Raw genomic sequence first — 57671 nt, 5'->3', positions numbered from 1 at the left:
GGCGGAGATCCCGGAGACGGCGATGGCCCCGGCGGCGATGCCGACCAGGATCGCGCCCCGGGCTCGGGCCCGCCGTGCGGTGACCGCCGGCAGTAGCCGCCCGCGGGTGGTCGTGGCGGCCGGTTCGCTGACCGCCGCTGGTGTGCTGCCCAGCCCTTCCCGCTCGGCGGTTGCGAGCAGCATCGCTCGCAGGCCGGTACGGAAGTCCTGGTCCACCTCGACAGCCGGGGGGTCGACGCTGAGCCGCTGACCCACTGCGACGAGCGGCGCCAGTTGGCCGTCCACACGGGATCGCACGTGGTGTCGTCGAGCGCCGTTGGCCTCGTCGAGAAGCTGCGCGAAGCGCTCCGCGCGCCGGCGGGAGAAGAGGGTGTTGTCCACCGCAGGCACCTCCTCTCGCTGGTCACGGCCGGTCGGCCGCCGTCGTTGCCAGCGACCGGGCGGCAGTGTGACACCACGGAGGTGAGGTGCCGCCGGCATGCCGGTCGGACCTCGGTGACCCGGGCCTGCCGGGACATCCACCGGTCGCACCCGGAGAAACGCGGCGGACCGGGCACGGGTTACGGGCCTGGCGGAGCGGAAATTACAGAAAGTGATGGTCATCACCCGGCGGGACCGACTCTGAGCTGCGCGGACGTCGATCGACGCCCGTCGGTCCCGCCGTAACAAACTACGGCTGGAAGCCGTCGGGCAGCAGCCGGGCCAGGGCGCGGACGGCGCGGTACTGGAGGGCCTTGATGGCTCCCTCGTTCTTGCCCATCGCGCGGGCCGTCTCGGCGACCGAGAAGCCCTGGAGGAAGCGGAGCACGATGCACTCCTGCTGCTCCGGGTTGAGCTGCTTCACCGCGGTGAGGAGCGCGACGTTGGTGACGTGCTCCACCACCGCCGCCTCCGGGCTGCCCTCCGGGCCCCGGTCCTCCCGGTCGGCGTCGAGCACGTCGCCGGTGGTGACCTCCAGCCGGTACCGGCCCGACTTGAAGTGGTCCGCGACGAGGTTGCGGGCGATCGTCACCAACCAGGCGCCGAGGTCGCGGCCCTGCCAGGTGAAGCTGCCGATCCGCTTGAGCGCGCGCAGGAAGGTGTCCGAGGTGAGATCCTCGGCGAGTTGCCGGTTGCCGACCCGGAAGTAGACGAACCGGAAGACGGTGTCCACGTACCGGTCGTAGATCAGACCGAACGCCTCGGACTCGCCGGCCTGGGCCCGCTCGATCAGCGTCCAGACCTCGGTTGCCGGGTCGGACGGGTCCGGGCGGCTCGGGAAACCGGTCGGGGTGGTGGCTGTGGTGGCCGGCACCGCCGGGATCACCGCTGTCTCACCCGCCGCCGGGTCGGTGGTGACCGCCGGTGTGTCGCTTACCCGACGACCCTGTACGGGCATGGTGGGTCGGGGCGGTACGGCGACCCGGCCGCCGGCCGGCTTCGCGTTTCCACCGGGCACCGCGGGTCGCGGCGGTGGCTCGTTGTGGTGTGGCCGGCTGCGGATCCGCTGCGCCGCGCCGTCACCCCGCACGACGCCACCGTGCTGTTCGTCCGATGGGGCACGGGCCGCTGGCCGCTCGTTGACGTGGGAGCGGGCGGGTTGACCGGTCAGGCCGGCCGGGCGTTCCGCGTAACCGAAGGTGGTCACCGTGTTGCCCCCGTCCCGTCGGTCGCCGGGCGGGCCGGTCTAGGTCTCGTCGGGGCGGACCGACCGGATGACCGGTCGGGCAGGACGGTCACGGGAGTTGCCGACGGGCGGCAATTCCCCTGGAGGTGCTGGTCCAATGCGCTCACAGGCACGGGGGCCTCCTCGGGCTGAGGGGTGTCGACTCACGGCAAATGGGGTGAGCCGACCCGAGTGATGATAGGGCCAACGTCACCCGCGCGTGGCAAGTCCGTTACACAAGGCGGAAGTATTTCCCGCTCCGTCGCACCAGTGGCGGACCGGTTGTCCGTCGTGTGCGATTGACTTTCCGGCGGCCCGGTGTTCCAGGCTGGATGCCCAGGTCGGAGGCGTGCCGCCCGTTCGGCTGACCCGCCACGCCGGCCGGCCGGACGGGGTGGCCGAACTGCCCGCGGTCGGCGTCGCCCGTCCCATCGACAGGACCTGATCGGATCACCGGTGGCACACCGGACAGTCCCGTACATGGGACTGTCCGCGCTGCCGTCCGCCGGGCTTGGCCCCGACCATCGGGCGTGGCCCGTCGCCGTCCGCTGTGCCAGACTCGATCACCGTGCAGGACGCCTCGGAAAGCCCCGCGCCGAACCTCGCCGACCGGGTCCACCGGGCGGCTCTCGACCGCGCCGACCGGCCCGCGCTGCACTGGCGCGAGCACACCATCAGCTGGTCCGAACTGGACGCCGCAGTGGACGCCGCCGCTCGCGGCCTGTCCGCCGCCGCGCCACCCACCGACCCCGGCGGTATGCCGCCCCGCGTCGCCATCGCCCTGCCCAACACACCGGACTTCGTGATCGCCTGGCTCGGTGCCCTCCGCGCCGGGCTGGTCACCGTGCCGGTCAACCCCGGCCTCACCGCCCCGGAGCTACAGCACGTGCTGGCCGATTCCGGCGCGTCAGTGCTCATCGCCACCGACCACGTTCGGGGCCTGGTCGCCGACGTGGCCGCGGAGCTGCCCGCGCTCGCCTCGGTGCACGGCACGCCACCGACCGCCGAGGCGCCCGGACCGGCACCCCGCCCTCGACGCGACGGCGGCGACCTGGCTGTACTGCTCTACACCTCCGGCACCGAGGGGCGACCCAAGGGGGCGATGCTCTCGCACCAGGCGCTGCTCGCCAACCACGAACAGATCGCGGAGATCGAGCCGCCGGTGGTCGGGCCGACGGACACTGTTCTCCTGGCGTTGCCGCTGTTCCACGCGTACGGGCTCAACTCGGGGCTCGGCGCGGTCGTGCACCACGGCGCGACCGGTGTGCTGCTCGACGAGCCGGGCCCGACGGCGGGGCTGGACGAGATCGCGCGGCACCGGGTCAGCGTGCTGGTCGGCGTACCGTCGATGTTCCTGACCTGGGCCGGCGCGGCCACGGCCCGCGCGGCGACCGCGTCGGTGCGGGTGGCGGTCTGCGGCGCGGCGCCGCTCGAACCCACGGTCGCGGCGCGCTTCACGGAGGCCACCGGGCATCAGGTGCACATCGGGTACGGCCTCACCGAGACCGCGCCGGTGCTCACCTCCACCCTGGTCGGCGGCGTGGCCAAACCGGGTTCGATCGGCCGGCCGCTGCCCGGCGTGCGGCTGCGCCTGGTCGGTGCGGACGGGGTGGACCTGTGGCGCGACGGGCTGGCCGTCCCCGACGACGACCCGGATGAGCTGGACATCTCCGACGTGGCGCCGGGCACCGACCCGGGGCAGATCGTGGTGTCCGGCCCCAACCTCTTCACCGGCTACTGGCCCGACGGCCGGGGCGGCCCGGACGCCGAGAGTTGGTGGGGCACCGGTGACGTCGCGTACGCCGACGAGGACGGCGACCTCTTCCTGGTCGACCGGCTCGGCGAGTTGATCCTGGTCAACGGGTTCAACGTCTATCCGCACGAGGTCGAGCTGGTGCTCGCCGGGCACCCCGGGGTGGTCGAGTCGGCGGTACTGGGTGTGCCGCACCCGCGGACCGGCGAGACTGTGCGGGCGTACGTGGTGCCGGCGCAGGGCCGACCGGTGACCAGCGAGGAATTGCTCGCCCACTGCGCACGGAACCTGGCCCGGTTCAAGTGCCCGACCGCTGTCGAGTTCGTCGACGCCCTGCCGCACTCGGCGATCGGCAAGGTACGCAAGACCCAACTCCGGTCGGCGACGCCGACCGACCGCACGGAGGTAACCGATGGCCAGTGACGCCCGACTCGCCCTGATCACCCGACCCGGCTGCCACCTGTGCGACGACGCCAAGGCGGCGCTCGACCGGGTGGTCGCGGTCACCGGCGACAAGTGGGTGGAGTGGGACGTCACCGGTGACGAGGGGCTGGAGCGGGAGTACGGGGATCGACTGCCGGTGGTGATGCTCGACGGCAAGGAGCACGGCTACTGGCGGGTCGAGGAGGACCGGCTGCTGCGGGACCTGACCACGCCGCAGCTCTGACGGGTGCCTAAGGTGCTCTGATGACCTCTGCGCCCCCGCACCTCGTCTGGGACTGGAACGGCACCCTGCTCAACGACCTCAGCCTGGTGGTGTCCGCCACCAACGTCGTGTTCGCGAGCCTGGGTGGGCCGACGGTCACCCCGGACGAGCACCGGGTGCGGTTCCGCAGGCCGATCGCCGAGTACTACGCCGAGGTGCTCGGGCAGGCCGTGGACGACGACGAGTTCGGCCGCCTGGACAAGATCTTCCACGACGCGTACCGCACCGGTTTGACCACCTGTGAGCTGGCCGCCGACGCGCGGGCCGCGATGGCGGCCTGGCCGGGCAGCCAGAGCCTGCTCTCGATGTGGTTCCACGAGGAGCTGGTCCCGACCGTGCACACGTACGGGTTGACCGGCCACTTCACCCGCGTCGACGGGCTGCGCGCCACTGTCGGCGGCGGCCACAAGGCGGAGTCGCTCCAGCTGCACCTGGCCGAACTGGGCGTGGACGGCGCCTCGGTGGTGCTGATCGGCGACTCCATCGACGACGCGGACGCGGCACTCTCGGTGGGTGGCCGTGCCGTGCTCTACACCGGCGGGTTCACCGACCCGGCCCGGCTGCGCGCCTCCGGTCACCCGGTGGCCGACACCCTCACCGATGCGGTGGCCCTGGCCCGGGAGGTCAGTTCCGCAGATAGGTGAGGACGGCCAGCACCCGCCGGTGCTGTTCGGTGTCCGGCGGCAGGGTGAGCTTGGTGAAGATGTTGCGTACGTGCTTCTCCACGGCGCCGTCGCTGACCACCAGGGCACGCGCGATGGCGGTGTTCGAGCGCCCCTCGGCCATCAGGGCGAGCACCTCGCGCTCGCGGGGGGTCAGCTCGCGCAGCGGGTCGTCCCGGCGACGCCGGGCGAAGAGCTGACCGACCACCTCCGGATCGAGCACCGTGCCGCCGCCCGCCACCCGCCGCAGCGCGTCCAGGAACTCGTCGATCGCGGCCACCCGGTCCTTGAGCAGGTAGCCGATCCCGCCGCCGGCGCCGCCGGTGGTGGCGAGAAGATCATCGGCGTACGACACCTCGACGTACTGGGAGAGCACCAGGATCGGGGTACGCGGCACCAGCCGACGTGCCTCCACCGCAGCCCGCAGCCCCTCGTCGGTGTGCGACGGCGGCATCCGGACGTCGACGATCGACACGTCGGGCCGGTGCTCGACCACCGCCTCGACCAGGGCGTCACCGTCCCCGACGGCGGCCACCACCTGGTGCCCGCTCTCGGTCAGCAGCCGGACCAGCCCCTCCCGGAGCAGGACGGCGTCGTCGGCGATCACGATGCGCATGGCTGTGTTGTCTACCACGTCCGGTCCGTCGTACGGGCTCGACGCGGTGTCGGACCGCTCACAACGGCAGCTCGGCGCGGATCTCGGTGGGGCCGCCGGTGGGGCTGACCACCATCAGTTCGCCACCGGCGGCCCGGACCCGGTCGGCGATGCCGGCCAGCCCGTGCCCCTTCGCCAGGTGCGCGCCGCCCTGCCCGTCGTCGCCCACCCGCACCTGGAGGTGGGTGCTCTGCCGGGCCACGGCCACGGTGGCCTCGGTGGCCCGGCTGTGCTTGGCGACGTTGGTCAGCGCCTCGGACACCACGAAGTACGCGGTGTTCTCCACCGCCGGGTCGAGCCGCCCGGCCGGGGTGCCGAGCTGCGGGTCCACCTGGAGCTCGATCGGGATCAGTCCGCGGCCGGCGATCGCGGCCAGGGCGCTGGGCAGCCCCCGGTCGACCAGGATCGGCGGCGCGATGCCCCGGGACAGCGCCCGCAGCTCGGCCAGCGTGTCCCGGGTCTGGGTGACCGCCTCGTCGATGGTGCGGCCGGCGGCCTCCGGGTCCGAGGAAAGCTGCATCCGGGCCCGGCTGAGGTCCATCGCCAGCCGGACCAGGCGCTGCTGGGGGCCGTCGTGGATGTCACGTTCCAACCGGCGTAGCGCGGAGGCCTCGGCCGACACGGCGGCCCGCTTCTGCTCCTCCAGCACGGTGATCCGGTCGCGCATCTCGGCCACCCCGGTCAGCATCGCCTTGGCGAAGCTGGCCTGGAGCAGCGCGCAGCCCCGAACCACGATCGGCAGGGTGATCAGGAAGAACACCCCGAGTGCGGTGTACAGGCCGATCCGGGCGGTGGTCGAGTCGCCCAGGCCGAGCAGCTGCGCCAGGTCCTGGTCACCTTCGCCGTCGGCTCGGGGCAGGGCCCAGTCGTAGGCCCAGTAGAACGAGCCGGTGACCGCCGCGGCCCACCAGGACAGCGTCACCACGAAGGTGCCCACCGCCGCGATCAGCCGCAGGATGCCGTGCGCCAGGTCGAGCCAGGACTGGGCGTCCCGCATCGGCACGAAGATCCGCCGCCAGGCGTTCGCGCCCGCCTCGGGCAGCCGGTAGCGCGGCCGGATCCGGGGCTGGTGGAGCACCGCGGGCAGTCGCAGCCGCTCGATGTCGGCCAGCCCACGGGCGGCGTACAGGGTGCCGCTGAGGATCGGCAGGCCGATCACCGTGACCACCAGGCCGATGCCGACCGCGAGGCCGACGATGAGGACGACGAAGCTGGCCAGCGCAAGGGGCAGGCCGAGCAGCACGTACCCGGAGTCGACGAAGAGCTGGCGGGGGATGCTCGGTGCCAGCGTCGGTCGGTCGCTGGTGGCGGCAACGGCGGTCATGCTCAAAGGCTAGGCATTTGGGCTCGGTGTCCCCATCCCGAAACCCCGCCTCTCCTCCGTAGTGCTGCCCCTACCACCGCGAAGAGGTCCCGGGGCAGGCCCGGCGCGGGATTGGTCAGAGAAGTCGGGATTGAGCAATAATCGCCCGGGCGGTGAGCGGACCAGGCCGTTCAATCGATCTTGTGGAATGGAGGGGCTGGTGAGGTCGCGCCACGCAGCGACAAGATCGCGATTTGTGCACGTCTTCACAAGCGCCTACGCTGTGACTCCGACGCGCCCTGCTAGCACAGCCGGCAACCTCGGTCGCCAGCGGGAGTCCACAAACGGTCGACCAGCGGAGTTGGCCGAGGATCGCACCGCACGGAGTCTCATGAGTCAGCACCGTCACCCAGGCGCGCCCGGCCGCGCCGGTGCCGTACCGGCGCTCCCGGATCTGCCCGAGGCGACCGTCGCTCGGCTCCCGGAGTACCTGCGCGCGCTGCACAACCTCGCCGACGCCGGGCACGAGACGGTCTCCAGCGAGGGTCTCTCCGCCGCCGCCGGGGTCAACTCCGCCAAGCTCCGCAAGGACCTCTCCCACCTCGGCTCGTACGGCACCCGGGGCGTCGGCTACGACGTCGCGCTGCTGATCGAGCAGATCGAGTATGTGCTCGGGCTCACTCAACGCCGGGCGGTCGCCCTGGTCGGCGTGGGTAATCTCGGTCACGCTCTGGCCGGCTACGACGGCTTCGCCAGCCGGGGCTTCCGGATCGCCGCACTGCTCGACGCCGATCCGTCCCGGGTCGGTGAGGAGATCAACGGCCTGGTAGTCCGGCATGTTGACGACCTGCCGACGGTCGCCGCGGAGGAATCCCTCGCGATCGGCGTGATCGCCACCCCGGCCGCCGCCGCCCAGCAGGTCGCCGACCAACTGGTCGCCGTCGGCGTGACGAGCATCCTCAACTTCGCGCCGTGCGTACTCTCGGTTCCGGAGGGGGTCGACGTGCGCAAGGTCGACCTCGCCATCGAGCTGCAGATTCTGTCCTTCCACGAGCACCGCAAGGCGTCGCTGACCGCGCTGCCCGCCACCGGCGGGTCCGCTCTCACCGCCCTGCCGGGCGGGTTCGCGGCCACCGACACCCAGGAGGCGATAGGCACGTGAAACTGCTCGTCGTCGGCGCGTCCTACCGGACCGCCCCGGTCGCCACGCTGGAGCAGCTGGCCGTGCCCCCCGCCGACCTGACCCGCACACTGGACCGCCTGGTCGCCCAGCCGTACGTGGCCGAGGCGGTGATCGTCTCCACCTGCAACCGGGTGGAGGTCTACGCCGCCGTGTCCGGTTTCCACGGTGGGCTCGGCGACGTCTGCGCCGTGCTGGCCGAGCAGGCCGGCAGCTCGCCGACCGCGCTCGCCAGCCACCTGTACGTGCACTACGACACCGCGGCCGTGGACCACGTCTTCCGGGTCGCCACCGGACTGGACTCGATGGTGGTGGGCGAGGCGCAGATCCTCGGCCAGCTGCGCGACGCGTACCACTGGGCCACCGGCGCCGACTCGGCCGGCCGGCTGCTGCACGAGCTGATGCAGCAGGCGTTGCGGGTCGGCAAGCGGGCCCACGCCGAGACCGGCATCGACCGGGCCGGCCAGAGCGTCGTCACCGCCGCCCTGGAGCTGGCCGCCGGGCACCTCGACGGCGACCTCGTCGGCCACCCGGCCCTGGTGGTCGGCGCCGGTGCGATGGGTTCGCTCGGGGTGGCCACGCTGTCCCGGCTGGGCGCCGGGCCGCTCACCGTCAGCAACCGGGGCGCCGATCGGGCCGTCCGGCTGGCCGAGTCGTACGGGGCGAGTGCCGCGCCGATGACCGAGCTGGCCGACACCCTCTCCACAGTGGACATCGTAGTGGCCGCCACCGCGTCCACCGAACCGGTCCTCACCCGGTCGGTGGTCACCGCTGCGCTGGCCGAACGCGACCCGTCCCGGGGCCCACTGGTCCTGCTCGACCTGGCCGTCCCGCGCGACGTCGAGGAGGGCGTCGCCGAGCTGCCCGGCGTCGAGGTGATCGACATCGACCGGATGGCGGCGCTGCTCGCCGACGGTCCGGCGGCTGCCGACGCTGCCGCCGTCGAACGCATCGTGCTGGGCGAGGTGGAGGGCTTCCTCACCTGGCTGCGTGGCGCCGACGTGGCACCCACCGTGGCCGCGCTGCGCGGCCGGGCCGACGACGTGGTCACCGCCGAGCTGCGCCGACTGGCCCAGCGTCGCCCCGACCTCGGCGACGACCTGCGGGCCGAGGTGGCCCGCACCGTGCACCGGGTCGTGCAGCGGCTGCTGCACCAGCCCACCGTCAAGGTCCGCCAGTTGGCAGCGGAGCCCGGCGGCGACCAGTACGCGGCACTGCTGCGCGAGCTGTTCGACCTCGAGGTGCCGCAGACCTCGCCGGTGGACACCGTCCCGGACGTGCTGACCCCCGACTTCGGCATGGCGCTCCCCGGCACCGACCCGGTGTCCGGCGCCGACGCCGCCGAGCCGACCCCACCCACCGGAGGTGCGCGATGACCGCCCCCCTGCGCCTCGGCACCCGGGGCAGCGCCCTGGCGATGGCCCAGTCCGGCCAGGTCGCCGAGGCGGTGACCGCCGCCACCGGCCGCCCCGTCGAGCTGGTCGAGGTGGTCACCGCGGGCGACCGCTCCAGCGCGCCGGTGCACCGGCTGGGCGTCGGGGTGTTCGTCTCCGCCCTGCGCGACGCGCTGACCGCCGGCACGATCGACTTCGCGGTGCACTCGTACAAGGATCTGCCCACGGCTGCCGCCGGTGGGCTGCACATCGCGGCGGTGCCGGCCCGGCAGGACCCGCGCGACGCGTTGGTGGCCCGCGAAGGCCGGACGCTCGCCGAGCTGCCGCCCGGGGCCACAGTGGGCACCGGCGCGCTGCGTCGGATCGCCCAGTTGCACGCCCTCGGCCTGCAACTGGAGGTCACCCCGATCCGCGGCAACGTCGACACCCGCCTGGGCCGGGTGCTCGGCCCCGAGGCCGACCTCGACGCCGTCGTCCTGGCCCGGGCCGGTCTGGCCCGACTCGGCCGGCTCGACGTGATCACCGAGGCGCTGGACCCGATGCTCATGCTGCCCGCTCCCGCTCAGGGCGCGTTGGCCGTGGAGTGCCGGGTCGACGACCAGGACCTGGTCGAGCTGCTCGCTGTGCTCGACCACGCACCGTCGCGTGCCGCGGTCACCGCGGAACGTGCGTTTCTGGCAACCCTGGAGGCCGGGTGCAGCGCACCCGTCGCCGCCTATGCCGAACTCGCCGAAGGCGAGACCGGCGATGAGATCTACCTGCGCGGGGCGGTGATCAGTCCGGACGGCACTCGTGACCTCCGGCTGTCCCGCACCGGAACGCCCGCCGACGCGGCGGAGATCGGTAAGGCACTCGCCGCCGAACTCCTCGACCTCGGCGCCGACTCGATCCTCGGCCACGAAGGACACACCGGCCCGGGGACCCAGCAATTTGGGAGCACAGAATGACCCGCACCCGTAAGCCCGTCGGCCGTATCGCGTTCGTCGGGGCTGGCCCCGGTGACCCGGGCCTGCTGACCCGTCGGGCCCACGACGCCCTGGTCGACGCCGACCAGGTGATCTACGACCGGGGAGTCCCGGAGTCGTTGCTCACCGTCGTTCGCGCCGAGGCCAGGGACGATGCCGAGTTCACCCCGGCCGAGGGCGCGCCGGGGGACGTGGCGAAGGTGCTGATCTCCGCGGCCCGCTCCGGGCTGAACGCGGTGCACCTGGTCGCCGGCGACCCGTTCGGGCACGACTCGGTGGTCAAGGAGGTGCAGGCGGTGGCCCGCACCGCCGCCCACTTCGAGGTGGTGCCCGGCGTCGGCCAGGCCGAGGGTGTGGCCACCTACGCCGGGGTCCCGCTGCCGGGTGTGCGTACGGCCGCCGACGTCGAGGACGTCAGCGCGCTGGACTTCGAGGCGCTGGCCACGGCCGTCGGCCGGGGTTCGCTCGCGCTCGCCGTGGACGCCGGTGACCTCGCCGCCGTCCGGGACGGGCTGCTCGCCGCCGGGGTCGACGGCACCACCGGCGTCGGGGTGACCGGCGACGGCACCGGCGAGACCCAGTACACGACCACGTCGACCGTGGACAGCTTCGTGGCCGCCGCGCTCGGCTTCACCGGCCGGGTGGTGCTCACCGTCGGTGTCGGCGTGGGGCAGCGCGACAAGCTGAGCTGGTGGGAGAACCGCCCGCTGTACGGCTGGAAGGTGCTCGTACCCCGGACCAAGGAGCAGGCCGGCGCGATGAGCGCCCGGCTGCGCGCGTACGGGGCGATCCCGTGCGAGGTGCCGACCATCGCGGTGGAGCCGCCGCGCACCCCGGCGCAGATGGAGCGTGCGGTCAAGGGCCTGGTCGACGGCCGGTACGCCTGGGTGATCTTCACGTCGGTGAACGCGGTCCGCGCGGTCTGGGAGAAGTTCGCCGAGCACGGCCTCGACGCCCGACACTTCGGCGGCGTCAAGATCGCCTGCATCGGTGAGGCCACCGCGGACGCGGTCCGCGCGTTCGGCATCCAGCCGGAGCTGATCCCCGCCGGGGAGCAGTCCTCGGAGGGTCTGCTGGCCGAGTTCTCGCCGCACGACGAGATCCTCGACCCGGTGGGTCGGGTACTGCTGCCGCGCGCCGACATCGCCACCGAGACGCTCGCGGCCGGGCTCACCGAGCGCGGCTGGGAGGTCGACGACGTGACCGCGTACCGGACGGTGCGGGCCGCTCCGCCGCCCGCCGAGATCCGCGACGCGATCAAGTCGGGCGGGTTCGACGCGGTGCTCTTCACCTCGTCCTCCACCGTGCGCAACCTGGTCGGCATCGCCGGGAAGCCGCACGCCCGGACCGTTGTTGCCGTCATTGGGCCCAAGACGGCGGAGACCGCGACGGAGTTCGGCCTGCGGGTCGACGTCCAGCCACCGCATGCCTCGGTGCCCGACCTGGTGGAGGCGCTCGCCGCCTACGCCGTCGAGCTGCGGGAGAAGCTGGCCGCCATGCCGGCCAAGCAGCGCCGTGGCTCGAAGGTGCAGGGCCCCACCGCCCTGCGCTTCCGGTAGTCGTTCGAGGAGGCCCTGCCATGTCGTACCCCGAGATCCGGCCCCGCCGGCTGCGCCGCAACCCGGCGGTCCGCCGGCTGGTGTCCGAGACCCGGGTCGACCCGGCCGAGCTGGTCGTGCCGATGTTCGTCAAGGAGGGGCTGACCGAGCCCCGAGCCATCGGGTCGCTCCCGGGGGTGCTCCAGCACTCCCGGGACTCGCTGCGCAAGGCGGCGGTCGAGGCGGTCCAGGCCGGTGTCGGCGGGATCATGCTCTTCGGTGTGCCGGAACAGCGGGACCCGACCGGCTCCGGCGGCATCGACCCGAACGGCATCCTCAACGTCGCCATCCGCGACGTGGTGGCCGAGGTGGGCGACGCCACTGTGGTGATGAGCGACCTGTGCCTCGACGAGTTCACCTCGCACGGGCACTGTGGGCTGCTCACCCCCGACGGTGAGGTCGACAACGACTCGACCCTGGCGGCGTACGCCGAGATGGCGGTGGCCCAGGCCGCCGCCGGGGTCGGCATGGTCGGGCCGTCCGGGATGATGGACGGCCAGGTCGGCGTGGTACGCCGGGCCCTCGACGCCGCCGGCTACCAGGACGTCTCCGTGCTGGCGTACGCCGTGAAGTACGCCTCCGCCTTCTACGGCCCGTTCCGGGAGGCGGTGGAGTCGGCGCTGGAGGGCGACCGGCGCACCTACCAGCAGGATCCGGCCAATCTGCGTGAGTCGCTGCGCGAGGTCGCGTTGGACGTCGCCGAGGGCGCCGACCTGGTGATGGTCAAGCCGGCGCTGCCCTACCTCGACGTGGTGTCGGCGGTGCGGGCCGCGGTGGACGTCCCGGTCGCCGCCTACCAGGTCTCCGGTGAGTACGCGATGGTCGAGGCGGCCGCCGCGAACGGCTGGATCGACCGCGAGCGGGTGATGCTGGAGACGCTCACCTCGATCAAGCGGGCCGGCGCGCAGGTCATCCTCACCTACTGGGCCGTCGAGGCCGCCGGCCTGCTCCGCCAGCGCTACTGAGTCGTCCCCCTGCGCTCGGGCCCGGCGGCCCGATCGCGCTGAAACAAGGAAATAGTGGCCTTCTCCGTGGGAGAGGCCACTATTTCCAGGATCGAGCGCGATCATCGGCGCGCCCTGAGGATCAGGGCAGCTGCCCCGGGCGGTCGACGATGGCCAGCTGGGTGACGGCGGTGCTCGTGTAGGGCGACTCCTTGCCATTCCGCACGATAAGACGGCGGGTGCCGAGGTAGGCGTAGGTCGTCCGGTCGAAGATCAGGTCGATGTGGGCCCCGACCACGCCCGGCGTCCGCAGTGCCACCCCCCGCCGGCCGGCCGCGTCCCGAATCTCGCCGGGTAACACGGTGGCCCCGGGCACCTGGGCCATCGCCTGGAACAGCGCGCCGAGCGACTGCGGTGGCACGTAGCCCTCAAGCATCCACATCCCGTCGGCGAAGATCGTCTGGGGATCGTTCCTGATGGCCTCCAGGTCCGCGCCGGCGGGCAGATCCAGGGGGATCGGGTGGTCCCGCAGGTACTGCGCCATCTGCTCCGGCTCGGTGGGTAGGCCCTGGAAGTAGCCGGGCGGTGGCGCCAGGTGCGAGACGTCGTCGGTCCGCCACTCGTCGGGGCGGCTCTCCAGCCTCCGCCGCTGCTGCCAGGTGGGGTCGTCGCCGACCGGCACCCAGCGCTGGAGCCGCTCCTCGGTGTACGGGCCGGCATCCGGCAGATCCCGCCAGGTGAGTCGCAGTTCGATGAAGAGGAACTGGCCGGGGCGTGCCACCAGGTCGGGCTGCTGCCGGGCTGTATCCGCGGCCTCGGTCAGGATCTCGGCCGCGCTCGCCGTCGGTGGGGCGTCATCCACCGTCTGCACCACCAACCCGCCGATGGTCAGCAGGGCGACCAGCCCACCGACCCCGGCCAGGCGCCAGCCCGGCGTGCGCCAACGAGGGCTCCGGCGGGCTGCCCGAACGGGAGGCGCGGTCGGCTCCGGGTCGGAGGTCTGGTTCGTGACGTGGTCCCGCAGCTCGCCGAGGAGTCGTTCCTCGAAGTTGCCCAGTGGGGTGTAGGTCATGGTGATCATCCCTCCGATCAGACGAGTGCGGATTCGGACTGCGCGAGCGCGAGGCGTACCGCGCGGCGTGCCCGGTGCACACGGACCCGGGCGGCGACCGGGGAGATGCCGAGCGCGTCGGCGGCGTCCGCCACGGACAGGCCGTCGACGGCGACGAGTTCCAACAGGGCGCGGGTGCGCTCCGGTAGGCCGCGCAGCGCCTGGTAGGTGCGGCGGGCCAGCGCCTCGGCGTCGATGCGTTCCTCGATCCGGGCGATGTCATCGGCGTCGAGCAACCGTCGTCCCGCTATGCGACCGCTGACCCGCAGGAGCCGGGTCGCCCGCCGGTGTTCGGCCGCGATGACGTTGCGGGCCACGCCGAAGAGCCAACCCAGCTCGCTGCCCCGCTCCGGCCGGTAACCGGCGGCGGAGTCGATCACCGCGAGGAACACCTCGGCCGTGAGGTCCGCTGCGGTGTGGGGGTCGTCGACGCGACGAGCGACGAATCGGCCGATCGCCTCGACGTGCCTCCGGTAGAACACCTCGAAGGCTTCGGGGTCCCTGCTGACTGCCGCCAGGTCATCCCCGCCCGGGCTTGGGATACTCACAGGCCGTCCTCTCGTTGGCCGTCCTTACACCCCTTCATTGGTCCGGCGGCGACGAGTTGTTACGTCTTGCGCAAGATCATGCTGAAACAAAGGATGTAGTGGCCCCCTGGTCGGCGGAGGCCACTACATCCTGGATCGAGCGCGGTTGAGACGGATCTCAGTCGTCGTTGGTGATCGTTCCGGTCGCGAGCGGATCGGCCAGCCGCAGGCCGGGCACGCCGGCCACCAGCAGCGTCAACTTCTCGTCCGCCTCCCGCTTGCGGTCACCGCGCACCGACACCGGGAACGCCACCGACGTCTGCCCGGCGGCCAACACCTTGCAGCCGGCGTACGGGTCGAAGTCCGAGCCCGCCTGCGCCGTGAGGCCGAGGGTGGCGGCGCAGAGCAGCACCGACTGGGACAGGGGCCGAGACACGGTGGCGGTGAAGGTGAGCTGCCGGGTGCCCTGGTTGCCCTCGGCCACCGCTGTGTCGGCCACGGTCAACGACGCCCGGGACCGGAATCGGGCCACCTGCGGGTCGTGGTCACTGGAACCCCGCGACCCGTCACCGGCGAACTCCGCCGGCCAGTCGGCGTTGATGTGCGCCGCCCGCACCTGCACCAGGTCGCCGTAGAACGCGTCGTTGACGAACAGGTGGTCGAGGGTCTGCGCCTGCCCCTCGAAGCTGTACGAGTAGGCCGAGGCCGGCACGTCCGCCACCAGGTTGTCCCACAGGTTGTGCAGGCCCGCCTCGTAGAGCGGGGCGAGCTGGTCCGACGGCGTGGGCTGGTCGCCGGTGGCGATGGGATCGTCCGGGCGGGGGAAGACGTTCAGGTCCCCGCCGTAGACCACCCGGGCGGTCTGGTCGGCCGCCTCGATCGCGGTGACGATCGCCGCGCCGTAACGCGCCTGCTCTCGCCGCTGCCCGACGCGGCTGTCCGGGCCGGACGAGTAGTGGTTGCTGAGCGCGTACAGGGTGAACCGCTCGGTCGAGCCGGGCGCCGCCGCCACGCTGAACTTGCCCAGCTGCGGAGCACGGGTGAAGACGTTGTTCCCGTCCCGACCGGTCGAGGTGTCCACATCCGCCGGCAACACCGCGTTGAGCGCCTTCGGGTTCTGCACGTCGGCGTTGGCCGGCAGCCCCGCAGCCCGGTACTGGACGGTCGGCGCCGAGCCCAGCAGCGGGTCCGCCGCCGTCGCGGCAGCCAGCGACAACCGGTCCGTGCGATACAGGAAGGCTGCGGTGATACCGCGGGCGTCCGCACCGGTCCGGTCATAGGCGGCGGCGTACGCGGGCCCGCCGGCCGCCGCCACGGTGAGCGCCAGCTCCTGGATGCTGTCCGGAGCGCCATCGGCGTTGTTGGTGTCGCCGCAGCTCAGCGCCGCCCCGGAGACCGTGCAGATGTCCTGGTCCTCGGCCTCCTGCACGAGGATCAGGTCCGGTGCGTGCAGGAACTTGACGATCTGGTCGGCGAGCGCGGCCAGCTGCTCGCGGTATTCCGCCTCGCTGCCGGGGACGTAGTCGAACGGCGGGTCGACGCCCACGCAGCCGGCGTTACCGGCGAAGTCGCAGCCGTCGAACGGGTCGTCGCGGTAGTCGTACAGGTTCTCCACGTTGTAGGTGGCCACGGCCACCTCCTGCGACCGGTCGGCCGGCTTGGGCGGGTTGTTCCTCGACGGGTCGGCCCCGGCGGCGAACTCCGCCCGCTCGACCTGGACGCCGTACTTCTCGAACGAGTAGTAGACCCCGCCCACCGCGTCCGCCCGCAGCGTGTCGAAGGTGTGCGCCGGCGGGAGCAGCGCGGCGCTGTCCCCGGCCGTGGCCTTCACACCCATGCTGCCGAGCAGCGTCCGCTGGCCGTTGCCGTCGTCGAAGCGGCGGGTCGGGTCGTTGTCCAGCGGGTGCGAATCACGGAAGACCCGCCGGGAGTTCGGGTCCGCGCGGTCCAGCAGCGGGTCGTCGCGGTCGACCACCCACAGCTCCGCGTCGGCCGTGGAGGAGAAGACGTCCCGGCCACTCACCGCGCCGCTGCCCGCGCGTACCCGCATCCGGGAGCCCTCGTGCCGCTCCCAGAAGCGCTGCGCGTCGGTCAGCACGGCCGGCGGCACCGCGTCGGTCACCGCGACCGCGGTGTCCACGGCCAGGCCGCCGCCGATCCGGCGGACCAGCGACGCGCCGGAGAGCTGGGTGAAGTTGTAGTACTCCGACACCCTGGCCCGCAGCACGACCTCGTCGCCGACCGTCGGCACGTAACCGCCGATCAGCGAGGTGAACGTGCCCATGAACACGAAGATGCCGTCGGAGCTGGTCGGGTCGCCGTCGGTGTCCCCAACGCGGCTCTGCAGGAAGAACCCGTGCTGCTCCGCACCGGCCGAGGTGCGGGCCAGGGTCGACTGGGTGATCACGCCGCGTACGTCGTACAGCGTGCTGCTCGTGCCGTTGCCGCTCGCCGGTGCGAGCGGTGACCGGTCGCTCGCACCGGACTCGGCGTCGGTGGTCGGACCCTGCACCTCGCCGACGGTCAGCTCCCGGGTCACCTGCACGACCAGCGCGCAGCTCGCGGTGCCGCCGCCCGCGTCGGTCGCGGTGAGGGTGACGGTGTACGCCCCGGCGGCGAGGTCGGCGCTCACGCCGACAGTGGCGCGGGCGGTGCCGCCCACCCCGTCGGCGGGGGTGAACGCGGTACGGGTGATCGAGCCGGAGGTCGGGCTCGGGCTGATCGCGGTCACCGCCAGGTCGACGATCGTGTCGTCGGGGTCGGCGGCGGTCACCTCGCGGCTCGCGGCCGTGCCGGCGGCGGTGACCAGCGGCCCACCACAGGTCAGCGTGGCCGGTACGTCGACCGGGCCACCGCCGTCCACGGTGTGCGTGCCCAGCCCGTCGAACGTGTCGGCGGGGAAACCGGCCCACTGTGCGGCGGGGTCGAAGGCGTCCGACGGGTCGGTGTCACCGGCGGCCACGTTCGGCAACCGGCGGAGGGTGTTGTCCGCGGTGCTGGTGACGCCGGCGCCCCACTCGGTGCCCGGGTCGACGCCCACCTGGCCGATCGAGTCGAGCACTGTGGTGCCCCGGCGCAACACGATCGCGTCGTCACCGTTGAAGAGGCTCGCCCCGGTGGTCTGGTCGGCCTGGGCGAGGATGGCGGCCCCGGCCGAGGCGCTGGCGAACACGAACGCGTCACCGGCCGCCACGCTGCCGGTCAGGGCGATCGTGGTGGCCGTGGTGGCGCCGTTGAAGTAGAGCTGCAACTGGTAGCCACCGGCCGCCAGGTCGACGGCGGCGCCCGTGCCGTTGAACAGCTCGATCGCCTTGTTGTTCGACGAACCCTCGACGTACTCCGAGATGAACAGGTCGGTGGGCGCGGCGCTGGCCGCGGTGGGTGCGACGCCGAGCGCCGTGACAGTCACGGCGGCGGTGGCGGTCGCGAGCGCGGCGATTGAGCGGCGCGGGCGCATAGGGCCTCCACGATGGGTGGATGGGGGTCAACGCACGTTAAGGTGCGCAACTGTCCACCGTCCATCCCCTAATGGACAGTTTCGTGAATTCCTCAGCGCGGCGGGTCGAGGCGGTGCACCAGCTCAGCGACGTCGACGCTGTATTCGCACCAGTCCCGGTCGGGGCGGTAGCCCAACTCCGCGTTGACCTTCAACATCGCCTCGTTGGCCTGCGCGTTCCAGGTCTGCACCTCGATCAGCTCCGGCTCGGCGGAGCGCAGCTCCAACAGCATCCGGGCCTTGATCGCCCGATCGATGCCGTAGCCCCGGTGATCCTGCGCGACGATCGTGTCGTACTGGTCGGCGCGGGTCGGGTGCTGCGCCGGCACCACCACCTCGGTCAGGCCGGCAACCTCGCCGCTCTGCTCGTGGCGGGCGAGCACGATGTACGGCTTCATGCCCCGTCGGTGCAGCGTGTCGAGGCTGTCGCGCAGCCGCTCCGGGTCGTAGGAGCTGGGGCGCAACTCACCGTCGTCGACGTCGCGCACCTCGGCCTTGGCCCGCGCGTACGCCTCGATCAGGTCGTCCGGCGGCCCGCCCGGGAAGAACTCCAGCTGGTAGCCCGCCCCGATGCCGGTGGCCATCTCGGCCAGCTCGGCCCAGTCCACAGCGGTCAGGTCGAGCACGCTGCGCGTCTCCACGTACTCCCGGTTGAAGCCGAGCGACTCGTAGAACCCGACCGCCGGCGTGTCGCCGACGACCTCGACCCCGATCGACCGGAAGCCCTCCTGGTAGACCCGGCGCGCGGCACGCATCACCAGGTCACGGCCGAGGCCGGTGCGCCGCGCGGACGGGTGCACCAGCACCTCGAGCACGCCGATGTCACCCAGAAGGAGTACGTGCACCTGGCCGAGCACCGCGCCCGTGTCGCCCGGGGCGGTCGGCTCGGCCTGGGCGATCCAGGAGATCCGCCGCTCGCCAGGCATCACCTCGGCGAGGTATTCCCGCAGCGAAGCCTTCCGCCAGGGCGGATCCTGCGGCAGATCGGCCGCCAGGACCGCGTTCAGCGTGGCCAACAGCGACGCGATCTCGGCGGACGACGCGGTCCTGGGGTCCCACTCGCGCACCATCACCCGTCTAGCTTGCCGCTAACAGAGGCCGGGGGGAAGTGTCCAGTTCTCCAACGTATCGAGACGATCACTTCACGACCGACTGGTCCGTCCGTACCGGTTCGCGGTGTCGTAGACGTCCTGGGCGTACCGCCGTACATCGTTGTAGGAGAGGATCGCGTTCCACCAGTCCCCCGCGATGCTCAGGTTTCGACCGCCCTTGCAGAGGTAATTTCCGGCTGCCAGGGCGGCGTCGTCCAGATCGTGCGGGTCCTTGAGCCCGTCGTTGTCGGCGTCCGCGCCGATCTCCTGCCAGGTGGTCGGGATGAACTGCATCGGCCCGATCGCCCGGTCGAGGGTCGCGTCGCCGTCGAGCGCCCCACGGTCGGTGTCGATGATCCGCATCCGGCCGCCGTTGCCGTCCAACGGCAGCCCGATGATCTTCGGTATCGCCTTGCCGTCCTGTCCCAGCCGCGCGCCGTTGGCCGAGCCGTGTCCCGATTCGACCTGACCGATCGCGGCCACCGTGGTCCAGCTCAGCGCGCAGCTGCGGTTGGTCTGGGAGAGCACCAGCTCTGCGTAGCCGTACGCCTGCATGGCGACCGCCGGGACGCCGACCTTGGCACCGACCTGCTGCGCCCAGCCGGCCAGGGCGTCCGACGGTCGGCCACCGATCACCGACCCGGTCGGCAGCCCGTTGCCGGGCAACCCGCCGGTGGGCAGCGGGAGGGTCGGCAGCGGTCCGGTGGGCAGCGGTCCGGTGGGCAGGCCGGACGGCACCCCCGGCGGTGCGACCCCGCTCGGTGCGGCTGAGGCGTCGACCGCGACCGGGCGCGGTGCCCGGATCGCGGCCGGTACGAGCAGCGCTCCCGCTGCGGCGGTCGCGGCCACCAGCGCCAGCAGGAAGACGCCGGGCAGAGTCAGCCGACCGCTCGGCCGGCGTGCCCAGGCGCGGGTCGCCCGGGCCGCGGCGGCCGCTGCCCGGCGGGGCGGCAGACGTACCGCGTGCGCGAACTGCACCCGCCGCCGCCGGGCCGGGTCGGACGCCGGCACGACCGGGACCTCATCCACAGTGGTCTTCGCCGGATCGGCGGCACCGGTCTTCGCATCGTCAGCGGGTGTGTCGGCGCTCGACGTGCCGGCCGCCTTCAACGCGTCCGGGCCACTGGCGCTGCCGGCCGCCTTCGGGTCCTCTGCCTTCGCGGCGTCTGCCTTCGCGTCCTCGGCCTTGGGGGTGTCGGTCTTCTGGTCTTCGGTTTTCGCGGCGTCGGCCTTCAGATTCTCGGCCTTGGGTGCCGCGGCCTTCAGGTCCTCGGACTTGGCTGCCTCGGTCTCGGGTGCCTCGGTCTGGGAGGCGGTCGCTGGGCCGGCGGTCGGGACGGTTTCGGCCGGGACCTTCGTGCCGGTGGCGCTCGCGTCCGGTTCGGACCTGGCGTGGTCGGCTGCGGTGGGCTTGGCCGCTGGCGTGGTCGGCGTGGTAGCCGTTGGCGTGGTCGGTGCACCCGCGGAACGCCCGCTCAGCCAGGCGCGGCGGGGGCGGGGCACCTTGCGCACCGGGTCGGGCGCGGCCCCTGAGCCTTCGAGCGGCCCGTCCAGCGGCGCGGCCGGTCGTAACGGTTGCACACGCGTGTCGTCCTCGCCGTCCACCACCTGTCGAGTATCACCCATGCTCCGCCAACCGTCAGATCCACGTACCCTGGGTGGCATGCCCAGGTACGAGTTCCGCTGCCGCGCCTGCGGCGACACCTTCGAGGTCAACCGATCGATGGCGGCGGCCGGTGAGCCGGCCAGCTGCCCACAGGGACACGCCGACACGGTCAAGCTTCTTTCCGCGGTCGCGGTCACCGGCCGCAGTGGTGGTTCCGGTGGCGCCCCGGCACCGGCCGCTGGTGGCTGCTGCGGTGGCGGCTGCGGCTGCTGATCGGGCCAATTCGCTGCCGCCTGGTGGGCCGGCCTTGCCGGGAGCGGGTCCGAGTGGCACGTTGAGGCGGCACCTGCCCGGCCGTTCTCACGATGTGTGATCGTTCGGACTCAGGCAGCATGAACCCGACGTCACGGGCGGAGGTTCCTCGCATGTCGCCACGGATCCAGCTCCCGAGCGGTTGGGTGACCTTCGTATTCACCGATATCGAGGGCTCGACCCGGCTGGCTCAGCTGCTCGGCCCGGACTACCGGCCGGTGCTCGCCGAGCATCGACGGCTGCTGCGCCGCACGCTGGCCAGCACGGGTGGCGCGGAGTTGCTGACCGAGGGCGACTCGTTCTTCCTGGCCTTCGAGGAAGCGACAGCGGCGATGACCGCGTGCCTGACCGCCCAGCGGGCACTGTCCAGCCACGACTGGCCCACTACCGAAGCCGCCCCCCGGGTGCGGATGGGCCTGCACACCGGCTATGCCGAGCCACGCGACGGCGAGTACGCCAGCCCCGAGGTGCACCGGGCCGCCCGGGTGGCCGCCGCCGCGCACGGCGGGCAGGTGCTCTGCACGGCGTCCACCGCCCGTCGGGCCGAGCCGATGCCGCCGGGCGCGACCCTGCTCGACCTGGGCCTGCACCGACTGCGCGGCTTCGACGACCGGGAACGACTGTTCCAACTGGTCGCCCCGGGTCTGGAGCGGCAGTTCCCCCGGCCCCGCACTGCCGACGCGGTGGCGCACAACCTGCCCACCCAGGTGACCTCGTTCGTCGGCCGGCAGACCGAACGCATCGAGCTGGGCCTGCTGGTGCGACAGCACCGCCTGGTCACCGTGCTGGGCGCCGGCGGCGCGGGCAAGACCCGACTCGCGGTGGAGTTGGCCAGCGGAGTTGTCGAGGCGTACCCGGACGGGGTCTGGTTCGTCGACATCGCCTCGGTGACCGACCCGGGGCTGGTGGCGTTCGCCATCGCCGCCGTGCTCGGCCTGCGCCCCGAGCCCGGCCGGCCGATGCTGGACACCCTCGTCGAGTACGCGGCCGGCCGCCGGATGCTGGTCGTACTGGACACCTGCGACACCCAACCGGCCGCCTGCGCCGAGGTGATCGCGCGTCTGCTGTCCGGCGGGAGCGGCGTACGGGTGCTGGCGACCAGTCGTGAGTTGTTCAGCCTGCCCGGCGAGGTGGTGTGGCGGATTCCGCCGCTCTCGGTCGACCCGCGCGCGGACGGTGCGGAGAGCGACGCGGTCGCGCTGCTGCTGGACCGTACGGCGGCGGCGCGAGGTGGTCGGCAGCCCGACCCGGCCGAGTCCGCCGACCTGCGTCGGGTCGTGCAGCGGTTGGACGGCCTGCCGCTCGCCATCGAGTTGGCCGCCGCCCGGCTGCGGGTGCTCTCCGTCGGTCAGCTCGCCGAGCGGCTGGACGACGTTCTCGGCACCCTGGACGCCGGCCGGGAGGACCCGGATCCGCCGCCGGTGGAGCGGGGCTGGTCCGGCAACCAGCAGGACACCGTGGACCTGGTCGCCGCGGCGGCCGGGGCGTCGCCGCCCACGCCGGCGAGCCGGGCGGTGCAGCGCTCGGCCACCGAGCGGCACCTGACCATGCAGGCCACCGTCACCTGGTCCTACCGGACGCTGGGGCCCCGGGCCGCCCGCCTGCTGCGGTGGCTGGCGGTCTTCGCCGGCCCGGTGGATCTGGCGACGGTGGAGTGGCTGCTGGGTGACGACCCGCTGGACCCGCTCTCGGTCCTGGTGGACAAGTCGATGGTGTTGGCCGAGCCGCGTGCCGCCGGCAGCACCTACCGGATGCTCGACCCCATCCGGGCGTACGCGGCGCGGCGGTTGGTCGAGGCTGGGGAGGAGCAGGCCGCTCGGGACCGGCACGTGGCCTGGTCGGCGCACGCGTTGGACCGGGCCCATTTGGGCCAGGACGGCCGGCCGGTGACGCTGTCGTTGTATGCCCTCGATCCACTGGCCGGGGAGTTGCGCGCCGCGCTGCGGTGGTGCGCCACCGGCGGCAGCGCCCGTGCCGGTCTGGGTCTGGCGGGTGGGCTGGACCAGTGGTGGCTGGAGCGGGGCCTGGCCCGCGAGGGGCGGCTGTGGCTGTTCCGGCTGTACGGGCGGATCGCGGAGACGGGGGAGCGGATCCCGGAGGCGGAGCTGGCGGCGGCGTACCACATGCACTCGCTGCATGCCAGCGCCGACGGCGAGTTCGCCGAGGAGCTGCGCTACTCCCAGCGAGCGGAGGCAGCGGCCCGGCAGGCCGGCGACGCAGGGTTGCTGGCCCGGGTGCTGGCCGGCAGGGCCGCGCCCCTGGTGGACATGGGGCAGTTCGTCGAGGCCGAGCGGGTGTGCCGTGAGGTCATCGACTGGGCGCACGGGCAGGACGTGGTCGGCGAGGCGCTGTTCGCGGTGTTCAGCCTGGCCGAGCTGCTCTGGCGGCGGGGCGCCCTGGAGGAGGCGGCGGAGCTGCTGGGGGCGGTGCGTCCGGTGGAGGCGGCCCGGCCCGTGGAGCGAGGCCGCCGTTCGGTGGACATGCTGCTCGGAATGGTCGCGCTGGCCCGGGGCGACGTGATCGCCGCACACGAGCATCTCCTGGTGGCGCTGCGCTCCCGGATGGGTCACGGCTACCACGGCCGGGCGTGCGACACCTTGAACGCGGTCGCGGTGCGCTGCGCGATCGGCGGGGAGCGGTTGACCGCAGCCCGCCTGTTCGGGGCCGCGCAGGCCACCCGGGCGAGCATGCGTGCCACCCCCGGCATCTTCGGCGGCTACTGGGCCGAACAGCAGGCGGAGTTGCGCGCGGTGCTGGGCGACGCGGCCTTCGACGACGCGTACGGCGAGGGTGCCGAGCTGGGGCTGGACGAGGCCGCGGCGCTGGCACTCGACGTGGAACACCCGGACCTGGCGGCGGATTCGACCCGCTTCAGCACCGGCCTGTCCCAACCAACCCCCCGCCGTGCCGCCGACCCCGACCGCCACCCAGCCACCCGAACCGAACGCGCCTAACCCAACCTGCCCTCCCACCCCGCCCCGCCCTTGCCCCCACCCACCCGGCGATCTTGCACTTTCTGCAGGGAGATGTCGGTTTCAAGGGGCAAACCAGCAACCGAAAGTGCAGGATCGCGCGGGTGGGGGCGAGGGCGGGCTGGGGCGAGGGCGGGCTGGGGCGAGGGCGGGCTGGGGTTAGCGGGCTGCGGCGTTGGCTTCGGCTTGGGCCTTCATTCGGGCGGCGCGGTCGATGTCGGCCTGCTGGACGGCCGCTACCGAACCGAAGATGCTGACCGCCTGGTAGTAGGTCCAGGCCAGGCTGTAGCAGGCCGGTCGGACGACCGAGTTGTACGTGGCGCAGACGCGCTTCAGGTCCTCGTAGAAAGCGCTGTCGAGCCGGGACTTGTTGGCGGAGAACTGGCCGACCGCCTTGTAGTTGCGGTAGCCGAAGTCGTGCCGGTAGCAGCCCAGGTTGAAGGTGAAACCGAGCGGGTTGTCCGGGCTGGACGAGCAGTAGTCGGTGGACCAGTTGAAGTTGTACTCGGCCCAGGGGGCCCGGTTGACCCGGGCGCTGTTCCACGAGTTGTAGCTGGACGCGCTGGTCTGGGTCCAGCTGGACAGCACGGAGAGCCGTTGGGCTGGGGTGACGGCGGCGGCGGGGGATGCGATGGCGACGGTGGCGAGCAGCGCTAACGCGCCCGAGGCGAGCAGGGTGGCGAGACGTCGGGGCACGGGATACCTCCGCGGGGTGAGCGGGTGGGACGGAAGTTACCGGCGGGTTACCGGATGTCGATGAGTGTCGATCAGCTGATCAACTAGGCGGTATGCGTGTCGACAACTATTGGTGACATACGTTGAAACAGACGAATGCCCCGGACGCGCGAGGCGTCCGGGGCATTCGGGGAGGCGGGTCAGCGCAGGACGAATGCCGGCGGGCTGGCGGGGCTCTCGTTGGCCGACCGGTCCAGGGCGGTCAACTGGTAGGTGTAACGCCGACCGGGCTCGGCCGAGGTGTCCACCCAGGACTGAACGTTGCCGGGCGTGGCCCGGACGGTGTCGACCAGGTGTGCGGCGTCGGCCGTGGCGCATCGGCCGGGCAGCGTGGTGCCGTCGAACCGGTAGATCGCGTACGAGGTGGCGGTGCCGAATGGGCCGACGCCGTCGGCGGGCTGCCGCCAGGTGAGCCGGACCCCGTCGGCCTGCCGGGTCGCCTTGCTGACCACCGGGAAGAGCAGCGGCCGGGCCGGAAGGTGGGGCATGGCCGGCACCAGCGCCGGGCGGGAGTAGTGCTCGCCCGCGTAGATGTCGGTGGCACCGAGGCGGTTGGCCCGCACCTGCACCGCGGAGAAGTGCACGTTGCCCTGCACCTCCGGGTACGACCGGTTGAGCGTCAGGTGGTCGGACAGCTCACGCGGGTTCTGCCAGTACGGCCCGTACGCCGGGTCGCCGCTCTTGTAGTCGGCCTGGCCGATGTAGAGCTGCACGCGGGTGCCGCGCACTGTCTCGGCCCACCACGGCACGAGGCGCGCGTAGTCGGCGGCCGGGTACTGGCCGATGTACCAGTAGAGCTGCGGCACCACGTAGTCGACCCACTCCTGCTTGATCCACTTGCGGGTGTCGGCGGAGATGATGTCGTACGACTGGCTGCCGGTGGTGTCCGAGCCGAGCGGGTCGGCGGTCTTGTTGCGCCAGATGCCGAACGGGCTGACGCCGAACTTCACCCACGGCTTCGCGGCCTTGATCTTGCCGTTCATCTCCTGGATCAGCAGGTTGATGTTGTCCCGCCGCCAGTCGGCCCGGTCGGTGAAGCCCCGGTTGTGGGCCGCGAACGTCGCGTCGTCCGGCACCTGGTAGGTGCCGCTGGGGTAGGGGTAGAAGTAGTCGTCGAAGTGGACGCCGTCGATGTCGTACCGCCTGACGGCGTCCATCATGGCGGTCTGGACGAACTCGCGGACCTCGGGAATGCCGGGGTTGTAGTAGAGCCGGCTGCCGGCCACGCCGGCCGGCGGGTAGGCGAAGGTCCAGTCGGGGTGCTGCTGGGCCGGGTGGCCGGGGGCGAGCTGGGTCGGGTCGGCGCCGGCGCCGCCGGGGGCCGGCATGGAGACGCGGTACGGGTTGAACCAGGCGTGGAACTCCAGGTTCCGCTTGTGCGACTCGTCGACCAGGAAGGCCAGGGGGTCCCATCCCGGGTCCTGGCCGCGTACCCCGGTCAGGTACTCCGACCAGGGCTCGTACGGTGAGGGCCAGAGCGCGTCGGCGGTGGGCCGGACCTGCACCACGACGGCGTTGTGGTGCAGTCGCCCGGCCAGGTCGAGCAGTTCGCGGTATTCGGCCTGCTGGGCCGCGATCCGGTCCGGGTTGGTCTGAGACGCCTTGCTGGGCCAGTCGATGTTGACCACCGATGAGATCCACATGGCCCGGAACTGCCGCTTCGGGGTGGCCGGGTCCGTGGCGCAGGTGACGGTGGTGGTGTCGGCCGCGCTGGGGGCGGCGCTCGCGGGGGTGGCGCTGACGAACGTGCCGAGCAGGGCTGCGACCAGCCCGGCGACTCCGAATCGGGTGGCTTTCATGCGGTGTGTCCCTTCGTTGGGGCTCCCGGATGTTTCGCGCGGTGCACGGCAAGATTCGCCGTCGATGTCCGCGTTGCTGGTAGGAAATTTTCACAGTCTGGCCGTCGCCGCAAGAGTTCGTGGTTGACCAATCGCGCCGCTGGGTAGCAACGCCGGTCACCGGCCGCCACGGAGGTGGTCGCACGGTGGGAGGGGTGACCGGGTGTCCGTGCTGCGTACGAAACCAATCAAGGACGTGATAGCCCAGGGTGAGGCGGATGGCAGCGACGGCCAGCTGGGGCTGAAGAGGCGGCTCGGCGCGGTCGACCTCACCGGCTTCGGCATCGGCATCGTGATCGGCACCGGCATCTTCACGCTCACCGGGATCGAGGCCCGGGACAGCGCCGGGCCGGGCGTGGTGATCTCCTTCGCCATCGCCGGCGTGGTCGCCCTGCTAGCCGCCCTCTGCTACGCCGAGCTGGCCTCCAGCGTGCCGACCGCCGGCAGCGCCTACACCTACGCGTACGCCACGATGGGCGAGATTGTCGCCTGGATCATCGGCTGGGACCTGCTGCTGGAGTTCGCGCTCGGCGCCGCAGTGGTGGCCCGAGGCTGGTCCGGTTACCTCGCCGAACTGCTCGACCTGCCGACCCGCTGGTTCGGCGAGGAGGGCAGCACGGTCAACGTGGGCGCCATCGCCATCGTGCTGATCCTCGGCATCGTGGCGATCGTCGGCATTCGGGAATCCGCCCGGATCACCAACCTGCTGGTGCTGGTCAAGGTGGCCATCTGCGTCTTCGTGGTGGTCGCCGGGCTGTTCTTCGTCAAGGCCGCCAACCTCACCCCGTTCATCCCGCCGGCCGAGCCCGCCGGGAGCGGCGACGACGGCATCAAGCAGCCGGTCACGCAGGCGCTCTTCGGGCTGGAGCCTTCGGTCTTCGGCTTCGTCGGGGTGCTCAGCGCCGCCGCCGTGGTCTTCTTCGCGTACACCGGCTTCGAGGCCGTGGCCAACCTGGGCGAGGAGACGAGGAAGCCCAAGCGGGACCTCACCCTGGGTCTGCTCGGCACGCTGCTGATCTCCACCGTGCTCTACATCGGCGTCTCGCTGGTGGTGGTCGGGATGGTGCCGTACACCGAGATCGACCGGGGCGCCCCGATCGCGTCGGCCTTCGAGTCGGTCGGCGCGGGCTGGGCCGCCGTGCTGGTCTCCATCGCCGCGGTCGCGGGCCTGACCAGCGTCATCCTGGTCGACCTGGTGGCGATGGGCCGGATCGGCTTCGCCATCGCCCGGGACGGGTTGATCCCGCCCTCGATCGCGAAGGTGCACCCGCGCTGGGGTACCCCGTACCGGATCTCGGCGATCATGACGGTGGCGGTCGCGCTGCTGGCCGGCTTCCTGCCGCTGTCCGCGCTGGCCGACCTGGTCAGCATCGGTGCGCTCTGCGCGTTCGTCCTCGTGTCGGTGGCGGTGCCGATCCTGCGCCGCAAGCGGCCGGACCTGGAGCGGCCGTTCCGGGTGCCGTTCTCACCGGTGCTGCCGATCGTCTCGGCGTTGGCCTGCTTCTACCTGATGCTCAACCTGTCGGTGGAGACCTGGCTGCGGTTCCTGGCCTGGATGCTGCTCGGCGCGTTGATCTACTTCGGCTACGGCCACCGCCGCAATCGGCTGGCCCAGCACGAGCCCGCGGTTGCCCCGGCCCCCCGCGAGCCGACCGACTGACTGACCTGCGAGGTGTGGAAGGGCCCCGTTTCCGGGGCCCTTCCACATGACCGGCTCAGGGGCGCGGCTGGGGCCCGGGCGTGGGGCCTTTGACGACCGGTTTGCCGTCGACCCAGGTGACTTCGTCCAGCCAGGTCTGACGACCCGGGTCGGTGCTGCCCTCCTGGCCGGGCGGCCAGGCGTGGTACAGCAGCCAGGTCCGGCCGTCCTTGACCACCATCGACGCGTGGCCGGGGCCCGAGGCGGCCTCGCTGCTCTTCAGGATCGGGTTCTCGGTTGCCTTCACACACGGGCCGGTCGGGCTCTCGCAAACCGCGTAGCCCTCGGCGTACTCCGCACGGTCATAGGCGTTGGCGGCGAAGAAGAGCAGCAGCCGACCGTCCTGGCGGTGGAAGAACGGCCCCTCGATCAGAGTGCCCTCCCACGGCTCGGTCTGCTTGAGCAGCTTCGTCGGCTCGCCGACCAGGGTCAGGCCGTCGTCGGCGAGGCGCTGCGACCAGAGCCAGGTGTCCACTCCTATGGCGTTGCCGTCGTTCTTCCACAGCAGCCAGAGGCTGCCGTCGGCGTCCCGGAACGGGCTGGCGTCGATCGCCCCGCCCAGGTCGGCCTGGCAGATCAGCGGACCGGCAGCGTCATCCCGGTACGGCCCCTGCGGGGCGCTGGCCACCGCCCGCCCAACGCACTGCCGCCCCGACTCCCGGCCGGCGACGGTGTAGTAGAGCAGGAAGCGGTCCGGCGCGAGCTGGATCGCCTCCGGCGCCCAGGTCTTTCCAGCGTCCGCCCAGTCCGGCAGCGCCGGCAGGGCGTCCCCGGCCTCGGTCCAGTCGACGAGATCCGTCGAGGTGAGCACGGGGACGTTGCGGCCCCCGGAGTTGGTGTGGAACAGATACCAGGTGACGCCCACCTGGATCGCCTGCGGGTCCGGGGCGTCGCTTCTGACCACGGGGTTGGTGAACATGCTGGGGTCGCTCCCGTTGCTCGTGGTGGGCGTGGGCTCGGTGTCGTCGGCGCAGCCCGGAACGAGCAACGCGGCGGCCAGAACGATCGCCGCCGCGCCGCCTCGTCGGGCGGTAACGCGCGTCATCCCTTCAGACCGCTGCGGGAGACGCCCTGGATGATGTGCCGCTGGGCCAGCACGAAGAGGATCAGCACCGGCAGGCTGGCCAGTACCGCGCCCGCCATGATCACCGGGTAGTCGGTGACGTACGAGCCCTGGAGCAGGCCCAGGCCGGGCGGCAGGGTGAGCTGCTCCGGGCTGAACAGCACGAAGATCGGCCAGAGGAAGTCGTTCCAGTTGGTGAGGAACGACAGCACGGCCAGGGTTGCCAGCGCCGGCTTGGACAGCGGCAGCACGACCTTGTAGAAGATCTGCCACTGGTTGGCGCCGTCGAGCGTGGCGGCCTCCTCCAGCTCGTTCGGCAGGGAGAGGAAGAACTGCCGCAGGAAGAACACCCCGAACGCGCTGGCCGCGCCGGGCACCACCACCACGGCGAGGGTGTCGATCCAGTTGAGCTGGTCGACGATCAGGAAGTTCGGGATGATCAGCGAGGTCGGCGGAATGAACAGCGTCCCGACGATCAGGGCGAAGGTCACCCCGCGTCCGCGGAACCGCAGCCGGGCCAGGGAGTACGCGGCCATCGAGGCGGTCACCAGCACCAGCAGCGAGTGCAGCGTGGCGGCCACCATGCTGTTGAGGAACCAGCGCAGCACCGGGTTGGCCGAGTTGTTGAGGATCTGCTCGTAGCCGTACCCGGCGATCGGGTTCGGCAGCCAGCTCGGCGGAATCTCCTGGGCGGCCGTGTAGGTCTTCAGTGAGGTGATGACCATCCACACCAGCGGGGTCAGGAAGATCAGGGTCAGCACGACCAGGGTGGCGTAGAACATGACCCTGCGTGGCCCCGAGGCGGTGCCGTTGGTGGTCGGCGTGGGCGTCGTCATGGCGGTCCCCTCAGTCTTCCCGGTAGCGGAAGAGGCGGAAGTTGGCGATGCTCACGACCGCCAGCATCAGGGCGAACACGATGCTCATCGCGGCAGCCTTACCGGCGTTGTTGTTTCGCAGGCCCTCCTCGACGATGAACCACACCACCGTGCGGGTCTCCGTGCCCGGCGCACCCTGGGTGATCAGGAACGACTGGCCGAACATGTTCGCCGAGGCGAGCACGGTCGTGGTGATCACGAAGAGCAGCACCGGGCGCAATCCGGGCACTGTGACGTTGCGGAACCGCTGCCACGTGTTCGCGCCGTCCATGCGGGCCGCCTCGTACAGCTCCGGCGAGATGTCCTGGAGGCCGGCCAGGTAGATCACCGCGTTGAAGCCAGACGTCCACCAGACGGTGACGCCGACCAGCGAGATCCACGCCCACGGCATGTTGGTCACCCAGGGCGTGTCCGAGGGAAGCCCGACCACGCCGAGGAGTCGGTTGACCAGGCCGAGGTTGGCGTCGAGCAGGAACCGCCAGAGCAGGCCGATCACCGCGACACCCAGCACGTACGGTGCGAAGTAGACCGCCCGGAAGAAGGTCCGGCCCGGGAAGGAGCGGTTGAGAAGCAGGGCCAGCCCCAGCGGTACGACCACCAGCAGCGGCACCGACAGCACCGTGAAGATGGCGGTGGCCCGGACGCTCTGCCACCAGTCGCCGTAGACGGCGGAGTCGCTGGAGAACAGCTCCTTGTAGTTGTCCAACCCGACGAACGGCCGGTTGGGCAGCTGGAAGTCCCACTGGTGCACGCTCAGCCAGAGCCCGACGACGATCGGCAACAGGCCGAAGACCCCGAACAGCACCAGGTAGGGGATGAGGAAAAGGTATGGCGTCGCCCGTCCGGTCCGGCCCTCCGAGGCCCGGCGGGCTGCGTTGGCCGCCGGGGGCGGCGCGTCACCGCGCGCCGCCCCGACCTCGATCACGTCCGCCACGGGTTATCAGCTCCCGTACTTCTTGCGGTTGTCCTCGAGCTGCTTGTTGGCCTTGGCCACGCCCTCGTCGAGCGCCTGCTTCGGCGACTTCTTGCCCAGCGCGGCCACGTTGAACGTGTCGTAGAAGGTCTTGATGACCTCGCCGAGGCCCGGGGTCGCCGGCGGGAAGGCCGCGTACTCCAGCTCGGGGGCGAGCGCCGAGATCTCCGGCAGCGCCTTGAACTCGGCGCTCTCGCGGACCGCCTTGCGTGCCGGGATCTGGCCGCCCTTGGCCCAGTCCAGCGAGTGCTGGCTCAACCAGTTGATGAAGACCTTCGCGCCGGCGATCTTGTTGGCGTTGTTGGCCCGCTGCTTCACTATGGTGAAGTTGTGCGAGTTGGCCCAGGCCGCCGGCTTGCTGCCGATCTGGGGGAGCGGGGCGACGCCCCACTGCACCTCGGGGCTCTTCTTCAGATCGTTGATCTGCCAGATGCCGTTGAAGGTGAATGCGTTCTTGCCGCTCTTGAACGCCAGGTACTCGGCGTCCTGGCCGACGTTGGCCGGCGAGTGACCCTGCTTGATCATGTCGACCAGCCAGGTGCACGCCTCGACCGCCGGGTCGGAGTTGAACGTCGCCTTGGCCACCTCGGCGTCGAAGAGGGCGCCGCCCCACTGGTTGAGCAGGGAGTAGAACGTCATGCCACCGGTGAACTGGAACGGGCTGACCCAGAAGCCCTGCACGCCGGCCTTCTTGAACTCGCCCAACGCCGCCGTGAAATCGTCCTTGGTGGTCGGCGGCTTGTTCGGGTCCAGGCCGGCCTTCTGCATCACGGTCTTGTTGTAGTAAAAGCCGAGCGGGTGCATGTCCAGAGGAATGCCGTACCGCTTGTTGTTGTAGAGGCCGCCCTTCCAGACCGTGGGGGCGAAGTCTGCCTCGGAGAGCTCCAGGTTCTTGGCCACGTCGTCCAACTCGCTGATGACGCCGCGGGCGGCGAAGGTCGCGAGCTGGTCCATGTGCATGACCGCGATGTCCGGGCCGTTGCCGCTGGAGGCCGCGCCGGGGAGCTTGTTGTAGTAGTCCTCCCACTGGTACGTGGCCACCGACACGGCGATGTTCTGGTGCTCGGTGTTGAACTGGTTCACCAGCGCCTTGAAGATGTCGCCGTCACCGCCGGTGAAGCCGTTCCACAGCTTCAGGTCCACCTTGGGGCCGGTGTACTCTTTGCCCCCATTTCCGGCGGCCGGTCCGGAGGCGCTGTCATCGCCGCCGCCGCAGCCCGCGAGGGTCAGCGAGGCTGCGGCGCCGAGTCCGAGACCGAGGCCGAGCAGGCGACGCCGGCTCATATCGTTCTGGATCATGCTTTATCTCTCCTTGAGGGGGACGGAATGAATTGTGCCTGCTCAGGACCGGTACGACATCAGGCGTTGGTCGGGCCGAAGCGCAGCACGCTCCAGGACACGGCGGGCAGGCGCACGGTGCACCGGCCGCCGTCGGGGGTGGGTGTGGGCAATTCCCGCGGCGTCACCCGATCGGGCTCGGCCTCGGTGTTCGTCGCTGACGGGTGCGACCCCGCAGCGATGCTCTGGAAGGACAGACCGGACATGGGCGGTAGGCCGCGCAGGTCGAGGTCCAGTGCGAGGTCCGTGGAGTCACGGTTGACCGCGAAAACGGTCAGCGCCCCGGTCTCCTCGTCGTGCACGGCGACGGTGTCGAGCACCGGCACGTCCCCGTACTTCTTCGTGTCGTAGCGCGGCGACACCGGGTCGGTCCGCAGCACTGTGCCCCGGGCGTAGCGCGCGGTCAGCGCGAACGGGTGGAAGATGCTCTGCCGCCAGGCGGGGCCGCCGTTGCGGGTGCGGATCGGCGCGATCACGTTGGCCAGTTGCGCCTGAGCTGCCACGCCGACCCGGTCCGCGTGGCGCAGCAGAGTGATCAGCAGGTCGCCGACGACCACCGCGTCGACGGCGGTGAAGTCGTCCTCGATCAGCGCCGGGGCCTCGACCCAGCCGCGCCGGTCCAGGTCGGCCTGGAGGCGGGACTCGTACCAGACGTTCCACTCGTCGAAGGAGATCTTCAGCTTGCGCTTGTGCCGCTGCTTGGCGGCCACGTGGTCGGCGGTCGCGACGACCTCGGTGATGAAGTTGTCCATGTCGACGGCCGACGCCAGGATGCTGGCCTGGTCGCCGTCGGACGGGTCGTAGTAGGTGTGCGCCGAGATGTAGTCGACGTGCTCGTAGGTGTGCTCCAGCACCGTCGCCTCCCACGAGGCGAAGGTGGGCATCCGCCGGTTGGAGCTGCCGCAGGCGATCAGGCTGATCGACGGGTCGACCATCTTCATCGCGCGGGCGGCCTCGGCGGCGAGGCGGCCGTACTCGTCGGCGGTCTTGTGGCCGACCTGCCACGGGCCGTCCATCTCGTTGCCCAGGCACCACAGCCGCACGCCGTACGGGTCCTCGGCGCCGTGCTTGCGCCGCAGGTCGGAGAGCTCGGTGCCGCCCGGGTGGTTGGCGTACTCCAGCAGGTCCAGTGCCTCCTGGACACCCCGCGTGCCGAGGTTGACCGCCATCATCGGCTCGACGTCGGCCTCGGCGGCCCACGTCATGAACTCGTCCAGCCCGAACGCGTTGGTCTCGATCGTCTTCCAGGCCAGGTCGAGCCGGCGCGGCCGGTCGCCGACCGGGCCGACCCCGTCCTCCCAGCGGTAGCCGGAGACGAAGTTGCCGCCCGGGTAGCGGACGACCGAGACGCCCAACTCGCGGGTGAGGTCCAGCACGTCGCGGCGCAGGCCGCGGGAGTCGGCGGTGGGGTGGCCGGGCTCGTAGATGCCGCCGTAGACGCACCGCCCCATGTGCTCGACGAAGGAGCCGAAGAGGCGTCGGTCGGCCGGGCCGATGGAGAAGGCCGGGTCGATCGTCAGCTGCGCGGTCCGCAAGGGGGTGCCACCTTTCCTCATTGCCGATGCCCGGGTGAGCGCAGTCACCGTTCACCCGGCGTCCACCGTTTCTACAACGTTGTAGGCAACGTTGTAAAGAGCGGTCGGCAAGGTAGGGTGCGCTGGGTTACACCGGGGAGGTTGCGCAGTGCGGCACAGGCTCAAAGACGTGGCAGAACGGGCCGGCGTGTCCGTCAAGACCGTTTCCAACGTGGTGAACGGCTACGTACACGTACGGCCGGATACCCGCGCCCGGGTCGAGGAGGCGATCGCCGAGCTCAACTACCGGCCCAACCTCTCCGCCCGTCACCTCCGTAAGGGCCGCACCGGCGTGATCGCGCTGGCCGTTCCGGAACTGGACATCCCGTACTTCGCCGAGCTGGCCCGCCACGTGGTCACCGCCGCCGCCGCCTACGGCTGGACGGTGCTGATCGACCAGACCGGCGGTCGGCGTGAGCAGGAACGGGTGGTCGCCTCCGGCATCACCGACCACCTGATCGACGGGCTCATCTTCAGCCCGTTGGCGCTCACCGCGGAGGACCTGGCCGGCCTGGACGGCACGCCCATGGTGCTACTCGGCGAGCGGGTCGAACACGGCCCCGCCGATCGCGTGGTGATCGACAACGTGACAGCGGCCCGGGAGATCACCGATCACCTGATCCAGCTCGGCCATCGCCGGATCGCGGCCATCGGCGCCCAGCGCACCGACGAGGGAGCGAGCGCCCGGCTGCGTCTGGCCGGATACGCCGACGCGCTGCGCGCCGCCGGGCTCGACTACGACGAAGCCCTGGTGGCGCCCGCGTCGGCCTGGCACCGCGCCGACGGCGCGGCCGCCATGCAGGGCCTGCTCACCTCCGGCGTACGCCCCGACGCCGTCTTCTGCTTCAACGACACGCTCGCCCTGGGTGCCCTACGCGCTCTGCATGAGGCCGGCCTGCGGGTGCCGGAGGACGTGGCGGTGGTCGGCTTCGACGACATCGAGGACGGTCGGTTCTCCATCCCCACCCTGAGCACCGTCGCCCCGGATAAGGCGCGCATCGCCCAACTTGCCGTCGAACTCCTGGCCAACCGCCTGGACGGCGACCGCGCCGCCCCGGCGAAGGAGCTTTCCGCCCCCTACCGCCTGGAACTCCGCGAATCCACCCAGGCCCCGTAACCAGCACCGGGCGGCCGGTCAGTCGAAGAAGCGGGCCAGGTGGGATTTCGAGGCGGTATCGACGTCCGGTTGGAGTGGGGTCAGGTCGGCGAAGATCGAGGCACCGTCGCAGCCGGCGTGCAGGGGATACCACCGTGGGGTGCCCGGCGGACGGCCCTGGCAGATCCCCTTGAACGTCTGCACGTCCATCAGCCGGACGTGGGTCGGGTCGGCCACCGCGTTCACGTGCCCCCACCAGGGGCTCATCACGTGCAGCACCCCACCCGGACGCAGCACGCGATGACACTCGTCGACCAGCGGCAGGAAGTCGATCAGGTGCTCCAGGATGTGCACCGCGAAGAGGACGTCCACCGAGTTGTCGGCGAGTGGCAGCGAGCCGGACAGGTCCGCGACCGCGTTCACACCCGGTGCCGGATAGATGTCCAGCCCCAGGTTGCTCGACCACTGCTTGGTCGGGCCACAACCGAGGTCCACGACCACCGGCGCCCGCCCGCCGATGCCGACCCGGCACCAGACGCCGTAGACGCCGGCCAGCCGCCCCACCAGGTCCCGCACCAGCCGTAGCTGGGCGGGCTCGGCCACGTCGCCGCTCAGATGGGCCACCCCGCGGTCGAACCGCACCTCGACCGCCAGGTTCCGCACCCGATCATCGTGGCGGACCTGGTCCGCCCACGCCTGCGCGAGGAATTCGTCGATCGCCCGCAGCCGGTCGGCCGAGGGCGGAGTCTGTGCCAAAGCGACCATTCGGGCCACCTCCCGCCGCGCGATACCCGCAATCGCGCCCGGTATGCCCCACTCGTCCACCTGGTCGGCGTGGCCCGCGCATCCGTGGGGTGGGCGTGTCGCCCAGACTCGGCCCGCCCCGGTCAGCCCGAGAGGGTGCGGCGGCCCCCGCGCATCCGCTGGCGAGGCGGCGGGTCGGCGGGCTTCGGCCGCTTGAGGTGGTAGCGGTGCAGTTCGTGGTTGCCGGGCAGGGACGGGTCCTCGCTCATCGCGACCAACTCCCAGCCCTGGTCACCGGCCCGGTTCAGGTGGGCCAGCGAGGTGTCGCCGTACGGCGTCACGTCGACCATCGAGCCGTCCGGGCCGTACCAGACGAAGACGACCTCCCAGCCGAGGTCGTTGGTCGCGGCCTGGCGGCGGCGGACCAGCAGGGCGTACTCCCACTTGAGCATGGCGTCATTCTCACCCCGCACCGGCCCGCGGGCACGGATCAATCCTCGGCGATCCGCCCGGCGTCGACCCGCAGTCGCCGGTTGGTCTCGATGGCGGCCAGCATCCGCCGGTCGTGGGTGACCAGCAGCAGCGTTCCGGGGTAGCTGGCCAGCGCCGACTCGAGCTGCTCGATGGCGGGCAGGTCCAGGTGGTTGGTGGGCTCGTCCAGCACCAGCAGGTTGACCCCACGGCCCTGGAGCAGGGCCAGCGCGGCCCGGGTCCGCTCTCCGGGGGAGAGGGTCGCCGCCGGTCGGGGCACGTGCGCCGCCCGCAGGCCGAACTTGGCCAGCAGGGTCCGCGCGTCCGCCGGCGACAGGTGGGGTACGGCCGCCTCGAACGCGTCGATCAGCGGTACGTCGCCGAGGAACAGCCCGCGGGCCTGGTCCACCTCGCCGACCACCACGCCGGGCCCGAGCGAGGCGGTGCCGGCGTCCAGCGGCAGCCGGCCCAGCAGCGCGGCCAACAGGGTGGACTTGCCCGAGCCGTTCGCCCCGGTCACCGCGACCCGGTCCGCCCAGTCGATCTGGAGGTCGACCGGGCCGAGGGTGAAGCCACCACGGCGTACCACGGCTCCGCGCAGCGTGGCCACGACGGCGCCGGCGCGGGGCGCGGCGGCGATCTCCATCCGCAGCTCCCACTCCTTGCGGGGCTCCTCGACCACGTCGAGCCGTTCGATCAGCCGTTCGGTCTGCTTGGCCTTGGCGGCCTGCTTCTCGCTGGACTCGCTGCGGAACTTGCGGCCGATCTTGTCGTTGTCGGTGGCCTTGCGGCGGGCGTTCCGCACACCCTTCTCCATCCAGCCACGCTGGGTGCGGGCCCGAGCCTCCAGCCCGGCCTTGGTGTCGGCGTACTCCTCGAAGTCCGCGCGGGCGTGCCGGCGGGCCACCTCGCGCTCCTCCAGGTAGGCCGCGTAGCCGCCGCCGTAGTGGTGCACCTGCTGCTGCGCCAGGTCCAGCTCCACGACCCGGGTCACCGTGCGGGTGAGGAACTCCCGGTCGTGGCTGACCAGCACCGTGCCGGCGCGCAGCCCGGTGACGAACTCCTCCAGCCGCTCCAACCCGGCCAGGTCCAGGTCGTTGGTCGGCTCGTCGAGCAGGAACACGTCGTACCGGCTGAGCAGCAGCGACGCGAGCCCGGCCCGGGCCGCCTGACCGCCGGAGAGCCCGGTCGTCGGGTGGTCCAGGTCGACCGCGAGCCCCAGGTCGGCGCTCACCTGCTCGGCGCGTTCGTCGAGGTCTGCCCCGCCGAGGGCGAGCCAGCGCTCCAGCGCGTCGCCGTACGCGTCGTCGGCGCCCGCCACCCCGGCGGTCAGCGCCTCGGTCGCCGCGTCCAACGCCGCCTGCGCGGCGGTCACCCCGGTCCGGCGGGCCAGGAAGTCCCGTACCGTCTCGCCCGGCCGCCGTTCCGGCTCCTGGGGCAGGTGTCCGACGCTCGCGGTGGGCGGGCTGAGCCGCACGCTGCCGGCCTCGACCGGCAACAACCCGGCCAGGGTACGCAGCAGCGTCGACTTGCCGGCCCCGTTCGGCCCGACCAGCCCGACCACGTCGCCGGGGGCGACCACCAGGTCCAATCCGGCGAAGAGCGGGCGGTCGCCGTGCCCGGCGGCCAGGTCCTTGACGATCATCGTGGCGCTCATCAGGACGGCAGCCTATCCGGCCGCCCGCATACGACCGGCCGGCAGCGGGCAGACTCAACGACGTGGTGACCACACTGGCGATCGACTGTGGCGGCGGGGGCATCAAGGCGTCCGTGCTCGACGAGGCGGGAACGATGCGGGCCCGGCCGTTGCGGGTGCCCACCCCGTACCCGCTGCCGCCCGCGTTGTTTGTCCGGACCCTGCGGGATCTCGGCGGGCGCCTGCCGACGGCGGACCGGCTCACGGTCGGCGTACCCGGGATGATCCGGCACGGAGTGGTCGTGAGCACGCCGCACTACGTGACCCGCAACGGCCCCCGCAGCCGAGTCGACCCGGACCTGGTCGCCGAATGGTCCGGCTGGGACGCGCGCGGCGCGCTGGCCGACGCGTTCGGGGTGCCGGCGCTGGTGCTCAACGACGCCGAGGTGCACGGCGCCGGAGTGGTCGCCGGCACCGGCTGCGAGCTGGTGCTGACCCTGGGGACGGGGCTGGGCAGCGCGCTCTTCGACGGCGGGGTGCTCGCACCGCACCTGGAGCTGTCGCACGCGCCGGTGCGCTGGGGCACCACCTACGACACGTACGTCGGCGAGCCGGAACGGCGGCGGCTCGGCGACGCCTTCTGGTCTCGTCGGATCCGACAGGTGGTGGACGGGCTCCGCCCGGTGTTCCGCTGGGACCGGCTCTACCTGGGCGGGGGCAACTCCCGACTGATCCGGCCCGAGCAGTTGGCCCGGATGGGCGACGACGTGGTGGTGGTGCCGAACACCGCCGGAATCGTCGGCGGTGTCCGCGCCTGGGAACTTTCCGTCGGACGCCGGGACGCCCGCACCTGACCCTTCGGCGCCCGTCGGCGGCCCGAACTGACCTGATCTCGACCCCGGGAACAGTCGCCAAACGTCCGGTGTTGTGCCAGCGTCGGAACAGGTGACGGTGCGACCCGAGGAGGTGGCAGATGGATCTTCTGGCGGACTACCGGCGGGCGACCATGTTCTTCGAAACCGGTGACCCCAGCGGGGCAGCTCGACTGCTGGAGCCGATCATCGACGCCGAACCCGGCAACGCGGCGGTCCGGCAACTACTGGCCCGGGCGTACTTCCAGTCGGCCCAGCTCAACCGGGCCGAGGAGCATCTGCGCGAGCTGGTCGAGCGGGACCCGAGCGACCACTACGCGCACCATGTGCTCGGTCGGACGCTGGAGCGGCTGAACCGGCACACCGACGCGCTGCGGCACCTGCGGATCGCCGCCGCGATGTACGCGGCCAACGACGACTACCGGACCGCGCTGGAGCGGGTGGAGACCCGCCTCGGCGGCAGGCGCTGAGCCTGACCCGGTGACGCTTGCGGGGCGGTCCTTCGGGGCCGCCCCTTCGTCGTCTGGGCCCGCCGCAGGCCGGCCAGGGGCTTCGACACACGCCCTAGGATGGCGGACATGGGATCTGACCGGCCGGGGGCTGCGGCATGAAGCTCAAGCTGGACCTGCACGAGATCTTCAACAAGGGCCAGGACATCGACCGCGCGTTGCGCGGGATCATGGACGAGGCGGTGGCGAAGAAGGCCACCCTCGTCGAGATCATCCCGGGCAAGGGGTCCGGCCAGCTCAAGAAGCGGGTGCTGCGCTTCCTCGACCAGAAGGACGTCAAGCAGCTCTACCACCGGGTCGAGAAGGACTCGAAGAACTTCGGTCGCCTCTTCGTGCACTTCCGCTGGAAGTAGAGTCCACGCGGCCTCTGACCTGCGTTTCCGGGCGCTTCCGGGAACCACTGCCGGTGCGCGAAGCCTGCCGGTTCCTGATTCAGTGCTCGCCGACCGCCGGATCGTCTTGGGCTTGCATCTCGCGCAGCGCCTCGTCGGCGGCGATGACTTCCGGATACCACTGCCGGTGCACCTTGTACGTGTGGTCGAGCTCGAACTTGTAGTAGAGCCCGGTCGGCTTGCCGAACCAGAAATCGCGCGAGAGACGCTGTGCCTCGCTGCTGCCCAGAACGAGAATCGCGCGGTCGGTGACCACGAAGGTCTCCGCCGGCACCGTGAAGATCCCCGAACCGGCTAGCGTGACGAAGCCCGTCTGGATCTGCTCGCCGGGCTCCAAATGCGGTGCCGCCCGCGTGGCGATCATCTTGGCCCGTCGTTCCTTGTAGCCCACGGCTTCCTCCCACACCAGACGCGCTTCCGGGCGGCCTGATTTCAGGACAGGGCGCATTGGACATTCGACTTTATCACTGCCATCCTCTCGGCGTCGTGACGGGCGTCGACGGTGGTCGTTGACCCGTAGAGTGTCCTGATGTCGACGGTGAATCTGCGGCGATCGGCGCGGGCGGTCGTCGTCGATGAGGACGACCGTGTTCTGCTGCTTCGACTCGCCATTCCCGATCCGGCTGGCACGATCTTTGTGTGGATCACTCCCGGGGGTGGCGTCGAAGACGGCGAGACACCGTTGGCCGCCCTGCGGCGAGAGCTGCACGAAGAGGTCGGCCTTGCTCTCGATGTCGACCCGCCTAAGGTCTGGCGGCAGGAAATAGTCGCCGCCGGGCACGCACCAGGTCACGATGGCGTCGTGAACGACTACTTCCTCGTTCGCACCGCGTCGTTCGCGCCGCGCGGTGCGATGAGCGATGAGGAACTCGCCGCCGAGCACGTCATCGGCTGGCGTTGGTGGGCGCTGTCAGAAATCAGGGAGTACCTCGGCCCGGAACTGTTCTCGCCGCGCGATCTCGCCACGCCGTTGGCCGCGTTGATCGCCGACGGAGCACCAACCCAACCCGTCATGCTTGGCCTCTAGGCAGAGCCGAGCGGCCCCAGTGAGGGCTAACCGTTGCGAGCTCCGGTTTAGCTCACTCGACTCGCGGCACCATGATCAGTTGATGGTGAGTAGCTCCCAGGACCTGTTTTGAACTACTCAGCATCAAGTGATCGTGAGTCAGAGGCTGGCGGCGAGGAGGCCGCACACGGCCAGCGGCAGCATCGCAGCGAGGGTGCCCACCAGGGCTGCGGAGCGGATCCGGGTACGGGAGATGAGCACCGCGAGCGTCGCCAGGCTGACCAGCAGCGCGAGGAACATCGCCGGCAGGACCACGTAGAGCCCGAAGAGCAGTGTCCTCGACCGTTCGGAGTCGCACACCTCGCCGCAGTCCGCCGGGACCGACCCGGAGAGCGTGCCGAGGAACAGGCCGAATGCCGCGACGACGGCCACGTACCAGCCGGCCAACACCAGGAACGACGAGCGCGCGTCGGCCTTGTCGGTGTCGGTGACGTCGATGCGCGGCGGCGACAGGGTCATCGCCGTAGTATCCGCTGTTGCGCGAGGAAGCGTCAGCCCGCGAGGGCGTCGGCGCGGGCGCCGTGGCCGGTGGGGCGTCGGGACCAGCACTGTGGGCGCTGCCGGACGGCGAGCTCCAGAGCCTGATGGTCGGACTCGATCATTTCCCGGGCTATTCGACGCGCCATTTCCAGGCGGTCGATGTGCAAGTCAAGATCCGTCGGGCCGGCGCCTGCCATCTCGAACTCCTTGTCAGCGTTCGAACTAGTCGCATCATGCGTCACGCCGAGAATCGTCACCATTCCCCGATCGGTGGAAAGCTTCCGCCGTACGGCTCGGTGTCACTTACCCCGGTTGCGCCGATGGTAGCGGTGGCCGCGCCACGCCGCCCGGAACTGCGGTTACCGCGTCTTGCCTGCGGTTTGTACATTGCACGGTGCGCGGGTCGGGGGGGCGCGACAAGTCCGGTGAGGGATCTTCGTTACGGGAGGACCGCCGTGCAGCATTCGAGCAGGACCGATCCCTTGTTCGTCGCCGTCGAATCAGAATCGATCACCCGAGCGGATGTCGCCGGGCTCATCGCGGGGCGGCTGGCCGCCGTTCGGGTGCCGGGGTTGCTCTCCGCGGCCCGCTGCCAGGCGATCACCGCCGCCCTCGCCAACGCGCCGATGGACCGCTACGACGAGAGCCGGGTCTTCCCCGTCGTCGCCAAGTTCGGTCCGGCCATCAACGACCACCGGTCCGCTGGGGAACTCCGCGAGGACTACTGGGACGCGGCCAGCGCGGCCGAGAAGAGCTGGTCGACGCTGGGCCTGTCGGACTCGCCCCGGGACCTGTGCCTTGCCGCGTTCCGCGGTGCCTGGTCGGACGTGGCACCCGGGCGGCGGCAGGGTCGGGAGATGCACGTCGGCATCGTCCGCGAGATCAACGCGGGGCTCCAGGTGCACTTCGACGACGCGGTACGGGAGTACGCGGGCCGGCTGCTCGACAGCGAGGTGGTGGCCCAGTTGGCATTCAACATCTACATCCGGGTGCCACCGGCCGGTGGTGAGACAGTGCTGTGGCGGCGGCGCTGGCAGCCGGACGACGAGCCGCTACGGATCCCCGGCGGGTACGGCTTCCAGGAGGCGGTGGCCGCCGACACGCAGTCGTTGACGTTGCGCCCCACGCTCGGGGAGGGCTTTCTGTTTGATCCGCGGCACTATCACACGGTGCGTCCCGCGTCGGATGGCCGACGGATCTCCATAGGATGTTTCGTCGGGCTCACCGACGATGGTCGACTGGCCCTCTGGTCGTAGTGAAGGGCGTTTCCCCATGGTGGACAGAAGCGACGTCGAGGCGGCCGCGGCCCTTGTCGAGGGGCGGGTCCGGGAAACCCCGGTCATCGCCGTCGACGGCGCCGACCTGGGTGTGCCCGGGCAGCTCAGCCTCAAGTTGGAGCTGCACCAGCACACCGGCTCGTTCAAGCCGCGCGGCGCGTTCAACCGGATGCTCCAGGGGTCGTTGCCCTCGGCCGGAGTGATCGCCGCTTCGGGTGGCAACCATGGCCTCGCCGTCGCGTACGCGGCCCGGTCGTTGGGCGTGCCGGCGGAGGTCTTCGTGCCGGTCACCGCCTCGCCGGTGAAGGTGCAGCGGTTGGCGGGGTTGGGCGCACACGTGCGCCAGGTGGGCCAGCACTACGCCGAGGCGTTGGCGGCGAGCACCCAGCGGGCCGGGGAGACCGGCGCGCTGGTCGTGCACGCGTACGACCAGCCGGAGGTGGTGGCCGGTCAGGGCACCGTCGGCCGGGAGCTGGAGCGGCAGGTGGACGGGATCGACACCGTGCTGGTGGCGGTCGGTGGTGGCGGGTTGGTGTCCGGTATCGCCAGTTGGTTCGGTGGTTCGGTACGTGTCGTGGCGGTCGAGCCGGAGCAGATCCCCACCCTGCACTCGGCCCTGAAGGCGGGTCGGCCGGTCGACATCGAGGTGGGTGGCATCGCCACCGATTCGCTGGGTGCCCGGCGGATCGGCGAGATCGCCTTCGACACCGCCCGCCGGACCGAGGTGGTGTCCGTGCTGGTCCGCGACGAGGACCTGGTCCGGGCGCGCCGGTTGCTCTGGTCGGAGCTGCGGGTCGCGGCCGAGTTGGGCGGCGCCGCCGCGCTGGCCGCGCTGGTCGGCGGCGCGTACGTGCCGCAGCCGGGGGAGCGGGTGGCAGTGATCATCTGTGGTGGCAACACCGACCCGAGTGACCTGGGCCCGGCCGCGCCGCACTGACCGGTCAGTCGCCGTTGCGCAGCCGGCGCAGCGCGTGCTCCACCTGGAGGGTGTCCAGGTGGGTGTCGCCGAGGAGTCGTCGACGGTCGGCGAGCAACTGCTCGTACACCTCGATCGCCGCGTCGACCTGCTCCTCCAGCAGCAGCACCAGGGCCAGGGTGGATCGGATGGCGAGCACCTCGCTGCGGTCGGCGTGCCGGGGTTCCACGGTGGCCAGGGTGGCCCGCAGTTCGGCCTCCGCCTCGGCGAGCCGGCCCTGCGCCTGCATGCAGCGGGCCAGCGTGTGCCGGGCCTGCCAGGTCTCCGGTTGGTTGAGCGGCCACAACCGGTAGCGGACCTCCAGGATGGCGTGCAGCATCTCCTCGGCCTCGGGCGCCCGTTGCTGGGCCAGCACCGCCAGCGCCAGGCTGTGCCGCACGATCATGGTGTCCCAGTGTTCCGGGCCGCGTACCTGGTCCTCGGCGGCGACGATCTGCCGCAGCTCCAGCTCGGCCTCCGGCCACTGGCGCTGCGCCATGATCGCCTTGGTGAGCTTGTGCCGGCTGGCGAGGGTGTCGGCGTCGTCGCTGCCCAGCACCCTGGTGCGGTCCGCGATCACCTCGCGGAGCACCCGGTCGGCCATCTCCGGCTGGTTGCGTTCCAGCCAGGTGCGGCCCAGCTCGTGGCGCAGCGCCAGCACCTGCGGCCGGTCCAGGTCGTGGTCGTACGCGGCGCAACCGCGCACGATCGGGTCGAGGATGTCGAAGGCCGAGCCGGGTAGGCCGACCGCGATGAGGTAGCGGGCGGTGAGTCGGGTCAGCTCCAGCGCGCGGCGTACCGTCTCGGGGTCGTGCTTGTGTTTCTGCGGCACGAGGTATTCCCGCACGGCCTCGACCAGGTGCGGCACCAGCACGTCCCAGTTGGTCCAGGCCGCCGAGTCGTCCGGGCTCTGCCCCTCGGTGGCGGCGAGCAGCAGCTTCATGACCAGCCCGTGGTATTCGGCGATCTGCTCACGCACCTCGTCGCGGTCACGGAACATCGCGTGCACCAGTGGGTGCAGCGAGAGCACGTGTGCGAACGCCGGGTCGGTGACCTCCTCCTGCACGTCGAAGTCGACCAGGGCCAGGTTGCCGATGCCCTCCAGCACCTTCACCCGCTGCCGGCCGGTGAGCCCCTTGAAGAGCGGCGACCCGGCCAGAATGGCCGGCTTGAGCACCACCTCGTAGGGCACCGGGGAGATGCTCAGGCAGGCCAGCACGTTGAGCAGTGGCCGGCTCTGTTGGAGCTGGCGGCGGGCCAGCAGGTCCAGTGAGATGTCGTCGACCTCGCGGACGATCTCCAGGCCGAGGGACTCGTCGAGGTCGACGTCGGCGGCGTCGCGCGGTGAGCGGAACCGACGTTGCACGGCCGTCCGGTAGTCGGCGAAGGTGGTGATGGTGGACGAGCCGCGCCAGACCGGGCTGGCGTTTACCGACCGCAGGTAGTTGCCGGCGGCGCGCAGGGCGAGGGGCAGCCCGCCCAGCTCCCGGGCGAGCTCCCGGGCGTCGGCCGGGCCGCCGGCCTGGGCGCCGGCCCGGTCGATCAGCACCTGCGCGCCGGCGTCGGCGCCGAGTGGGCGCACCTGGTGCAGCACCGACCAGGTGCCCCAGGTGGCCCGGTTGCCGTCCCGGCTGGTCACGATGACCATGCCGTCGTCGGCCTCCGGGCTGCGCAGCCAGCCGGTGCCGTCGGCGAGCACTCCGTCGGTGGGGCCCAGGCTGGCGGGCTCGTCCGCACTGTCGAAGATCAACAGCCAGGGCTGCGCGGCCTGGTTGAGGTAGCGCCACACCAGGTCGGTGGCGCTGATCATCCCGGCCCAGGCCTGGTCGACCTGGGTCTCCGACGCGCCGAGTTGGCTGACCACCTCCCGCATCCCGGAGTTGAGCCGCCCGGCCTGCACCCACCAGACCGTCCGGCCGTCAGCGCGGGCCCGCCGGGCGATCTCCAGCGCGACGTGGCTCTTGCCGGAGCCGCCCATGCCGCACAGGATGTGCACCGAGGGCCGCTCCCCGGCGATCTCCCCCGGCTGGACGATCTCGTCGATCAGGCCGTCGCGCCCGTGCAGCGGGCTGTCCAGTCGCCCGAGCGGTGGGTCGACGGAGACCCGACTCGGCCGGTCGTACGCAGGCCGAGGCACGCCGGCATCCTCGGGTGGAACGTCCGCAGTCAATGCGGTCCCCCTTCGGTGGCGAATTCACAATGGGCCGGCGGCGAAAGATCCTGTCCATCTAGTGGACAGTCGGAGGGATTGCCACCCGCACCATGTCGACCGCAAGCGTATCCATCCCCGTACTGGGTTGCACACTCTCCGTTTAGGCCGCCCGGCTGACCGGAATCGGTGCCGGAATTCCCAATTCGCGACTGATTCCGGCCGATCCGCCGGGCCCGGCGCTCGACAGGTGCATCCACGATGGACCTATGAACTGGTCGTCAATCCAGGACGTCATCGACTGGGGAACCGTGCCGGACTGGTTCGGCGCGGTCGGCTCCATCGCCAGCGTGCTCTTCGTGTACCTCGGATTGCGGCGGGAAATTCGCGCGCGCCGCAACGACGATCTGCGCATTCGAGCCACCCAGGCCCGGTTGGTTTCGGCGGTGGCCGAGATTCGCGGCACCTCGGTGCTGCGGGTCGGCGTGGCCAACGAGAGTGACGCCCCGGTGCTGGACGTGGTGGTGCTGGCTCGACTCGTCCCGTCCGACGATCCGGACGCCCCACCGGTCGGGCTGGCCGCGGCGAAACAGGTCCGTCGGATTCCCGGCCACGACGTGCACGACCTCTTCGTCACCGTCGCGGCGGAGCATCGGCTCCGCCCGGCCGACACCGTTCTGGTGGACCTCACCTTCACCGACCACGACGGTAATCGCTGGCACCGGATCGGTGCCGGCCAACCCGAACCGGTGGGCTGACCGGAAAGGATGGTCCGGCGGAAGAACACTCCCGCTGGACCACCCTTTTTCGGTCAGAGGGGATAGGTGCGGGCGACCGCCAGCATCTCCGAGCTGTGTGACCCGACGACGCCGACGGCCGGCGGCCGGGTGCGGAAGCCGGGCAGCGCGTCCAACCCGTCACTGGCGTCCATCGCCCGCAGCGCCACCTGTCCGCCGATCGGCCGCAGGACCAACACGACCTCGACGCCCTCCGTCGGCGGTGCGTGGAACACCAGCCCGAAGCCCCACTTCCCCGCGCGGGGCTCCACCGGCACCGACCGCCCCGCCACCTCGGCGCGCAGCACGGTGGCCGTCGACGTGTCGACGTGCAGGGTGGCGAGCCGGGCCGCCCGCTGCGGAGTGAGCCGCAGCCGCAGCGTGCGCTCGCCGCCCGCGGTGGCGTCGGCCACCACCTCCAGCTTCGGCGCCGGCAGGTTCGCTGCCTGCGCCGGGCCGGCCCGCAGCTCACCGCCGCCGAGCCCCGGGAAGTCGTCGCCGACGTCGGTGACCCCGTCCACGTAGCCGTCCGTCCACGGCTGCGGGTCGCTCTCGTGGCTGAGCCAACGGGCCTGGCCGGTGCCGGCGTCCATGGCGTACATCAGGTGGGTGGGCGCGGGGTGGGCGGCGTCGAAGCGGTCGACGCCCAGGCCGACCCCCGCGAGCACCACCGCCGCCACCGCGGCGGCACCGGCCGGCAGCACCGCGAGCCGCCGGGCTCGCAGCGCGATCAGACCACGCTGGCCGCCGGCCTGCGGGTGCAGCAGGTCGACCACCGGGAGGGCGGTCAGGCCGAGCAGCACCGCGACCAGCGCGGCCACCCCGCCCATTGCCATCCCCAGCGCGGGGAAGAGCAGCACCACGGTGGGCAGCAGGATGACCACACCCACGGCCGCGGCGGCCGTCACCGCCACCACCGGCCACGGTCCGGTCTGCCGGGTACGCAGCGCGACCAGCCCGCCGAGGGCGCCGGCCAGCGCCGGCACTGTGGTGAGGTACGCCCCACCCGGCACCGCCACGGCGAGCAGCACCCCGAGCAGGGCCAGCCAGGCCAGCCCGGCGACGGCCAGCGCGGCCGGGCCGATCCGGCGGCGGGTCAGCGCGTACCAGGTGAACAGGATGGCGGTGGCGAGCGCCAGGAGGGCCAGTCGGTACCAGATCGGCCGGTACGGGTCGAGCAGCTCCGCGTACCCCGGTCGGATCGTGGTGATCGCCAGCCAGAGCAGTTGGGCGGCGACCGGCGCGGCGACGATCGGCACCAGGGCCAGCGCGAAGCCGGCGGCCAGCCGGCCGGTGCTGGCCCGGCCGCTGCGGCGGGTCAGCCAGCCCAGGGCGGCAACCAGGGCCACCGCGAGCAGGGCCAGCGGCAGGGTGAGCCAGCCCGGGTAGCGGACCAGCCCGCCGGGGACGGGGAAGTAGGTGGCGTCGTGCCCGGAGCGCAGGTCGGTCAGGTCGGTGCCACCGAACTCCCGGGCCAGGCCCAACGCGTTGTCCCCGTGCTGCTGGAGGCTGCCCCGGTCCATGGCGGCGGGGGTGTCCAACGGCGTGTGGTAGATCGCGCCCCCGTCGATGTACGCCGAGTTCAGCCCGACGAACTTCTGATCGAGGAAGGCGGTGAAATCGGTGTCGTTGGGCAGCGCGCGGTAGATCTCCACCGCGAACGAGGTGCCGACCGGGTGTGGGGCGGCCCGGCCGAAAATGTCCACCAGCTTCGCGTTGTTCCGGGACGTCTCGAACATGATCACCGGCCCGGTGGAGCCCCGCGCCTCCAGGTTGAGCACCACACCGCCGTCGGCCGCCAGCGGGTGGCTGGCGGCGAACGCGGCCGCGCCGCAGAGGCACGCCTCCTCGGCGTCGGTGAGCACGAAGACGATGTCGTTGCGCGGCCGGGGGCCGGTGGTCAGCGCACGGGCCACCTCCAGGATGGTCGACGTGCCGGCCGCGTCGTCGTTGCCGCCCGGCCCGGTCTGTACCGAGTCGTAGTGGGCGACCAGGAAGACCCGACCCGTCGAGTCGGTGCCGGGCATCCGGGCCACCACGTTGCGGACCCGGGCCAGCGTCGCCCCGCCCGCCGCCCCGCTGAGCTGACCGGCCTCCGGCGCCACCGTGTCCTGCACCTCGGTCTCCAGGCCCAGCCCCCGCAACTGCTGTTCGAGGTGCGCGCGGACCTGCTCGTTGGCCGGGCTGCCGGCGACGTGCGGCCGGGCGGCAATCACCTGGACGTCCTCGTACGCCCGGGCGGCGCTGAACGCGCCCGCTGGCGCGTCGGCCGACTTCGGTGCCGGGGTGCGCAGGTCGAGCAGACTGCCGGCGCCGACCGCGGCCAGCGCGACCAGCGCCGCCGCGGCGGCCACGAGCCGCCGACGCGGCCGGGTCAGCGCGCGGCTGGCAGGGGTTACGCCCGGAATCGGACGGGGTGGCGTGCCCGTCGTGGCCGGGGTGGTGGGTGCGCCCACGGGAACTCCTCGGGGGGTGGTGGGGCCTGGGGTGGGATCATCCTGCCCGTCGGCGGCTGCGGATGGGATGGCCGGTACGTCCGGCGTCCATCAGCCGCCCGGTTTGTCCGCGGCCGAGCAGTGATGCGCCCCATCCCCGCCCGCGCCGCAGGCATCGTGTTGTGTGCGACCGTTGTCTAATACAGGATCAGCAGGGCACTCGGAAGGAGCCCGACATCACCAGCGAACTCCCGCGTCTCGCGGCGGTGACCCGGCCGCACCGGGGGGCCGGCTTGGCCGGTTCCCCAGTTGTGCCGTACCCGCACGGTGGCCTGGCGCGGCACGCCAACCTGCCGCCGGGTGAGCGGTTGCGGGTCCTGCTGGTGGAGGACGACGAGGGCGACGCCTTCCTGGTAGGTGAGCTGCTCGCCGAGACGAACTCGATGATCGACCTGCTGGTCGCCACCAGCCTCCGGGAGGCGCGGCAGCGGATCAACGACGTCGACTGCGTCCTGCTCGATTTGGGCCTGCCCGACGCGCAGGGGCTGGACGGGCTGCGCCAGGTGTTGGAGATGTCCAGCGGTGCCGCGGTCTGCGTGCTGACCGGTCGCACGGACGAGCACCTGGGCGTCGTGGCGGTCGCCGAGGGCGCTCAGGACTACCTGGTCAAGGGCCAGGTCGACGGGGTGCTGCTGACCCGGGCGCTGCGCTACGCCGTGGAGCGTAAGCGCGCCGACGAGAACGCCCGCCGGTTGCGCGAGGTCGAGCTGCGCCAGGCCGAGTCGGCGCGACTCGAACGCGGCCTGCTGCCCCAGCCGCTGATGACGACCGACCAGGTGGCGGTGCACACCTTCTACCGGCCGGGCCGGCACGCCGCGTTGATCGGCGGGGACTTCTTCGACGTGGTGCAGACCCACCCGGACTGCCTCAACCTGATCGTCGGCGACGTCTGCGGGCACGGGGTGGACGAGGCCGCGCTCGGGGTCGAGCTGCGGGTGGCCTGGCGGGCCCTGGTGCTCGCCGGAGTGCCGGACGACGAGGTGCTGCCCGCCCTGGAGCAGGTGCTGATGAGTGAGCGCCGCCTCCAGGAGATTTTCGCGACGGTGGCCACCGTCAGACTGGACCTGGACGCCAACCGGGCCACCGTCCGACTGGCCGGGCACCCACCACCGCTGCTGCTCTCCGGCGGTCGGGTCACCCCGGTGCCCGCGCCCGGCGGCCGGCTGCTGGGCGTACGACCTCGCCGGCCGATCGCCTACGACCTGGAGTTCGACACCGATGACTGGTCCCTGTTGATGTACACCGACGGCCTGATCGAGGGGCGGGTGGACGCCGGCAACGAACGGCTCGACGTGCCGGGCCTCAGCGGCTTGCTGGACGAGCCGGCCAACCGTTCGGTGTCGCTGCCCGAGCTGCCGGCCTGGCTGGTCGGGCGGGCCGAGCGGCTCAACGGTGGCCCGCTCGCCGACGACGTGGCCATGCTGCTGGTCAGCCGGGGTGGTGGCCGATGAAGCCGGTCATCGGCGGCTGGAGTCTGCGCCGCCGGGTCATCACCCTGCTCACCGTCGTGGGCGTGTTGCTGATCGGCCTGGCCGCCGCGGAGGCGGCGATGGCCGCCCGCAACCGCACCCAGATCGACGCCGTCCTGAACGAGACCGGCCCGTTGCGGGTGCAGTCCCAGGAACTGCTCAACGCGCTGCTCGACCAGGAGACGGCGATCCGGGGGTACGCGGTCAGCGGCGACCCGGACGACCTGAACCCCTACCGGGAGGGGCTCGCCCAGGAGAAGAGCGTCACCGCCTCGATGCGGACGCTGCTCGACAACTATCCACAGATCAGCCAGGAGCTGCGGACCGTCGAGGAGCGTGTCACGCAGTGGCGGCAGTCGGTGGCGGAGCCGGTGATCACCACCACCGAAAAGAGCGGCACCAGCGCCGGTCAGGCGTTGGTCACCGAAGCGGCCCGGCAACAGTTCGACGACGTGCGCTTGGCGGTCAACGACCTCCAGGGGGAGGTCCTGGCCGCCCGGGAGCAGACCGCGAACAACGTGCGTACCAGCAGCAACATTCTGGTCGTCCTCCTGATCGTCGCCGCGCTGGTGGTGGTCGTCGCCGGGGCGCTGCTGCTGCTCTCCCTGGACCGGATGGTCATCCGTCCGCTGATCGGGCTGGCCGACCAGGTCCGCGAGGTCGCCGAGGGTGACTACCAGCACGGCATCGCCACCACCGGCCCCCCGGAGTTCGTCCGGCTCGGCGAGGACGTGGACGCGATGCGGCAGAAGATCGCCGCCGACCTGGCCGAGGTCCGAGCCGCCCGCGAGCGCATCGAGTGGGTCAACAGCCAACTCCAGAAGCAGGCCGAGGAGCTGACCCGGTCCAACCGGGACCTGGAGCAGTTCGCGTACGTGGCCTCGCACGACCTCCAGGAGCCGCTGCGTAAGGTGGCCAGCTTCTGCCAGCTGCTCCAGCGCCGTTACGCCGGGCAGCTCGACGAGCGGGCCGACCAGTACATCGCCTTCGCGGTGGACGGCGCGCAACGGATGCAGCGCCTGATCAACGACCTGCTCGCGTTCTCCCGGATCGGGCGGCTCACCACCGGCTTCGTCGAGGTCGACCTCAACAAGGTGATGGGCGACGTGGCCGGCCAGACCGAGGCCGCCAGGCAGTACGCGGACGCCGAGTTGACCTGGACCGAGCTGCCGGTGATCTCGGGTGAGGAACCGCTGCTCACCAACCTGCTGGCCAACCTGGTCAGCAACTCGATCAAGTTCCGCCGCCCCGACGTGCCGTCGAAGGTGCACGTGTCGGCCCGGTTGGTGGGCGCCGAGTGGGAGATCACCTGTCAGGACAACGGCATCGGGATCGAGCCGGAGTTCGCCGACAAGATCTTTGTGATCTTCCAGCGGCTGCACTCGAAGGACGCGTACCCGGGCACCGGCATCGGGTTGGCGATCGTCAAGAAGATCGTCGAGTACCACGGCGGCCGCGTCTGGGTGGACACCGACGTGCCGGAGGGCACCGCGATCCGGTTCACCCTGCCGGCACTTCCCGAGGACGTCGAGGCGGCTGCCGCTGCCGATTCCGCGGGGGCGCCGAACGCCCCGACCGTGGGCGACACGACGCCCTCGACCGAGGCTCCGGCAGCGCTGACGGAGCAGGCCGACGGGCCGGACCAGCCGGACCGGGCCGACGAGACGCTGGAAAGCGGTAGAACGGGTGACATGAGGGAGACGGTGGGATGACCGCGCCGGCGGATGGCAAGAGCCCGATCGAGGTCCTGCTCGTGGAGGACGACCCGGGTGACGTGCTGATGACCCAGGAAGCGTTCGAGGAACACAAGCTGCGTAACCGGCTGACCGTCGTCTCCGACGGGGCCGAGGCGCTCGCCTACCTGCGGCAGGAGGGCCAGTACGCCGACGCGGTGGCGCCCGACCTGATCCTGCTCGACCTCAACCTGCCCCGGCGCGACGGCCGGGAGGTGCTGGAAGAGATCAAGAAGGACGAGCACCTGCGCCGGATCCCGGTGGTGGTGCTCACCACCTCACAGGCCGACGAGGACATCCTGCGCAGCTACCAGCTGCACGCCAACGCCTACGTGACCAAGCCGGTGGACTTCGAGCGCTTCATCTCGGTGGTCCGTCAGATCGACGAGTTCTTCGTCAGCGTGGTCAAGCTGCCGCCGCGTGGCTGACACCCTGCTGGACGACGTCAGCGGCCTGCTCTGGGAGGCCGCCGACCAGGTCGTCCTGCCACTGTTCCGCAAACTTGACGACGATGACGTGTCGGAGAAGGCGCCCGGCGAGGTGGTAACCGTCGCCGACCGCCGGGCCGAGGAGCTGCTCTCGGCGGGGTTGCGCCGGCTGCGGCCGGGCTCGATGGTGGTCGGCGAGGAGGGTGTCGCCGACGATCCGGGGTTGCTGCGGCACCTGCGCGACGGCGGGGACGTCTGGCTGGTCGACCCGGTCGACGGGACCGCCAACTTCGCCGCCGGTCGCCGGCCGTTCGCCCTGATGGTGTCGCTGCTGACCGACGGGCGGCCGACCGCCGGCTGGATCCTCGACCCGCTGGCCGACACTCTCGCCGCCGGCTCGGCGGACGAGGGCACCCTGCTCAACGGTCGACCGGTGGACGGCTCCGGCTCGGTGCCGCCGCTCGGCGAGCTGCGCGGCGCCGCGATGACCCGGTTCCTGCCGCCGGAGACCCGCGACCGGGTCCGCGCCGGTGGTCGGCGGCTCGGTGAGCTGCTGCCCGGCCAGCACTGCGCCGGTCGGGAGTACCTGGACATCCTCACCGGCGAGCAGCAGTTCGCCCTCTTTTGGCGCACCCTGCCCTGGGACCATGCCCCGGGCACCGTGCTGGTCCGTGCCGCCGGGGGTGTCGCCCGCCGGTTCGACGGGGCCGACTACCACCCCGCCGACGACGGCCGCGGGCTGCTCGTCGCGGCCAACGAGCAGGTCTGGGCCGAGGTGCGCGACGCGCTCCTCAACACCTGATCGGCGCGCTGCGCGACCGCGTTGGGACGCTCCGTCGACATCGAGACAGCCCGAGGGTCAGGGGGCTGGTCACCGGCCCGCAGTCCGGTATCGTGACCGGCGGTCTCCGCCAGCAGGCCGCCGACCGGCGCCGCCGTGCAGTGTTCATCGGGGGCCGGCGGTTGACGGAAGGACGCTTTCGTGCCCAGGACCAGGCTCAGCCCGCGGCTCGGTCGCCGCGCTCTGTTCGCCCTGCTCGCCGCCGTCGCGCTGGTGCTCGGCGGTGCCGCCGTGCCCGCGTACGCGGAGCCTGGCGAGGGCGGCAGCAAGAAGTTGCAGGACGCGCTGGAGCTGACCGCCAAGGGCCACATCGAGGCCAAGGCCAAGCTGGACAACTCCAAGCGTCGCCAGACGGCGCTGACCGGCGAGCTGACGACGCTGGAGGGTCGGCTGGTCGGGCTCACCAGCCAGGTGGGCGAGGTGGCCGCCCAGTCGTACCGGGTGGGTCGGCTGAGCGCTGTCTCGATGCTGCTCAACACCGCCACGCCGGAGGCGTTCCTGCAACGCGCCGGCGACCTCGACCTGATGGCCCAGCGGGACAGCAAGCGGCTGCGTGACCTCACCGAGGCCCGGCAGCAGGCGCAGCAGGCCAAGGTCGCCATCGACGCCGAGGTCCGCGAGCAGCAGAAGCAACTCGCCGTGATGGCGAAGAAGAAGAAGGAAGCCGAGGAGGCGCTCGCCGAGGTCAGCTCCGGCGGCAGCAACGGTTTCAGCGGTGGCAGCTCCGCCTCGGCGAAGCCCGCGCCGCGTAACTCCGACGGGTCCTGGCCGTCGGAGTCCTGCTCGGTGAAGGACCCGACCACCTCCGGGTGCATCACACCGCGCACTCTCAACGCGCTCAAGCAGACCCAGGCGGCCGGCTACAAGCGGCACGTCTCCTGCAAGCGCAGTGGTGGCGGCGGCGAGCATCCGAAGGGCCGGGCCTGCGACTTCTCGGCCGCCACGAACGGCTTCGAGGACAAGAACGCGACCGGCGGCGACAAGGCGTACGGGGACAGCCTGGCCGCCTGGCACGTGCGCAACGCCGACCGGCTGGGCGTGCTCTACGTGATCTGGTATCGGCAGATCTGGCACCCCGGCACCGGGTGGCGTTCGTACAGTGGAAGCGGCTCTCCGGCGGCGTCCCACACGAACCATGTTCATCTCTCGATGTACTGACCCGAAGCACCAGCTTCGCTGCGTACCATCGCGACGATGAGCTCCCCACCGTCCGACGTAGCGGCCCTGCCGGCACCTCCGGCCCCGCCCGTGCCGGTCACCGGCCGGGCGCTGCCCAACGGCCTGGCCGCCTTCCTGGTCTTCTTCTCCAGCGGTGCCGTGCTGGTGCTGGAGACCGTCGCGCTGCGCCTGGTCGGCCCGTACGTCGGGGTGACCCTTCAGGTGACCAGCTCGGTTATCGGCATCGCGCTGGCCGCGATCGCGTACGGGGCGTGGTCCGGTGGTTGGCTGGCCGACCGCCGCAATCCCCGCGGCCTGCTGGCGCCAGCGTTGGTGCTGGCCGGCATCGCCACAGCGGTCACCCTGCCCGTCGTCCGCTACGCCGGTGAGGTGCTGCGCGGTGGTGCGGCCAGCGGCATCCTGCTGCTGGTCGCGTTGGCGGTGTTCGTGCCGGCCGCGCTGCTGGCCGCGGTCACCCCGCTGGTCGTGAAACTCCAGCTCGCCGACCTGCGCCGCACCGGCCAGGTGGTCGGTCGACTCTCCGGGATCGGCACCCTGGGCGGCATCACCGCAACCCTGCTCACCGGGTTCGTGCTGGTCGCCGCGCTGCGCAGCACCGTCATCCTGCTGGCCCTGGCGCTCGCGCTCGGGCTGGTCGGTATCGGTCTCGGCTGGTACCTGCGCCGGCAGGAGCCCACCGAGCTGCCCGGTCCGGCCCGGGCCCGGGCCGCGCTGGCCGTACTCGGCCTGGCCGGGGCGGGGCTGACCACCGTGGCGCCCAACCCGTGCGACATCGAGACGGCGTACCACTGCGCCCGGGTCACCGCGGACCCCGCCCGGCCCAGCGGGCGGACGTTGCTGCTCAACTCCGCCCAGCACTCGTACGTGGACCTCGCCGACCCGAAACACCTGGAGTACGCCTACACGAAGTGGATCGGCGCGGTCGCCGACGTCGCCGCGCCGGCCGGTCAGCGGGTGGACGCGCTGCACCTGGGCGGCGGCGGGTTCACAGTGCCGCGTTACCTGACCGCCACCCGTCCGGGCACCGACAACCTGGTGTTCGAAATCGACGGCGGGCTGGTCGAGCTGGGCGAGCAGGAGCTGGGCGTACGGCCGGGGCCGGAGCTGCGGGCGGTGGTGGGCGACGCGCGGATGCTGGTCGCCGGCGAGCCGACCGACAGCCGTGACCTGGTGGTCGGTGACGCGTTCGGGCACCTGGTGGTGCCCTGGCACCTGGCCACCCGGGAGATGGCCGCCGACGTCCGGAGGGTGACCCGCCCCGGCGGGGTGTACGTGCAGAACGTCATCGACTACCCGCCGCTGCGGTTCATCCGCGCCGAGTTGGCCACGGTGGCCGCCGAGTTCGGGCACGTCGCGCTGATCGCGCCGCCGGAGGCGCTCGCCCAGGAGCAGGGCTCCAACTTCCTCATTGTCGGCTCCGACGCGCCGTTGCCGCTGGAGGCCGTTCAGGCCCGGCTGGCCGAGGTGGACCCGAAGGTCAGCCTGCTGTCCGGTGCGGCGCTGACGGACTTCGTCGGCGGGGCGATGGTATTGACCGACGACTACGCCCCGGTGGACCAACTGCTGGCTACCGCCTGATCGAGTGATAATCCTGACCGATTCCGATACTCCAGGTGTAGGCAGGCCGTTCCTGGGCAACATCGCTCACCATGGGTGGTGGGGACCGAAACGGCGCGCAGCTGCTCGATGAGCGGTACCGGCTGATCGAGCAGCTCGGCGCGGGCGGCATGTCGGTGGTCTGGCGTGGCTACGACGAGGTGCTCGGCCGCCAGGTCGCGGTGAAGGTGCTGGCCTCCCGGCTGGCCAGCGACCGGGCCTTCCGCCACCGCATCCGAATCGAGGCGCAGGCCGCCGCGCGGCTCTGCCACCCCAACATCACCAACGTGTACGACTACGGCGAGTCCGAGCAGGTCGGTCTGACCGTGCCGTACGTGGTGATGGAGCTGGTCGACGGCGCTTCACTGGCCAGCCGGTTGGGTCTGGAGAGCCAACTGCCGTGGCGGGAGGCGCTGACCATCGGCGCTGAGGTCAGCTCGGCGCTGGCGACCGCGCACGCTCGTGGGGTGGTGCACCGCGACGTCACCCCGGGCAACGTCATGCTCACCTCGACCGGGGTCAAGGTGGTCGACTTCGGCATCTCCGCGCTCGTCGGGGAGAGCGAGAAGGGCCCGGACGGCGCGCTGTTGGGCACTCCCGCGTACCTCGCCCCGGAGCGGCTGGACAACGGCCAGGTCTCCCCGGCCACCGACGTGTATGCCGTGGGCCTGCTGCTCTACCGGATGCTCACCGGCCGACTGCCGTGGCGGGCCAGCACGACCACCCAGATGCTGCGCGCCCACATGTACAGCGACCCGGAGCCGATGCCCACCGTCCCGGGGCTGCCCGACGGGGTGGCCGACCTGGTCGGACGCTGCCTGGCCAAGCGACCCGCCGACCGGCCGGCCACCGCCGAGCTGACCCGGACGCTCGCCGAGGCGGCCGGCATGCTCGCGGCGGTGCCGGTCTCCCCGGCCGCCGGGCCGTTGGACGCGGCCATGCTCGGCAGTGCGCGTACCACGATCCTGCCCTGGTCGGCGGCGACCGACGCGTTGCCGTTGTCGCGGACCCGCAACCGGGACCGTCGGACGCGGCAGCGGGTGACCCGGCGTCGGCGGGTGGAGGCCGGAGTGGCCGCCGTCGGGCTGATCGCGGTCACCGGGGCGATGTGGGGGTTCACCTCGCGCAGTCCGGCCAGCGGCGGGGATCGGCCGACGACCGAGGCTCGGATGGGTCTGCCGGCGGCGGCGCCCTGCGAGGTGGCGTACGCGTTGCGCACCGACTCGGGTACCGAGTTCGCGGCCGAGCTGACCCTGACCAACACCGGCGGCCGTGAGCTGCGGGACTGGACGATGAGCTTCACCTTCCCCGGGCAGCAGAAGGTGACGAAGGCGGAGCCCGCGCCGGTGCACCAGCAGGGGAGCACGGTGCTGATCCGGCCGGCGGCCCAGCGCACCACGCTGGCCGCCGGTGCGGCCGAGAAGATGACCCTCACGGGTAAGTACAGCGGGGCGAACCCGTTGCCGGTGGAGTTCCGGCTCGGCGAGGCGAC

Annotated in this window: 50 protein-coding genes (2 of these 50 cut by a window edge); 26 read left to right on the top strand and 24 right to left on the bottom strand. The window is 71.6% G+C overall.

Annotated features, from left to right (window positions below):
• Both ACQRWP_RS25340 and ACQRWP_RS25335 read right to left on the bottom strand, forming a co-directional pair.
• Positions 1-381 carry the 5' end (the start) of a DUF5667 domain-containing protein gene (locus ACQRWP_RS25340; RefSeq protein ID WP_430498264.1) on the bottom strand. Its footprint begins 489 nt before the window's first position, so 381 of the gene's 870 nt are visible here — the first part of the coding sequence; the start codon lies at positions 379-381; its stop codon lies beyond the left edge, outside the window.
• Between the two features lie 289 nt (positions 382-670).
• Positions 671-1627: an ECF subfamily RNA polymerase sigma factor, BldN family gene (locus tag ACQRWP_RS25335; protein ID WP_430498263.1), complete on the bottom strand. Its 957-nt coding sequence runs from the start codon at positions 1625-1627 to the stop codon at positions 671-673.
• A gap of 586 nt (positions 1628-2213) precedes the next feature.
• Here ACQRWP_RS25335 and ACQRWP_RS25330 point away from each other — a divergent pair.
• Genes ACQRWP_RS25330 through ACQRWP_RS25320 form a run of 3 tightly spaced genes read left to right on the top strand, consistent with a single transcriptional unit; the run spans position 2214 to position 4748 of the window.
• Positions 2214-3821, top strand: a complete 1608-nt coding sequence (locus ACQRWP_RS25330) for an AMP-binding protein (protein WP_430498261.1) — start codon at positions 2214-2216, stop codon at positions 3819-3821.
• Complete coding sequence (locus tag ACQRWP_RS25325) at positions 3811-4065, top strand: glutaredoxin family protein (protein WP_030490173.1); 255 nt, start codon at positions 3811-3813, stop codon at positions 4063-4065. The genes ACQRWP_RS25330 and ACQRWP_RS25325 overlap by 11 nt, the downstream gene beginning before the upstream one ends.
• 20 nt (positions 4066-4085) lie before the next feature.
• Positions 4086-4748 carry an HAD family hydrolase gene (locus ACQRWP_RS25320; protein ID WP_430498258.1) on the top strand — a complete coding sequence of 221 codons (663 nt, stop codon included), beginning with the start codon at positions 4086-4088 and terminating at the stop codon, positions 4746-4748.
• On the opposite strand, the gene ACQRWP_RS25315 is transcribed toward ACQRWP_RS25320, so the two are convergent.
• The gene (locus ACQRWP_RS25315) at positions 4729-5382 is read right to left on the bottom strand and encodes a response regulator transcription factor (RefSeq protein WP_030329744.1); all 654 of its coding nucleotides are present in this window, start codon (positions 5380-5382) and stop codon (positions 4729-4731) included. The two genes, ACQRWP_RS25320 and ACQRWP_RS25315, sit on opposite strands and share 20 nt — an antisense overlap.
• A 58-nt stretch (positions 5383-5440) precedes the next feature.
• Positions 5441-6745, bottom strand: coding sequence for a sensor histidine kinase (locus ACQRWP_RS25310; protein WP_430498256.1), 1305 nt, complete (start codon positions 6743-6745; stop codon positions 5441-5443).
• Positions 6746-7115: 370 nt separating this feature from the next.
• Here ACQRWP_RS25310 and ACQRWP_RS25305 point away from each other — a divergent pair, with 370 nt between their 5' ends.
• From ACQRWP_RS25305 to hemB, 5 genes are read left to right on the top strand one after another with little or no spacing between them, the layout of a single operon-like run.
• On the top strand, positions 7116-7886 hold the full coding sequence (locus tag ACQRWP_RS25305; RefSeq protein ID WP_124819092.1) for a redox-sensing transcriptional repressor Rex: 771 nt from the start codon (positions 7116-7118) through the stop codon (positions 7884-7886).
• Positions 7883-9280, top strand: a complete 1398-nt coding sequence (locus ACQRWP_RS25300; RefSeq protein ID WP_430498254.1) for a glutamyl-tRNA reductase — start codon at positions 7883-7885, stop codon at positions 9278-9280. Before ACQRWP_RS25305 ends, ACQRWP_RS25300 begins: the two co-directional genes overlap by 4 nt.
• On the top strand, positions 9277-10245 hold the full coding sequence (hemC, locus tag ACQRWP_RS25295) for a hydroxymethylbilane synthase (protein WP_430498252.1): 969 nt from the start codon (positions 9277-9279) through the stop codon (positions 10243-10245). The genes ACQRWP_RS25300 and hemC overlap by 4 nt, the downstream gene beginning before the upstream one ends.
• Positions 10242-11822, top strand: coding sequence for a uroporphyrinogen-III synthase (locus ACQRWP_RS25290; protein ID WP_112584249.1), 1581 nt, complete (start codon positions 10242-10244; stop codon positions 11820-11822). The genes hemC and ACQRWP_RS25290 overlap by 4 nt, the downstream gene beginning before the upstream one ends.
• Before the next feature lie 20 nt (positions 11823-11842).
• A complete protein-coding gene (hemB, locus tag ACQRWP_RS25285) occupies positions 11843-12826 on the top strand; it encodes a porphobilinogen synthase (protein ID WP_196919917.1) in 984 nt (327 codons plus the stop codon).
• Positions 12827-12947: 121 nt separating this feature from the next.
• Here the strand turns inward: hemB and ACQRWP_RS25280 are convergent, their stop codons facing one another.
• From ACQRWP_RS25280 to ACQRWP_RS25260, 5 genes are all read right to left on the bottom strand, one after another.
• Positions 12948-13877 carry a CU044_5270 family protein gene (locus ACQRWP_RS25280; RefSeq protein ID WP_430498250.1) on the bottom strand — a complete coding sequence of 310 codons (930 nt, stop codon included), beginning with the start codon at positions 13875-13877 and terminating at the stop codon, positions 12948-12950.
• Positions 13878-13894: 17 nt separating this feature from the next.
• Entirely contained in the window at positions 13895-14464 is a 570-nt protein-coding gene (locus ACQRWP_RS25275) for an RNA polymerase sigma factor (protein ID WP_430498248.1), read from the bottom strand.
• Positions 14465-14621: 157 nt separating this feature from the next.
• Positions 14622-17900: a lamin tail domain-containing protein gene (locus tag ACQRWP_RS25270; RefSeq protein WP_430498246.1), complete on the bottom strand. Its 3279-nt coding sequence runs from the start codon at positions 17898-17900 to the stop codon at positions 14622-14624.
• Between the two features lie 92 nt (positions 17901-17992).
• Entirely contained in the window at positions 17993-19009 is a 1017-nt protein-coding gene (locus tag ACQRWP_RS25265; RefSeq protein WP_430503285.1) for a GNAT family N-acetyltransferase, read from the bottom strand.
• Positions 19010-19081: 72 nt separating this feature from the next.
• Entirely contained in the window at positions 19082-20656 is a 1575-nt protein-coding gene (locus ACQRWP_RS25260) for a lytic murein transglycosylase (RefSeq protein ID WP_430498244.1), read from the bottom strand.
• Positions 20657-20693: 37 nt separating this feature from the next.
• Here ACQRWP_RS25260 and ACQRWP_RS25255 point away from each other — a divergent pair, with 37 nt between their 5' ends.
• Together ACQRWP_RS25255 and ACQRWP_RS25250 are read left to right on the top strand one after the other, a co-directional pair.
• A complete protein-coding gene (locus tag ACQRWP_RS25255) occupies positions 20694-20909 on the top strand; it encodes an FmdB family zinc ribbon protein (RefSeq protein WP_430498243.1) in 216 nt (71 codons plus the stop codon).
• 152 nt (positions 20910-21061) lie between these two features.
• A complete protein-coding gene (locus ACQRWP_RS25250; protein ID WP_430498241.1) occupies positions 21062-23902 on the top strand; it encodes an ATP-binding protein in 2841 nt (946 codons plus the stop codon).
• Between the two features lie 177 nt (positions 23903-24079).
• Here the strand turns inward: ACQRWP_RS25250 and ACQRWP_RS25245 are convergent, their stop codons facing one another.
• Positions 24080-24616: a phospholipase gene (locus tag ACQRWP_RS25245; RefSeq protein WP_430498239.1), complete on the bottom strand. Its 537-nt coding sequence runs from the start codon at positions 24614-24616 to the stop codon at positions 24080-24082.
• Positions 24617-24795: 179 nt separating this feature from the next.
• On the bottom strand, positions 24796-26454 hold the full coding sequence (locus tag ACQRWP_RS25240; RefSeq protein ID WP_430498237.1) for a glycoside hydrolase family 10 protein: 1659 nt from the start codon (positions 26452-26454) through the stop codon (positions 24796-24798).
• Positions 26455-26656: 202 nt separating this feature from the next.
• Here ACQRWP_RS25240 and ACQRWP_RS25235 point away from each other — a divergent pair, with 202 nt between their 5' ends.
• A complete protein-coding gene (locus ACQRWP_RS25235) occupies positions 26657-28153 on the top strand; it encodes an amino acid permease (RefSeq protein ID WP_430498235.1) in 1497 nt (498 codons plus the stop codon).
• Positions 28154-28208: 55 nt separating this feature from the next.
• Here the strand turns inward: ACQRWP_RS25235 and ACQRWP_RS25230 are convergent, their stop codons facing one another.
• Genes ACQRWP_RS25230 through ACQRWP_RS25210 form a run of 5 tightly spaced genes read right to left on the bottom strand, consistent with a single transcriptional unit; the run spans position 28209 to position 33976 of the window.
• Positions 28209-29237 (bottom strand): glycoside hydrolase family 43 protein, encoded by a 1029-nt coding sequence (locus tag ACQRWP_RS25230; protein ID WP_430498233.1) that lies wholly within the window; start codon positions 29235-29237, stop codon positions 28209-28211.
• Positions 29234-30091: a carbohydrate ABC transporter permease gene (locus tag ACQRWP_RS25225; protein WP_430498232.1), complete on the bottom strand. Its 858-nt coding sequence runs from the start codon at positions 30089-30091 to the stop codon at positions 29234-29236. Before ACQRWP_RS25225 ends, ACQRWP_RS25230 begins: the two co-directional genes overlap by 4 nt.
• Before the next feature lie 10 nt (positions 30092-30101).
• Positions 30102-31064, bottom strand: a complete 963-nt coding sequence (locus tag ACQRWP_RS25220; RefSeq protein ID WP_430498230.1) for a carbohydrate ABC transporter permease — start codon at positions 31062-31064, stop codon at positions 30102-30104.
• 6 nt (positions 31065-31070) lie between these two features.
• The gene (locus ACQRWP_RS25215; RefSeq protein ID WP_430498228.1) at positions 31071-32402 is read right to left on the bottom strand and encodes an ABC transporter substrate-binding protein; all 1332 of its coding nucleotides are present in this window, start codon (positions 32400-32402) and stop codon (positions 31071-31073) included.
• Between the two features lie 59 nt (positions 32403-32461).
• Positions 32462-33976, bottom strand: a complete 1515-nt coding sequence (locus tag ACQRWP_RS25210; RefSeq protein ID WP_430498226.1) for an alpha-N-arabinofuranosidase — start codon at positions 33974-33976, stop codon at positions 32462-32464.
• A 148-nt stretch (positions 33977-34124) separates the two neighbouring features.
• On the opposite strand from ACQRWP_RS25210, the gene ACQRWP_RS25205 reads away from it, so the two are divergent.
• Positions 34125-35132, top strand: a complete 1008-nt coding sequence (locus tag ACQRWP_RS25205; RefSeq protein ID WP_430498224.1) for a LacI family DNA-binding transcriptional regulator — start codon at positions 34125-34127, stop codon at positions 35130-35132.
• 18 nt (positions 35133-35150) lie between these two features.
• Here ACQRWP_RS25205 and ACQRWP_RS25200 read toward each other — a convergent pair whose 3' ends face one another.
• The 3 genes from ACQRWP_RS25200 to ACQRWP_RS25190 all read right to left on the bottom strand — a co-directional run bounded on the left by ACQRWP_RS25200 (position 35151) and on the right by ACQRWP_RS25190 (position 37983).
• Positions 35151-35876 carry a methyltransferase domain-containing protein gene (locus ACQRWP_RS25200; RefSeq protein ID WP_430498222.1) on the bottom strand — a complete coding sequence of 242 codons (726 nt, stop codon included), beginning with the start codon at positions 35874-35876 and terminating at the stop codon, positions 35151-35153.
• Between the two features lie 122 nt (positions 35877-35998).
• Positions 35999-36307, bottom strand: a complete 309-nt coding sequence (locus ACQRWP_RS25195) for a hypothetical protein (RefSeq protein WP_124822832.1) — start codon at positions 36305-36307, stop codon at positions 35999-36001.
• Between the two features lie 38 nt (positions 36308-36345).
• Entirely contained in the window at positions 36346-37983 is a 1638-nt protein-coding gene (locus tag ACQRWP_RS25190) for an ABC-F family ATP-binding cassette domain-containing protein (protein WP_430498219.1), read from the bottom strand.
• A gap of 62 nt (positions 37984-38045) precedes the next feature.
• Here ACQRWP_RS25190 and ACQRWP_RS25185 point away from each other — a divergent pair, with 62 nt between their 5' ends.
• From ACQRWP_RS25185 to ACQRWP_RS25175, 3 genes are all read left to right on the top strand, one after another.
• Positions 38046-38816, top strand: coding sequence for an ROK family protein (locus ACQRWP_RS25185; protein ID WP_430498217.1), 771 nt, complete (start codon positions 38046-38048; stop codon positions 38814-38816).
• A 119-nt stretch (positions 38817-38935) separates the two neighbouring features.
• A complete protein-coding gene (locus ACQRWP_RS25180) occupies positions 38936-39304 on the top strand; it encodes a tetratricopeptide repeat protein (protein WP_112584722.1) in 369 nt (122 codons plus the stop codon).
• Between the two features lie 137 nt (positions 39305-39441).
• Complete coding sequence (locus ACQRWP_RS25175) at positions 39442-39696, top strand: Smr/MutS family protein (protein WP_007465523.1); 255 nt, start codon at positions 39442-39444, stop codon at positions 39694-39696.
• A gap of 79 nt (positions 39697-39775) precedes the next feature.
• Here ACQRWP_RS25175 and ACQRWP_RS25170 read toward each other — a convergent pair whose 3' ends face one another.
• A complete protein-coding gene (locus ACQRWP_RS25170) occupies positions 39776-40126 on the bottom strand; it encodes a hypothetical protein (protein WP_430498215.1) in 351 nt (116 codons plus the stop codon).
• 138 nt (positions 40127-40264) lie between these two features.
• Between ACQRWP_RS25170 and ACQRWP_RS25165 the strand changes: the two genes are divergently transcribed.
• Entirely contained in the window at positions 40265-40762 is a 498-nt protein-coding gene (locus ACQRWP_RS25165) for an NUDIX hydrolase (RefSeq protein WP_430498213.1), read from the top strand.
• A 138-nt stretch (positions 40763-40900) separates the two neighbouring features.
• Here ACQRWP_RS25165 and ACQRWP_RS25160 read toward each other — a convergent pair whose 3' ends face one another.
• The gene (locus ACQRWP_RS25160) at positions 40901-41260 is read right to left on the bottom strand and encodes a hypothetical protein (RefSeq protein ID WP_430498211.1); all 360 of its coding nucleotides are present in this window, start codon (positions 41258-41260) and stop codon (positions 40901-40903) included.
• Between the two features lie 32 nt (positions 41261-41292).
• On the bottom strand, positions 41293-41541 hold the full coding sequence (locus ACQRWP_RS25155; protein ID WP_430498209.1) for a hypothetical protein: 249 nt from the start codon (positions 41539-41541) through the stop codon (positions 41293-41295).
• 195 nt (positions 41542-41736) lie between these two features.
• Between ACQRWP_RS25155 and ACQRWP_RS25150 the strand changes: the two genes are divergently transcribed.
• Both ACQRWP_RS25150 and ACQRWP_RS25145 read left to right on the top strand, forming a co-directional pair.
• Positions 41737-42537 carry an L-gamma-glutamyl-L-propargylglycine hydroxylase BesE gene (locus ACQRWP_RS25150; protein ID WP_430498208.1) on the top strand — a complete coding sequence of 267 codons (801 nt, stop codon included), beginning with the start codon at positions 41737-41739 and terminating at the stop codon, positions 42535-42537.
• Positions 42538-42553: 16 nt separating this feature from the next.
• Positions 42554-43495: a threonine/serine dehydratase gene (locus tag ACQRWP_RS25145; RefSeq protein ID WP_430498206.1), complete on the top strand. Its 942-nt coding sequence runs from the start codon at positions 42554-42556 to the stop codon at positions 43493-43495.
• A gap of 4 nt (positions 43496-43499) precedes the next feature.
• Here the strand turns inward: ACQRWP_RS25145 and ACQRWP_RS25140 are convergent, their stop codons facing one another.
• Positions 43500-45650, bottom strand: coding sequence for a tetratricopeptide repeat protein (locus ACQRWP_RS25140; protein WP_430498204.1), 2151 nt, complete (start codon positions 45648-45650; stop codon positions 43500-43502).
• Between the two features lie 281 nt (positions 45651-45931).
• On the opposite strand from ACQRWP_RS25140, the gene ACQRWP_RS25135 reads away from it, so the two are divergent.
• Positions 45932-46420, top strand: a complete 489-nt coding sequence (locus ACQRWP_RS25135; protein WP_430498202.1) for a hypothetical protein — start codon at positions 45932-45934, stop codon at positions 46418-46420.
• A 53-nt stretch (positions 46421-46473) separates the two neighbouring features.
• Here ACQRWP_RS25135 and ACQRWP_RS25130 read toward each other — a convergent pair whose 3' ends face one another.
• Positions 46474-48894 carry a M28 family peptidase gene (locus ACQRWP_RS25130; protein WP_430498201.1) on the bottom strand — a complete coding sequence of 807 codons (2421 nt, stop codon included), beginning with the start codon at positions 48892-48894 and terminating at the stop codon, positions 46474-46476.
• A gap of 290 nt (positions 48895-49184) precedes the next feature.
• Between ACQRWP_RS25130 and ACQRWP_RS25125 the strand changes: the two genes are divergently transcribed.
• The 7 genes from ACQRWP_RS25125 to ACQRWP_RS25095 all read left to right on the top strand — a co-directional run.
• Positions 49185-50384 (top strand): PP2C family protein-serine/threonine phosphatase, encoded by a 1200-nt coding sequence (locus tag ACQRWP_RS25125; RefSeq protein ID WP_430503284.1) that lies wholly within the window; start codon positions 49185-49187, stop codon positions 50382-50384.
• Positions 50381-52114: a sensor histidine kinase gene (locus ACQRWP_RS25120; protein ID WP_430498199.1), complete on the top strand. Its 1734-nt coding sequence runs from the start codon at positions 50381-50383 to the stop codon at positions 52112-52114. Before ACQRWP_RS25125 ends, ACQRWP_RS25120 begins: the two co-directional genes overlap by 4 nt.
• The gene (locus tag ACQRWP_RS25115) at positions 52111-52563 is read left to right on the top strand and encodes a response regulator (protein WP_430498197.1); all 453 of its coding nucleotides are present in this window, start codon (positions 52111-52113) and stop codon (positions 52561-52563) included. Before ACQRWP_RS25120 ends, ACQRWP_RS25115 begins: the two co-directional genes overlap by 4 nt.
• Positions 52556-53365, top strand: a complete 810-nt coding sequence (locus tag ACQRWP_RS25110; RefSeq protein ID WP_430498196.1) for an inositol monophosphatase family protein — start codon at positions 52556-52558, stop codon at positions 53363-53365. The genes ACQRWP_RS25115 and ACQRWP_RS25110 overlap by 8 nt, the downstream gene beginning before the upstream one ends.
• Positions 53366-53545: 180 nt before the next feature.
• Entirely contained in the window at positions 53546-54562 is a 1017-nt protein-coding gene (locus ACQRWP_RS25105) for a coiled-coil domain-containing protein (RefSeq protein ID WP_430498194.1), read from the top strand.
• A gap of 36 nt (positions 54563-54598) precedes the next feature.
• The gene (locus ACQRWP_RS25100) at positions 54599-56161 is read left to right on the top strand and encodes a fused MFS/spermidine synthase (RefSeq protein WP_430498192.1); all 1563 of its coding nucleotides are present in this window, start codon (positions 54599-54601) and stop codon (positions 56159-56161) included.
• A gap of 71 nt (positions 56162-56232) precedes the next feature.
• A protein-coding gene (locus ACQRWP_RS25095) for a protein kinase domain-containing protein (RefSeq protein WP_430498190.1) crosses the window boundary here: on the top strand, positions 56233-57671 show its 5' portion. It continues 226 nt past the right edge of the window; only the first 1439 of its 1665 coding nucleotides appear in the window; its start codon is at positions 56233-56235; the stop codon falls past the right edge of the window.

It is taken from the genome of Micromonospora trifolii, from assembly GCF_050516465.1.
In the GTDB taxonomy this organism is placed as follows: domain Bacteria; phylum Actinomycetota; class Actinomycetes; order Mycobacteriales; family Micromonosporaceae; genus Micromonospora; species Micromonospora trifolii.
This window is presented reverse-complemented; position numbering and strand designations above follow the sequence as displayed.

Coding starts and splice junctions, on each gene's coding strand:
- ACQRWP_RS25325 (WP_030490173.1), top strand. CDS start 3,811: ATGGCCAGTGACGCCCGACTCGCCCTGATCACCCGACCCGGCTGCCAC.
- ACQRWP_RS25320 (WP_430498258.1), top strand. CDS start 4,086: ATGACCTCTGCGCCCCCGCACCTCGTCTGGGACTGGAACGGCACCCTG.
- ACQRWP_RS25315 (WP_030329744.1), bottom strand. CDS start 5,382: ATGCGCATCGTGATCGCCGACGACGCCGTCCTGCTCCGGGAGGGGCTG.
- ACQRWP_RS25310 (WP_430498256.1), bottom strand. CDS start 6,745: ATGACCGCCGTTGCCGCCACCAGCGACCGACCGACGCTGGCACCGAGC.
- ACQRWP_RS25305 (WP_124819092.1), top strand. CDS start 7,116: ATGAGTCAGCACCGTCACCCAGGCGCGCCCGGCCGCGCCGGTGCCGTA.
- hemC (WP_430498252.1), top strand. CDS start 9,277: ATGACCGCCCCCCTGCGCCTCGGCACCCGGGGCAGCGCCCTGGCGATG.
- ACQRWP_RS25290 (WP_112584249.1), top strand. CDS start 10,242: ATGACCCGCACCCGTAAGCCCGTCGGCCGTATCGCGTTCGTCGGGGCT.
- hemB (WP_196919917.1), top strand. CDS start 11,843: ATGTCGTACCCCGAGATCCGGCCCCGCCGGCTGCGCCGCAACCCGGCG.
- ACQRWP_RS25280 (WP_430498250.1), bottom strand. CDS start 13,877: ATGACCTACACCCCACTGGGCAACTTCGAGGAACGACTCCTCGGCGAG.
- ACQRWP_RS25270 (WP_430498246.1), bottom strand. CDS start 17,900: ATGCGCCCGCGCCGCTCAATCGCCGCGCTCGCGACCGCCACCGCCGCC.
- ACQRWP_RS25265 (WP_430503285.1), bottom strand. CDS start 19,009: ATGGTGCGCGAGTGGGACCCCAGGACCGCGTCGTCCGCCGAGATCGCG.
- ACQRWP_RS25260 (WP_430498244.1), bottom strand. CDS start 20,656: ATGGGTGATACTCGACAGGTGGTGGACGGCGAGGACGACACGCGTGTG.
- ACQRWP_RS25255 (WP_430498243.1), top strand. CDS start 20,694: ATGCCCAGGTACGAGTTCCGCTGCCGCGCCTGCGGCGACACCTTCGAG.
- ACQRWP_RS25250 (WP_430498241.1), top strand. CDS start 21,062: ATGTCGCCACGGATCCAGCTCCCGAGCGGTTGGGTGACCTTCGTATTC.
- ACQRWP_RS25240 (WP_430498237.1), bottom strand. CDS start 26,454: ATGAAAGCCACCCGATTCGGAGTCGCCGGGCTGGTCGCAGCCCTGCTC.
- ACQRWP_RS25230 (WP_430498233.1), bottom strand. CDS start 29,237: ATGACGCGCGTTACCGCCCGACGAGGCGGCGCGGCGGCGATCGTTCTG.
- ACQRWP_RS25225 (WP_430498232.1), bottom strand. CDS start 30,091: ATGACGACGCCCACGCCGACCACCAACGGCACCGCCTCGGGGCCACGC.
- ACQRWP_RS25215 (WP_430498228.1), bottom strand. CDS start 32,402: ATGATCCAGAACGATATGAGCCGGCGTCGCCTGCTCGGCCTCGGTCTC.
- ACQRWP_RS25200 (WP_430498222.1), bottom strand. CDS start 35,876: ATGGTCGCTTTGGCACAGACTCCGCCCTCGGCCGACCGGCTGCGGGCG.
- ACQRWP_RS25195 (WP_124822832.1), bottom strand. CDS start 36,307: ATGCTCAAGTGGGAGTACGCCCTGCTGGTCCGCCGCCGCCAGGCCGCG.
- ACQRWP_RS25190 (WP_430498219.1), bottom strand. CDS start 37,983: ATGAGCGCCACGATGATCGTCAAGGACCTGGCCGCCGGGCACGGCGAC.
- ACQRWP_RS25180 (WP_112584722.1), top strand. CDS start 38,936: ATGGATCTTCTGGCGGACTACCGGCGGGCGACCATGTTCTTCGAAACC.
- ACQRWP_RS25175 (WP_007465523.1), top strand. CDS start 39,442: ATGAAGCTCAAGCTGGACCTGCACGAGATCTTCAACAAGGGCCAGGAC.
- ACQRWP_RS25165 (WP_430498213.1), top strand. CDS start 40,265: ATGTCGACGGTGAATCTGCGGCGATCGGCGCGGGCGGTCGTCGTCGAT.
- ACQRWP_RS25160 (WP_430498211.1), bottom strand. CDS start 41,260: ATGACCCTGTCGCCGCCGCGCATCGACGTCACCGACACCGACAAGGCC.
- ACQRWP_RS25155 (WP_430498209.1), bottom strand. CDS start 41,541: ATGGTGACGATTCTCGGCGTGACGCATGATGCGACTAGTTCGAACGCT.
- ACQRWP_RS25145 (WP_430498206.1), top strand. CDS start 42,554: ATGGTGGACAGAAGCGACGTCGAGGCGGCCGCGGCCCTTGTCGAGGGG.
- ACQRWP_RS25135 (WP_430498202.1), top strand. CDS start 45,932: ATGAACTGGTCGTCAATCCAGGACGTCATCGACTGGGGAACCGTGCCG.
- ACQRWP_RS25120 (WP_430498199.1), top strand. CDS start 50,381: ATGAAGCCGGTCATCGGCGGCTGGAGTCTGCGCCGCCGGGTCATCACC.
- ACQRWP_RS25115 (WP_430498197.1), top strand. CDS start 52,111: ATGACCGCGCCGGCGGATGGCAAGAGCCCGATCGAGGTCCTGCTCGTG.
- ACQRWP_RS25100 (WP_430498192.1), top strand. CDS start 54,599: ATGAGCTCCCCACCGTCCGACGTAGCGGCCCTGCCGGCACCTCCGGCC.